Source organism: Nostoc sp. LEGE 12454, from assembly GCF_056620565.1.
This window is the reverse complement of record NZ_JBWQXL010000020.1, coordinates 57,672-115,342: the sequence shown is the minus strand read 5'-3', so window position 1 is coordinate 115,342 and position 57,671 is coordinate 57,672. Positions and strand designations below refer to the sequence as shown.

56 protein-coding genes and 2 pseudogenes (2 of these 58 cut by a window edge) are annotated in these 57,671 nt (G+C 41.0%); 26 read left to right on the top strand and 32 right to left on the bottom strand.

Features of this window, described 5'->3' with window-relative positions; genetic code table 11:
- From pheT to AC1F2U_RS20860, 4 genes are all read left to right on the top strand, one after another.
- Positions 1-1,395: the 3' portion of a phenylalanine--tRNA ligase subunit beta gene (gene pheT, locus AC1F2U_RS20875; RefSeq protein ID WP_480262816.1), read on the top strand. Its footprint begins 1,056 nt before the window's first position; only the last 1,395 of its 2,451 coding nucleotides appear in the window; its start codon lies beyond the left edge, outside the window; it ends in the stop codon at positions 1,393-1,395.
- 116 nt (positions 1,396-1,511) lie between these two features.
- Entirely contained in the window at positions 1,512-1,781 is a 270-nt protein-coding gene (locus AC1F2U_RS20870; protein ID WP_480262815.1) for a YciI family protein, read from the top strand.
- Positions 1,782-1,823: 42 nt separating this feature from the next.
- Positions 1,824-2,279: a hypothetical protein gene (locus AC1F2U_RS20865; RefSeq protein ID WP_480262814.1), complete on the top strand. Its 456-nt coding sequence runs from the start codon at positions 1,824-1,826 to the stop codon at positions 2,277-2,279.
- Between the two features lie 63 nt (positions 2,280-2,342).
- Positions 2,343-3,137: a Tab2 family RNA-binding protein gene (locus tag AC1F2U_RS20860; protein WP_480262813.1), complete on the top strand. Its 795-nt coding sequence runs from the start codon at positions 2,343-2,345 to the stop codon at positions 3,135-3,137.
- 75 nt (positions 3,138-3,212) lie between these two features.
- Here the strand turns inward: AC1F2U_RS20860 and AC1F2U_RS20855 are convergent, their stop codons facing one another.
- Positions 3,213-4,112 carry an aspartoacylase gene (locus tag AC1F2U_RS20855; protein WP_480262812.1) on the bottom strand — a complete coding sequence of 300 codons (900 nt, stop codon included), beginning with the start codon at positions 4,110-4,112 and terminating at the stop codon, positions 3,213-3,215.
- Between the two features lie 229 nt (positions 4,113-4,341).
- On the opposite strand from AC1F2U_RS20855, the gene AC1F2U_RS20850 reads away from it, so the two are divergent.
- The gene (locus tag AC1F2U_RS20850) at positions 4,342-5,589 is read left to right on the top strand and encodes a n-acyl-d-glucosamine 2-epimerase (RefSeq protein ID WP_480262811.1); all 1,248 of its coding nucleotides are present in this window, start codon (positions 4,342-4,344) and stop codon (positions 5,587-5,589) included.
- 95 nt (positions 5,590-5,684) lie between these two features.
- Here the strand turns inward: AC1F2U_RS20850 and AC1F2U_RS20845 are convergent, their stop codons facing one another.
- Entirely contained in the window at positions 5,685-5,888 is a 204-nt protein-coding gene (locus AC1F2U_RS20845) for a hypothetical protein (RefSeq protein ID WP_480262810.1), read from the bottom strand.
- 534 nt (positions 5,889-6,422) lie between these two features.
- Here AC1F2U_RS20845 and AC1F2U_RS20840 point away from each other — a divergent pair.
- Together AC1F2U_RS20840 and AC1F2U_RS20835 are read left to right on the top strand one after the other, a co-directional pair.
- The gene (locus AC1F2U_RS20840) at positions 6,423-6,695 is read left to right on the top strand and encodes a hypothetical protein (RefSeq protein WP_480262809.1); all 273 of its coding nucleotides are present in this window, start codon (positions 6,423-6,425) and stop codon (positions 6,693-6,695) included.
- A 172-nt stretch (positions 6,696-6,867) separates the two neighbouring features.
- A complete protein-coding gene (locus AC1F2U_RS20835) occupies positions 6,868-8,436 on the top strand; it encodes a beta-barrel domain-containing protein (protein WP_480262808.1) in 1,569 nt (522 codons plus the stop codon).
- A 262-nt stretch (positions 8,437-8,698) separates the two neighbouring features.
- Here AC1F2U_RS20835 and AC1F2U_RS20830 read toward each other — a convergent pair whose 3' ends face one another.
- Positions 8,699-10,837: a peptidase domain-containing ABC transporter gene (locus AC1F2U_RS20830; protein WP_480262821.1), complete on the bottom strand. Its 2,139-nt coding sequence runs from the start codon at positions 10,835-10,837 to the stop codon at positions 8,699-8,701.
- Positions 10,838-10,993: 156 nt separating this feature from the next.
- On the opposite strand from AC1F2U_RS20830, the gene AC1F2U_RS20825 reads away from it, so the two are divergent.
- Positions 10,994-12,391 carry a serine/threonine protein kinase gene (locus AC1F2U_RS20825; RefSeq protein WP_480262807.1) on the top strand — a complete coding sequence of 466 codons (1,398 nt, stop codon included), beginning with the start codon at positions 10,994-10,996 and terminating at the stop codon, positions 12,389-12,391.
- A gap of 1 nt (position 12,392) precedes the next feature.
- Here the strand turns inward: AC1F2U_RS20825 and AC1F2U_RS20820 are convergent, their stop codons facing one another.
- From AC1F2U_RS20820 to AC1F2U_RS20810, 3 genes are all read right to left on the bottom strand, one after another.
- Positions 12,393-13,721 carry an ATP-binding protein gene (locus AC1F2U_RS20820; protein WP_480262806.1) on the bottom strand — a complete coding sequence of 443 codons (1,329 nt, stop codon included), beginning with the start codon at positions 13,719-13,721 and terminating at the stop codon, positions 12,393-12,395.
- A gap of 94 nt (positions 13,722-13,815) precedes the next feature.
- Complete coding sequence (locus tag AC1F2U_RS20815) at positions 13,816-15,153, bottom strand: tellurite resistance TerB C-terminal domain-containing protein (RefSeq protein ID WP_480262805.1); 1,338 nt, start codon at positions 15,151-15,153, stop codon at positions 13,816-13,818.
- A gap of 256 nt (positions 15,154-15,409) precedes the next feature.
- The gene (locus tag AC1F2U_RS20810) at positions 15,410-16,744 is read right to left on the bottom strand and encodes an ATP-binding protein (protein WP_480262804.1); all 1,335 of its coding nucleotides are present in this window, start codon (positions 16,742-16,744) and stop codon (positions 15,410-15,412) included.
- A gap of 102 nt (positions 16,745-16,846) precedes the next feature.
- Between AC1F2U_RS20810 and AC1F2U_RS20805 the strand changes: the two genes are divergently transcribed.
- Positions 16,847-17,167, top strand: coding sequence for a TMEM14 family protein (locus AC1F2U_RS20805; protein ID WP_480262803.1), 321 nt, complete (start codon positions 16,847-16,849; stop codon positions 17,165-17,167).
- Between the two features lie 248 nt (positions 17,168-17,415).
- Here the strand turns inward: AC1F2U_RS20805 and AC1F2U_RS20800 are convergent, their stop codons facing one another.
- Positions 17,416-18,063 carry a hypothetical protein gene (locus tag AC1F2U_RS20800; RefSeq protein WP_480262802.1) on the bottom strand — a complete coding sequence of 216 codons (648 nt, stop codon included), beginning with the start codon at positions 18,061-18,063 and terminating at the stop codon, positions 17,416-17,418.
- Between the two features lie 89 nt (positions 18,064-18,152).
- Entirely contained in the window at positions 18,153-18,389 is a 237-nt protein-coding gene (locus tag AC1F2U_RS20795; protein ID WP_094351515.1) for a DNA-directed RNA polymerase subunit omega, read from the bottom strand.
- Between the two features lie 150 nt (positions 18,390-18,539).
- On the opposite strand from AC1F2U_RS20795, the gene AC1F2U_RS20790 reads away from it, so the two are divergent.
- On the top strand, positions 18,540-18,959 hold the full coding sequence (locus AC1F2U_RS20790) for a fasciclin domain-containing protein (protein WP_335196610.1): 420 nt from the start codon (positions 18,540-18,542) through the stop codon (positions 18,957-18,959).
- 114 nt (positions 18,960-19,073) lie between these two features.
- Here AC1F2U_RS20790 and AC1F2U_RS20785 read toward each other — a convergent pair whose 3' ends face one another.
- Complete coding sequence (locus tag AC1F2U_RS20785) at positions 19,074-20,540, bottom strand: glycoside hydrolase family 13 protein (protein ID WP_480262801.1); 1,467 nt, start codon at positions 20,538-20,540, stop codon at positions 19,074-19,076.
- Between the two features lie 642 nt (positions 20,541-21,182).
- Between AC1F2U_RS20785 and AC1F2U_RS20780 the strand changes: the two genes are divergently transcribed.
- The 3 genes and pseudogenes from AC1F2U_RS20780 to AC1F2U_RS20770 all read left to right on the top strand — a co-directional run.
- The gene (locus AC1F2U_RS20780; protein ID WP_480262800.1) at positions 21,183-22,910 is read left to right on the top strand and encodes a S8 family serine peptidase; all 1,728 of its coding nucleotides are present in this window, start codon (positions 21,183-21,185) and stop codon (positions 22,908-22,910) included.
- A gap of 114 nt (positions 22,911-23,024) precedes the next feature.
- Positions 23,025-23,327 (top strand): hypothetical protein, encoded by a 303-nt coding sequence (locus AC1F2U_RS20775; protein ID WP_480262799.1) that lies wholly within the window; start codon positions 23,025-23,027, stop codon positions 23,325-23,327.
- 44 nt (positions 23,328-23,371) lie between these two features.
- A pseudogene (locus tag AC1F2U_RS20770) lies at positions 23,372-23,683 on the top strand (transposase); the annotation flags it as partial.
- Here the strand turns inward: AC1F2U_RS20770 and AC1F2U_RS20765 are convergent.
- From AC1F2U_RS20765 to AC1F2U_RS20750, 4 genes are all read right to left on the bottom strand, one after another.
- Positions 23,641-23,877, bottom strand: a complete 237-nt coding sequence (locus AC1F2U_RS20765; protein ID WP_480262820.1) for a type I-MYXAN CRISPR-associated protein Cas6/Cmx6 — start codon at positions 23,875-23,877, stop codon at positions 23,641-23,643. The pseudogene AC1F2U_RS20770 and the gene AC1F2U_RS20765 sit on opposite strands and share 43 nt — an antisense overlap.
- 213 nt (positions 23,878-24,090) lie before the next feature.
- Positions 24,091-25,962, bottom strand: a complete 1,872-nt coding sequence (gene glmS / locus AC1F2U_RS20760) for a glutamine--fructose-6-phosphate transaminase (isomerizing) (RefSeq protein WP_480262797.1) — start codon at positions 25,960-25,962, stop codon at positions 24,091-24,093.
- A 418-nt stretch (positions 25,963-26,380) separates the two neighbouring features.
- On the bottom strand, positions 26,381-26,626 hold the full coding sequence (gene psaC, locus AC1F2U_RS20755) for a photosystem I iron-sulfur center protein PsaC (protein ID WP_012411495.1): 246 nt from the start codon (positions 26,624-26,626) through the stop codon (positions 26,381-26,383).
- Between the two features lie 522 nt (positions 26,627-27,148).
- The gene (locus tag AC1F2U_RS20750) at positions 27,149-27,385 is read right to left on the bottom strand and encodes a hypothetical protein (RefSeq protein WP_480262796.1); all 237 of its coding nucleotides are present in this window, start codon (positions 27,383-27,385) and stop codon (positions 27,149-27,151) included.
- A 209-nt stretch (positions 27,386-27,594) separates the two neighbouring features.
- Between AC1F2U_RS20750 and AC1F2U_RS20745 the strand changes: the two genes are divergently transcribed.
- Positions 27,595-27,963, top strand: coding sequence for a Dethiobiotin synthetase (locus AC1F2U_RS20745; protein ID WP_414518938.1), 369 nt, complete (start codon positions 27,595-27,597; stop codon positions 27,961-27,963).
- A gap of 127 nt (positions 27,964-28,090) precedes the next feature.
- Here AC1F2U_RS20745 and AC1F2U_RS20740 read toward each other — a convergent pair whose 3' ends face one another.
- The 15 genes and pseudogenes from AC1F2U_RS20740 to AC1F2U_RS20670 all read right to left on the bottom strand — a co-directional run bounded on the left by AC1F2U_RS20740 (position 28,091) and on the right by AC1F2U_RS20670 (position 44,030).
- A complete protein-coding gene (locus AC1F2U_RS20740; protein WP_480262795.1) occupies positions 28,091-28,702 on the bottom strand; it encodes a hypothetical protein in 612 nt (203 codons plus the stop codon).
- Between the two features lie 243 nt (positions 28,703-28,945).
- Positions 28,946-30,163: an ABC transporter permease gene (locus AC1F2U_RS20735; protein WP_480262794.1), complete on the bottom strand. Its 1,218-nt coding sequence runs from the start codon at positions 30,161-30,163 to the stop codon at positions 28,946-28,948.
- A 15-nt stretch (positions 30,164-30,178) separates the two neighbouring features.
- Complete coding sequence (locus AC1F2U_RS20730; protein ID WP_480262793.1) at positions 30,179-31,648, bottom strand: efflux RND transporter periplasmic adaptor subunit; 1,470 nt, start codon at positions 31,646-31,648, stop codon at positions 30,179-30,181.
- Positions 31,649-32,044: 396 nt separating this feature from the next.
- Positions 32,045-32,686 carry a Uma2 family endonuclease gene (locus tag AC1F2U_RS20725; RefSeq protein ID WP_480262792.1) on the bottom strand — a complete coding sequence of 214 codons (642 nt, stop codon included), beginning with the start codon at positions 32,684-32,686 and terminating at the stop codon, positions 32,045-32,047.
- 88 nt (positions 32,687-32,774) lie between these two features.
- Positions 32,775-33,002, bottom strand: coding sequence for a hypothetical protein (locus AC1F2U_RS20720; protein ID WP_480262791.1), 228 nt, complete (start codon positions 33,000-33,002; stop codon positions 32,775-32,777).
- A 132-nt stretch (positions 33,003-33,134) separates the two neighbouring features.
- Positions 33,135-33,590, bottom strand: coding sequence for a response regulator (locus tag AC1F2U_RS20715; protein WP_480262790.1), 456 nt, complete (start codon positions 33,588-33,590; stop codon positions 33,135-33,137).
- Between the two features lie 28 nt (positions 33,591-33,618).
- Entirely contained in the window at positions 33,619-33,816 is a 198-nt protein-coding gene (locus AC1F2U_RS20710) for a DUF7219 family protein (RefSeq protein WP_480262789.1), read from the bottom strand.
- A 418-nt stretch (positions 33,817-34,234) separates the two neighbouring features.
- Positions 34,235-36,547: an NACHT domain-containing protein gene (locus AC1F2U_RS20705; RefSeq protein WP_480262788.1), complete on the bottom strand. Its 2,313-nt coding sequence runs from the start codon at positions 36,545-36,547 to the stop codon at positions 34,235-34,237.
- 555 nt (positions 36,548-37,102) lie between these two features.
- Positions 37,103-37,497: pseudogene (locus tag AC1F2U_RS20700) on the bottom strand (fasciclin domain-containing protein).
- Between the two features lie 316 nt (positions 37,498-37,813).
- The gene (locus AC1F2U_RS20695) at positions 37,814-38,416 is read right to left on the bottom strand and encodes a hypothetical protein (protein WP_480262787.1); all 603 of its coding nucleotides are present in this window, start codon (positions 38,414-38,416) and stop codon (positions 37,814-37,816) included.
- A 45-nt stretch (positions 38,417-38,461) separates the two neighbouring features.
- Positions 38,462-39,487, bottom strand: coding sequence for a glucokinase (locus AC1F2U_RS20690; protein ID WP_480262786.1), 1,026 nt, complete (start codon positions 39,485-39,487; stop codon positions 38,462-38,464).
- Positions 39,488-39,571: 84 nt separating this feature from the next.
- Positions 39,572-40,219: a histidine phosphatase family protein gene (locus AC1F2U_RS20685; protein WP_480262785.1), complete on the bottom strand. Its 648-nt coding sequence runs from the start codon at positions 40,217-40,219 to the stop codon at positions 39,572-39,574.
- 165 nt (positions 40,220-40,384) lie between these two features.
- Positions 40,385-40,732 carry a DUF1493 family protein gene (locus AC1F2U_RS20680; protein ID WP_480262784.1) on the bottom strand — a complete coding sequence of 116 codons (348 nt, stop codon included), beginning with the start codon at positions 40,730-40,732 and terminating at the stop codon, positions 40,385-40,387.
- 140 nt (positions 40,733-40,872) lie between these two features.
- Positions 40,873-43,755, bottom strand: a complete 2,883-nt coding sequence (locus AC1F2U_RS20675; RefSeq protein WP_480262783.1) for a WD40 repeat domain-containing protein — start codon at positions 43,753-43,755, stop codon at positions 40,873-40,875.
- A 137-nt stretch (positions 43,756-43,892) separates the two neighbouring features.
- Positions 43,893-44,030: a hypothetical protein gene (locus AC1F2U_RS20670; RefSeq protein WP_480262782.1), complete on the bottom strand. Its 138-nt coding sequence runs from the start codon at positions 44,028-44,030 to the stop codon at positions 43,893-43,895.
- Between the two features lie 284 nt (positions 44,031-44,314).
- On the opposite strand from AC1F2U_RS20670, the gene AC1F2U_RS20665 reads away from it, so the two are divergent.
- Both AC1F2U_RS20665 and AC1F2U_RS20660 read left to right on the top strand, forming a co-directional pair.
- Positions 44,315-46,198: an ArsA family ATPase gene (locus AC1F2U_RS20665; RefSeq protein ID WP_480262781.1), complete on the top strand. Its 1,884-nt coding sequence runs from the start codon at positions 44,315-44,317 to the stop codon at positions 46,196-46,198.
- Positions 46,199-46,243: 45 nt separating this feature from the next.
- The gene (locus AC1F2U_RS20660; protein ID WP_480262780.1) at positions 46,244-46,528 is read left to right on the top strand and encodes a hypothetical protein; all 285 of its coding nucleotides are present in this window, start codon (positions 46,244-46,246) and stop codon (positions 46,526-46,528) included.
- A 186-nt stretch (positions 46,529-46,714) separates the two neighbouring features.
- Here the strand turns inward: AC1F2U_RS20660 and AC1F2U_RS20655 are convergent, their stop codons facing one another.
- From AC1F2U_RS20655 to AC1F2U_RS20640, 4 genes are all read right to left on the bottom strand, one after another.
- Positions 46,715-47,059 (bottom strand): hypothetical protein, encoded by a 345-nt coding sequence (locus AC1F2U_RS20655; RefSeq protein WP_480262779.1) that lies wholly within the window; start codon positions 47,057-47,059, stop codon positions 46,715-46,717.
- Positions 47,060-47,190: 131 nt separating this feature from the next.
- Positions 47,191-47,556, bottom strand: coding sequence for a retroviral-like aspartic protease family protein (locus AC1F2U_RS20650; RefSeq protein ID WP_480262778.1), 366 nt, complete (start codon positions 47,554-47,556; stop codon positions 47,191-47,193).
- Complete coding sequence (locus tag AC1F2U_RS20645) at positions 47,553-47,870, bottom strand: hypothetical protein (RefSeq protein WP_480262777.1); 318 nt, start codon at positions 47,868-47,870, stop codon at positions 47,553-47,555. The genes AC1F2U_RS20650 and AC1F2U_RS20645 overlap by 4 nt, the downstream gene beginning before the upstream one ends.
- A gap of 266 nt (positions 47,871-48,136) precedes the next feature.
- On the bottom strand, positions 48,137-48,388 hold the full coding sequence (locus AC1F2U_RS20640; protein WP_334766487.1) for a gas vesicle protein GvpG: 252 nt from the start codon (positions 48,386-48,388) through the stop codon (positions 48,137-48,139).
- 214 nt (positions 48,389-48,602) lie between these two features.
- Between AC1F2U_RS20640 and gvpN the strand changes: the two genes are divergently transcribed.
- The 10 genes from gvpN to AC1F2U_RS20590 all read left to right on the top strand — a co-directional run.
- Positions 48,603-49,775, top strand: a complete 1,173-nt coding sequence (gvpN, locus tag AC1F2U_RS20635; protein WP_480262776.1) for a gas vesicle protein GvpN — start codon at positions 48,603-48,605, stop codon at positions 49,773-49,775.
- The gene (locus AC1F2U_RS20630; protein ID WP_114085077.1) at positions 49,772-50,122 is read left to right on the top strand and encodes a gas vesicle protein; all 351 of its coding nucleotides are present in this window, start codon (positions 49,772-49,774) and stop codon (positions 50,120-50,122) included. The genes gvpN and AC1F2U_RS20630 overlap by 4 nt, the downstream gene beginning before the upstream one ends.
- Positions 50,109-50,543 carry a gas vesicle protein K gene (locus AC1F2U_RS20625; RefSeq protein ID WP_323204168.1) on the top strand — a complete coding sequence of 145 codons (435 nt, stop codon included), beginning with the start codon at positions 50,109-50,111 and terminating at the stop codon, positions 50,541-50,543. Before AC1F2U_RS20630 ends, AC1F2U_RS20625 begins: the two co-directional genes overlap by 14 nt.
- Before the next feature lie 36 nt (positions 50,544-50,579).
- Positions 50,580-51,323, top strand: a complete 744-nt coding sequence (gvpF, locus tag AC1F2U_RS20620) for a gas vesicle protein GvpF (RefSeq protein WP_480262775.1) — start codon at positions 50,580-50,582, stop codon at positions 51,321-51,323.
- A 208-nt stretch (positions 51,324-51,531) separates the two neighbouring features.
- Positions 51,532-53,355 (top strand): AAA family ATPase, encoded by a 1,824-nt coding sequence (locus AC1F2U_RS20615; protein WP_480262774.1) that lies wholly within the window; start codon positions 51,532-51,534, stop codon positions 53,353-53,355.
- Between the two features lie 274 nt (positions 53,356-53,629).
- The gene (locus AC1F2U_RS20610) at positions 53,630-54,319 is read left to right on the top strand and encodes a GvpL/GvpF family gas vesicle protein (RefSeq protein ID WP_480262773.1); all 690 of its coding nucleotides are present in this window, start codon (positions 53,630-53,632) and stop codon (positions 54,317-54,319) included.
- Positions 54,320-54,558: 239 nt separating this feature from the next.
- Complete coding sequence (gene gvpA, locus AC1F2U_RS20605) at positions 54,559-54,780, top strand: gas vesicle structural protein GvpA (RefSeq protein ID WP_012408764.1); 222 nt, start codon at positions 54,559-54,561, stop codon at positions 54,778-54,780.
- 75 nt (positions 54,781-54,855) lie between these two features.
- Entirely contained in the window at positions 54,856-55,563 is a 708-nt protein-coding gene (locus tag AC1F2U_RS20600) for a gas vesicle protein GvpC (RefSeq protein ID WP_480262772.1), read from the top strand.
- A 443-nt stretch (positions 55,564-56,006) separates the two neighbouring features.
- Positions 56,007-57,338: a response regulator gene (locus AC1F2U_RS20595; protein ID WP_480262771.1), complete on the top strand. Its 1,332-nt coding sequence runs from the start codon at positions 56,007-56,009 to the stop codon at positions 57,336-57,338.
- A 146-nt stretch (positions 57,339-57,484) separates the two neighbouring features.
- Positions 57,485-57,671 carry the 5' portion of a response regulator transcription factor gene (locus AC1F2U_RS20590; protein ID WP_012408767.1) on the top strand. It continues 176 nt past the right edge of the window, so the window shows 187 of its 363 coding nt (coding positions 1-187); its start codon is at positions 57,485-57,487; its stop codon lies beyond the right edge, outside the window.

Sequence of the window (57,671 nt, the reverse complement as noted above, 5' to 3'; positions counted from 1 at the left end):
CGCCGTTCTTCCCGCAGTGTAGGGTTAAGAAGTGAGGCTTCTGGCAGATACGAACGGGGAGTTAACCGAGCTGAGTTGGAAATAGCCAATCGCCGCGCCTTATCCTTAATTAGCGAATTAGCGAGTGGAATTATAGTCCAGCAAGAAATTGCCGACACTCGCCCCGATCCGTCTACTTGGAGTCGTTCTATCGCCCTGCGTTTAGATCGAGTTAATCAGATATTGGGGCCCATCGATTTAGAAGAGGACACAGGCGAACTGCAAAAACAAGATGTTGAGCGCATCTTGACTGCATTGGGGTGTCAGTTAACTTCTTCAGGAGAAGATAGCAGCCATCAACCTACGTGGTCTGTTTCTGTACCACCTTATCGTTACCGCGACTTAGAGCGCGAAATTGATTTAATTGAAGAAATCGCCCGTCTTTATGGTTACAACAAATTCTGCGATACTTTACCAGAAAAAGCGGAAGCTGGTTATCTACCTTTAGATCAAGAACTAATTCGCAAATTACGAGCTTTCCTCCGGGCTGAAGGATTGACAGAATTAATCCACTATTCTTTAGTCAAACCAGGAGAAGACAGAAATATAGTCCTGTCAAACCCGTTATTTGTCGAATATTCAGCGCTGCGAACCGATTTGATTTCTGGGTTAATTGATGCTTTTCAATACAATTTAGAGCAGGGTAATGGTGCGCTGAACGGCTTTGAAATCGGGCAAATTTTCTGGCAAGAAGAAGACGGTTTGCAAGAAACAGAAGCGCTGGCGGGAATTATCGGAGGCGATCGCACCCTTGGCAAATGGTCAAAAAGTGGACGCGAAGAACCCATCACCTGGTTTGAAGCCAAAGGGATTTTAGAAAGTGTATTTCGGCAACTTAGCTTGCAAATCGAATTTCAACCCGATCGCCGCGACGATCGCTTACATCCAGGACGTACCGCTTCCCTGTGGATTCGGGGTAATAGGCTGGGGATTTTTGGACAACTTCATCCCCAATTGCGACGAGAAAAAGGCTTACCAGATTCCGTTTATGTTTTTCAGTTGGATCTAGATGTGCTTTTAGATTCTCTGGGAGAAGATGAAATTCTCGTTCCCACATTCCAGCCTTATTCTACCTATCCAGCTAGCGATCGCGACATCGCCTTTTTCGCACCCGTGAAAATCTCAGTTGTCGAAATTGAAAAAGTAATTACCAAAGCGGGTAAAGATTTGCTCGAATCAGTGGAATTATTTGATGAATATCGGGGCGAAAACGTCCCCGAAGGACAACGGAGTTTAGCATTCCGCTTAATTTATCGGGCTAGCGATCGTACTCTTACTGAGGCAGAAGTCGAACCAGTACACAATAAAGTCCGCGAAGCCTTGGTGGAAAAATTCGGCGTTAACTTGAGAAGTTAGTCATTTGTCATTTGTCATTTGTCATTTGCTAGGAGTGAGAAATTAATAATTCCTCACTCCCCGATGCACTGGCTGCAAAATCTAAATAAAATCCAAAATCCAAAATAGACTTAGCTATGCCTAAATATGTACTCTGGGGAACTTACTGCGAAGACGTTCTCGAAAAACGCGCCCCCTTTCGTCAAGCTCATTTAGACGGATTAGCAAAACAGAAAGAATCCGGTGTGCTGATTACCATCGGCCCCACTAAGGATGTTACAAAAGTTTTTGGGATTTACGAAGCCGAAGACGAAGCCACTGTGCGCCAGTTAATTGAAAACGATCCTTACTGGAAAAATGGCATCTGGACTGAATATTCAGTCAAAGAATGGATTCAAGCTTTATAAATTGGTGTTGGGCATTGGGCATTGGGCATTGGGCATGGGAAGATGAGCTTGAATGTTAAACCTCTGAACTCGGAAGTTGAGCCTCTGAACTCGGAAGTTAAACCTCTGAACTCGGAAGTTGAACCTCTGAGCTTGAACGTTGAGCCTTTGAACTCGGAAGTTGAGCTTTTGAACTCGGAAGTTGAACCTCTGAGCTTGAACGTTGAACCTTTGAACTCAGAAGTTGAACCTCTGAGCTTGAACGTTGAGCCTTTGAACTCGGAAGTTGAGCCTTTGAGCATGAACGTTGAACCTTTGAACTCGGAAGTTGAACCTCTGAGCATGAACGTTGAACCTTTGAACTCAGAAGTTGAACCTCTGAGCTTGAACGTTGAGCCTCTGAGCTTGAAACTTTCAGTTTTAACTTTCCCTAATCTCCCACGCTACGGGAAGCTAAAGCTACATCACCTCCAGTCTTTTCTTCTTTACGAGACGCTGCACGTAGCTTGCTTCCCGTAAGAGTACAATTTTAAATTTTAAATTTTGAATTTTGAATTGATTTCTCCCCATGCCCACATAATTATGAAAACTTGGCAAGTTGATTTTTATCGTCGTCCCTCACCAGATGCGTCTGGACAAATTTTATGGGAATTGTTGATTTGTGATGCAACTCGCAGCTTTCAATATGAAGCCACCTGTCTCCAGTCAGCAGCAAATTCTAATTGGGTTGCGACTCAACTTGAGCTAGCTGCTGGTGAAAAATTGCCAGATGTAATTCAGGTATTTCGTCCTCAGTCTCTAAGCTTAATTGAAGCGGCTGGACGCAACTTAAGTATAAATGTCGAACCTACCCGCCACACCTTGGCACTGAAGCAGTGGTTACAAGAAAAGCAATATCCCTCAACCCTGGATAAACCACCCCCAGCACCATTACCAGAAAACCTTTGGGGAGAACAATGGCGTTTTGCAAGTTTAGCTGCTAGTGATGTAGAAACGAGATTTAGCGATCGCCCTATTCCCATTTTGCACATTCCAGAACATTTCAAACCGATCAATTTAGGTTTGGCATCAACAGTCCCCGTTCCTGGCGTAGTTATTTATGGGGGACGGCAATCAATGCGCCTAGCACGCTGGTTGCAGCAAGCCCGTCCCGTCAGCTTAAACTACATTTCTGGCGCACCGGATGGCTTAATATTAGAAGCTAGCTTGGTGGATAGATGGATTGTTGCCACATTTGAAGATCCAGAAGTTACAACAGCAGCCCAAGCATTTGAACAACGCAAAAAGCAAAGCCGAGGATTGCATTTTTTGTTAGTTCAACCCGATGATTCTGGTATGACTTATAGCGGCTTTTGGTTATTGCAGGCAGAAAATTGAAGTTCTGGGATTTGTAGTTTAGGGGTGTTAGGGAATAAAAATAGAGATAAAAGTGAGGCGAAGGCGACGAAGAAATTAAACTATTTCTTCCTGCTTTTGACTTAAATACATTGCAATTCCTTTCTCGTAGTAAGCTGCCTCATTAATAAAAATAGGATAAACAGTAGACGCTCCCTCATAGAAAATTTCTTTTCCTTCAAAAGTCAGAAACATTGGATCGCCTGGATGCAAAGGTTCATAATCCCTAAACTGAAGCTGGGGGTGAATCATGGCTTGAATTTCCCCGCGTAGGTGCAGCCCGCCGTAGGCATCGCTTCTAGGATAATCGATAGTCTTAATGTATTTATAAAGTGTAAGGTGGTTGCTTGTCTGCGGAATATTACCTTGATTGCACCCTTCAAAATAATCTAAAACTGCATAAATAAGCTGTTCTGTTTCTTGAAATAATTTGGCGTTTAAGACATTTTGGGCCACAGCCCCAACTTCTATAACAAAACCCAATTCACACAAAGAACGGAGAAAACCATTTTCTTTGGATTCCTGATTAATACAGACTTTCACCAAAGGATTGATAGAACTTAAATAAGCACCTAACCTAAGCAATAAAGGATGCATATCACAAAAAATCAGAGTTAACCCCATATTGGCAGTTGTGCTGTGCAAATCAACAATTACATCTACAAAGGGCTGATTTTGCGGTTGCAATATCTGTTGAATTGCTTTTGCCCGTGTCTCTTCATAACTTGAGAGTTGGGGATTTTGTAAGCCTTGATTAGTGAAGCAACGATTTAAATCTTTTTCAATGTATCGTTTGCCTTCTTCAATAGCTTTGAGATTACCAAGTAATGCCAGAGTTTCAAAACTTGCCCTGTTAATTAAATTAGGATATTGCTGAAACTTTTTGACTAAATGTACTCCTGTTAACTCATTACCGTGGTTTCCTCCAACGATCGCAACTCGTTCAATCTGATTCATAACAACCTCATATCTAAAAAACTACCCTACGGTTATTGAGAATGGTGCAAGATCCAAGATAGAAGTATAACTTCTGCTGACTAAATCTTGTAAAAGACTGACGCGATGTCTACGACGGGCTATGACGCTCCTGCGTCGCTAACGCTACGCTATCGGCGTCGCTCCATGTTCGAGTCAAAATATGATAACTGTTAAGCTGTTGGTTTTGGTATAAAAAGGGAGCAAATTTATGGAGAAGGACTTTCAAGCGATGCCTCCGGTGGCCACTGAGCGGCTGGTGAGCGGAGTCGAACCATGTCGAAGTGCGGGCTACGCCTACGCTGAACTTTACAAAAACGCCCTTCTCAACGACGTACTTCCATTTTGGGAAAAATATTCTCTTGATTGGCAGCAAGGCGGCTATTTCACCTGCCTCGATCGCGAAGGCAAAATTTATGATACAGACAAATTCATTTGGCTGCAAAACCGCCAAGTATGGACTTTTTCCATGCTTTACAACCAGCTAGAAAAGCGCGAAAATTGGCTAAAAATCGCCAGCAATGGCGCTAATTTTCTCGCCCAACATGGCAGAGATAGCGATGGTAACTGGTACTTTGCCCTCACCCGTGAAGGGAAACCACTGGTTCACCCTTACAACATCTTTTCTGATTGCTTTGCAGCGATGGCATTTAGTCAATATGCACTCGCTGGCGGCGAAGAATGGGCAAAGGATGTGGCGATGCAGGCTTATAACAACGTATTACGCCGCAAAGATAACCCAAAGGGCAAATATAATAAAACCTATCCCGGCACACGCCCGATGAAATCATTGGCTGTACCGATGATTTTAGCCAACCTGACTCTAGAAATGGAATGGTTGCTACCAAAAGAAACACTAGAGAATGTCCTAGCTGAGACAGTCCGCGAAGTGATGACGGATTTTCTCGACCAAGAACGAGGGCTAATGTACGAAAATGTTGCCCCTGACGGTTCCCACATTGATTCTTTTGAGGGACGACTGATTAATCCAGGTCACGGTATTGAAGCGATGTGGTTTATCATGGACATCGCCCGTCGCCAAAACGACACCAAAACTATTAACCAAGCCGTTGATGTGGTGCTAAACATCCTGAATTTTGCTTGGGATAGCGAGTACGGCGGACTGTATTACTTTATGGATGCAGATAGTCATCCCCCACAGCAATTGGAATGGGATCAAAAGCTGTGGTGGGTTCACCTAGAGTCTTTGGTTGCATTAGTGATGGGCTATCGCCTAACAGGGCGTGAGGTGTGTTGGGAATGGTATCAAAAGATGCACGATTACGCCTGGTCACACTTTGCTGATTCCGAATACGGTGAATGGTTTGGCTACCTGAATCGACGTGGAGAAGTATTGTTGAACCTTAAAGGCGGCAAATGGAAAGGATGTTTTCACGTACCGCGTGCATTGTACCTTTGTTGGCAGCAATTTGAGGCGATCGCTACTCCTTTGCAATAGACTCTTACAAAATCCATGTTCATAACCACAACTTAAGGTGTAGTAACAACAGCTTTAAGCTTATACCGTTTCTTTGTGAAGCTGCGCCAAATCTCTTAATTCTTCTCTTCGAGACGCTTCGCGAAGGCGTACTTGGCGCTCTTGGCGGTTCGTTCTTCTTGCACTATAGGCGCATCTTCATACAGAATTGGTATAAGTAATATTTCGCCAACAGCATCGTTATCTTGGCAAACATCCACAAACGTGCGAAAACGAAAACTGAACCGTAACAGCAACGTAAAGCTGAATTGTCTCGTCATGCGATCGCTTGTTTTTAAGCTAACCTCACAAAATCGTGTTGTTCCAATGTCTTGTTTGCAAGCTACAGCAGCTATGCCAGTTTAACGTTTCATACAATTAATACCTGAGTAGAAAATAAATCTCAGTGTAAATATGCAGAAATAATTTAGAAAGTTTATTAATAAATTTAAATAAATCCTGTAAGACTATAACTAATTCATAAGGATTATATAAATATTATTTATATATGTAAATACCTGAAAAATATTGCATTTGAAAAGCTTGATAATTATAAGAATAAAGACTATATAGCGAATAAAATTCCATATATTTACTTACTAAGCTTAGTTTGGGAAAATGAGCCATATAAATACTGAATCAACAGCAAAAAATTGTCATGGATATCTGCTATCTTCCAAAAGTTAGATTGTCAAGTCTGTGTATATAGATTCTTTTGGATTAATCTAATTAATAGTTCGACTCAGAAACAGTATGATTTTCTGGTTCAAGAGTTGACAAGTTAACTTTCGTATTTATTTTGGAGAATAACGATTATGTCTATTAACAAAAATGAAAGCCTAAAAATTGAAAACCAAGAAGAATTGTTTGAAGTCTTATCAGATGAATGCTGCGAACAATTAACAGGAGGAGGTTGGTTCAAGAAATTAACAAAGAAAGTTGCAAGTGTCACAGTAAAAGTTTTGAATAATTCAGGCAACGCAGTGACTCAGGCTGGAGGCATGACAGCACTTGGACTCTACTCACTAGGTGAGGTAGCTTTAGAAGAAACTGGAATAGTCGGAAAAAACCAACTAGACGGAAATTAGACTAACAAAAATTAAACAACTTATTTACCTGATTTCTCAACTCTAGCCGAGAAATGCAATTACTCAAGCTCTGCCTCCTTCAAACAACTAAAGGCAGAGCTTTTTACTTACTAATTTTCAAGTAAAACTGGAAACTTTATAGCTTCTGAAACTTGTTTTTTTCTACTTAACTATGACTAATATCGATATCTCTTTCGTTCCAAATTTTCATTCCTTACCCAAGGTAGAAAAAGTAATACCTCAGCCAGAAGAAATTAATCTTAACTCTCTAGCTGCTGCTAGTCCAGAAGACTTTTTACCTCCGATCGGTAAATGGACTACTATTGGCGGTTTGATACTTATAGCTACTTTTGTTGCAGGCGTTACCCTTGCAAGTATCCTCAAATATAAAACTACAGTTAAAGTAGCTGCTGCCATTCGTCCTGCTGGAGAACTCCGCCTAGTACAAGCTGCGGCGGAAGGGATAATAAAAGATATTTTAGTAAAAGGAAATCAGCAAGTTAAACAAGGAGATATCATCGCTATACTTGATGGCTCTCGCTTACAAACTAAAAAAAGTCAACTTCTTGGCAATATTCAACAAACTACAGTTCAATCAACTCAAATAACTGCTCAAATTTCTGCTTTAGATAGACAGATTCAAGCAGAAAACGAACAAACAAACCGTGCCACATCTGCTGCTCAAGCTGAACTCCAACGCACTCAAACGGATTATCGCAATAGTGAAATTAGCACCAGCACGGAAGTAGAAGAATTAATAGCTAACTTAAAATTAGTTCAAGATGATTTAGAAACAGCCAAAGCAGAATTAAAGTCAGCTCAAGCGAATTCACTCGCAACCCAAGCTTCATTCAAAGGAGCGATTGTCAAACGCGATCGCTATAAACCGATAGTCAAATCTGGTGCGCTTTCTCAAGACGCATACGAAGAAGTAACTCTCGCAGTTCAACAACAACAACAAGCACTTTTATCCCAATTAGCAATAGTAGAAGCTCACAAGCAAACTGTAGAAAAGCAACAAAGAGCTGTTGAAGCAGCCCAAGCAAGGCTAAAAAAAGCCAAAACTACCCTTAACTCTATAGCAGGAGTGGCGATCGCTCGTGAAAGAATCGCTCAAGAAAAAGCTAGAGGAGAAGCAACTTTATCTCGACTCCAGCAAGAAAGAGAACAGCTTGTTCAACGACGAACAGAATTAGAAAACCAATTAAACAGCTTCCAAAAAGAACTCAAACAAATAGAAATTGAACTTCAAAATATCATAATTCGTGCTTCTGCCTCTGGCACAATAGCACAACTCAATCTACGAAACGTCTCTCAAGTCATTGGTTCTGGACAGATGATTGCCCAAATTGCTCCTAGTGAAGCACCATTGGAAATCAAAGCCGATATTCCTGCTGAGGAAATCAGTAAAATTCGGCTGGGACAAAAAGTATATATGCGCGTATCTGCTTGTCCCTATCCCGACTATGGTTCTTTACAAGGAACAGTGAGCAGCATTTCTCCAGATGCAATAGAACCTCAATCTAACTTTAATTCTTCTAACTCTTCTTTAGGGATGGGACAAATTTCACAAACAGGTAGTTACAAAGTGAATATTAAACCAGAAAACTATGTATTGAAGATTGCAGAAAAAGAATGTGCTATCCAATTAGGAATGGAAGGAAGCGCTGATATTATCTCTAAAGAGGAAACTGTATTGCAATTTATTTTGAGAAAAGCAAGATTAATAGCCAATGTATGATACTTATAGCAGTCCTAAATCATTGGTGAAAATTATATCTCTCTTTCTTCTTTCCTTTGCGTCCTTGGCGTCCTTGGCGGTTCGTTTTCTAATCTATATTTTTCACAACTCAAATAGGATTGCTATATATAGCGTTTCCTAGTCTGCTGAGGTACAAATCTCTGCGTACCTCTGCGCTTTACTTTGCGTCCCTTTGCGTTTCAAAATATTATCTCTACCTCACATAACTGAGAATCGCTATAAAAACTTTTACTTCAGAATATTAGGGAGTTAAAAATTTCAAGTGCTGACCGGGTAGCTGACGTAACTCATTGGGAGTACCAGTCAGCTTTAACTCTCCTGTTTCTAACAAAACAATGAAATCAGCCCGCTCAATTACTCTAGGGCGGTGACTAATCATAATAGTTGTTTGACCCTGACGATCTGCTAATAAATTATCTAAAACTTTAGTTTCTAATGCTGGGTCTAAAGCGCCTGTAGACTCATCTAATATTAACACTGGTGGATTACTAACAATTGCCCTAGCTATTGCTAATCTTTGCTTCTGTCCTCCAGAAATATTTGCACCAAATTCCCCTAAGACAGTTTGATATTTATCAGGTAAATTGCTAATAAATTCGTCTGCACCAGCTATCTGACAAGCTCTCACGATTTGTTCAAAGTTAACTGAAGGATAGGCAAAATGGAAATTATCAATAATTGAACGACTCCAAAAGTGCGGTTCTTGAGGAATCAATATTATTTGTTGACGGCGACAGTCTAAAGATATATCTTGCTGATTATAACTTCCATAACAAATATTACCAGATTGCAAGTCATATAATCCCGCTATTAACTTAACTAAAGTACTTTTTCCACAACCGGATTGTCCGATTAAGGCTGTTACTTTTCCCCCAGGAATGATAAGAGAGAAATCTTTTAATAAATTAACTCTACCTTGATGATGAAAATTCAGGTTAGTACAAACAATATCTGTATTAACAGTGATTTCCGCCCAAGGTTTTTTACACTCTTTCTCATCCTCTGTTGTAGCATCTAGGACTTCTGTGAGGCGTTGAATTACTACTTGAGCAATAATAAATTCATTAACTAAGCCTACTACCGAACTCAAAAACCCTAAGAAATTTCCACTCATGCCGTTAAAAGCAAGTAATTGACCTATACTTAGAGTGCGATTAATTACAAAGTAGCTGCCTAACCAAAGTAAACCAATATTTGTCAAACTATTGAATAGAGTTGTAACGGTGGTACTGTAAAACCCTAGCTTCATGGTACTCCACTTAAAATTAGCGAGGCGACCGTAATTAGCTTGATACTCTTCCCAAGCTTGAGGAGTACCTTGGGTAGTCTTAAGTATTTGGATACCGCGAAAAGTTTCTACAAGAAAACCTTGAATTTCTGTATTTAAAATAATAGAAGCACGGGTTTTTTGTCGTAAAGCTGGTAAAAATAGCCAATTAATACCCATAACTATCATGAAGACAAATAAGGAAGCTAAAGAAAGCTGCCAACTATAAAAAATCATGATTCCCAAAGAGATGACAGCGATAAAAAATTGACTGGGTAAACCCAAAACAATTTGAGAAACTAAATTGTGAACTCTTTCTATATCATCAATGCGGCTGACAACTTCCCCACTGCGACGGGCTTCAAAATAAGATAAGGGTAAGCGCAGGAGTTTATACCCGTAATCTAAAATTAATCCTAACTCTAGCCTTTGAGCATATTGTCCTACCAAGTGAGATTGAACAATCCCAATAGCAGCTTGAAAAATATTTAAGGTAATAACCGCAATGGCTACGGTAGTTAATAGCTGTATATCTCCCCTCACCAAAACATCATCTGTGAGGAGCTGCATCATTAAAGGATAAGCCAGAGAAAGAAGTCCAACTACAATATTGATTGCGATCGCTTCTGCAAGTATTTTGCTATAGGGTAAAACTCTTTTGAGGAAACGTCCAAAGCCGTCTATTTTATCCGACTCCTGTTGATAAAAACGAGTTTCATCTGGAGTTAATAACAGCATGACACCATTCGCCCATCCCTCTAATAACTCTTGATGGTTGAGCTTGCGAATACCTACTGCTGGGTCGGCGATAACATATTTCCGATCTTGTTGTGCGTACAATACAACCCAGTGATATCCTTTCCAGTGAATGATGGCAGGCAGAGAAATTCTATCCAAGCTTTCTATTAATTCAGGAGTTGCTCTGACTGGACGGGCATTAAAACCTAAGTTTTCCGCCCCGCGTCTTAAACTAAGCAGAGTAGTACCTTGCTTACCTGTACCTACTAATTCCCGCATTTTGTTAATACCGAAAGTTCTACCATAGTGTTGTGCTATGGTTGCAAGGCAAGCAGCACCACAATCTTCTTCACTGTGTTGTAAAACCGCTTTCATCACAGAAAATACCCAATTTTTTACTTTATGTTTCCCAATTGGGTTCTAAAATGAACACATTTCCCTAATGCTTATTGCTAGTTTAAGTAATTTTACAGTGGGGCAGTAACAAACAGGAAAGTTATAAAAGCGACAAAGCTTTGGAGTCACGAGCAAATGACAATTCAAGAATCGCCAGATTCTAACCAAGAAATCCTGTTGGAAAGATATCAAGTGCAACAGGAACTAGGCAAAAAAGCCGGACGGCGATCGCTGCTAACTCGTGACTTACAAACTCTAGAATTAGTAGTAGTCAAAATACTGTCCTTTGGTAATGAGTTTGAATGGAACGACCTCAAACTGTTTGAGCGGGAAGCTGAAACACTCAAAGCACTCTCCCACCCAGCCATTCCCCACTACCTTGACTACTTTGAGCTAGATTCACCTAATAGCAGAGGATTTGCACTCGTACAAAGTTATATCCCAGCCCAATCTCTAGAAGCACAACTCAAAGCTGGGCGTAGTTTCAGTGAAGAAGAAGTTAAGGAACTAGCAAAAGCTATTCTAGAAATTCTCAAATATCTGCATGGGCGTCAACCGTCCGTGATTCATCGTGATATCAAGCCAAGCAATATTCTCTTAACAAATCGCTCTGGTAATAGTGTAGGTGAAGTGTACTTGGTAGATTTTGGTTCAGTGCAAACCATCGCCAGAAGAAGCAGCACTATGACAGTTGTGGGAAGTTACGGCTATATGCCACCAGAACAATTTAATGGTAAAGCTACTCGTGCTTCTGACCTTTATAGTTTGGGAGCAACTTTAATTTATTTAGTGACAGGTCAGCATCCAGGCGATTTACTGCAAACAGACCTACAAATTGAATTTGAACAAGTAGCCAATATTAGCTCTGGTTTTAGCAGTTGGTTAAGGCGGATGACAGAACCTATTGCGAGTCAACGTTTGACCTCTGCTGAAGATGCTTTACAAGCTTTAGAACAACCTGTAAATGCAACTCAGACTCAGACAAGGGCGACTAATTCAACAGTGGGAAAACCTTTTGGTAGTAAAGTAGTTTTGAATAAAAATGTTAATTTTATAGAAATTATTATTCCACCAGTTGGTTTTTTTACAGCAAAAACTCTAATGAATTTAATTTTATTTATACCATTTATTTTTATTCTCTCTATTTATTATCCAATTTCTTATGAAAATGGAAATGTGTTTGTATTAAAATCTTTTCTAATATCTTTAGCTCTTGTAATTCCATTATTAATTTTTTTAATAGATATCTTTGGTATAAAGAAGCTTTATATTAATAATGAAAAAATTTTTCTAACTTATAATTTGTTTGGAATTAAGCGTTTTCACCCATCTCCGAGTTCTAGACAAAATATTGTACGTTTAGAACGAAGTAAGGATAATTATAATCAACCTTGCTTGACAATTTGGGCAGAAAGCAAAAAATATGAAATTTTTACCAATAATGCTGATAGTTTTCGTATCACTCCTCCAGAACTTGATTGGCTAGCTTATGAACTCAGCGATTGCCTAGGCTTACCAATTACTAGAGAGTAAACTACAAACTAAATTCGGCTGCGCCATCCTCATCCGCATCTGCATCCTTACCCATAGCAGTAGGTTTAAATTTAGAGCCATGAATTAATTCACCAAATGCAATTCCTGAATTTTGATGAAGAATATTCAACACACTCATAAAATCTCGCACAATCTCCCCTGGTGTAAGTAATGCTTCTGCACCCAAGCGATTAATAATTTCTTGCACAAACTCCTTTAATTCACAATTTGTCAAGGTCTGTTCATACCCAAAATTGAGTGCATGAATCTCAGCTAAACGTTGCAGAAGCGTCAAGATTTCTGTTTCACTCAACGGGTTTAGCCGAATCACTGGCCCTAAATGTTCCTGAAGATTAGCTTGGGCAACAAAACGGCTTTCTTTTGTACGTCTTTGCCAAGCTTGGTCTGCAAAAAGTCCCCGTTTGGGGTCTTCTAAAAACTTAGTTGTTCCACCAACAACAATGCCAAGATTTTCTGCTTTACACTGCATAGTGTCGTTAAACATTGCGAGGAGTCTATTATAATTCTTTTCCCGCGTGACTGTAGTAGATATTTGATATAAATGCACAGCTTCATCAAGTATAATTAACAGTCCTTTATAACCAATCTCAGCTACAAATTTCGCAAACAGTTTTATATAGTCATACCAACTATCATCATCAATAATAACGCGCACTCCTAAAGCTGCTTTCGCCTCAACTTTAGTAGTAAATTCTCCCCGCAACCAGCGCATCGCCGCATTTTTTAAAGTATCATCATCCAATCGGTAGCCACGCCAATAAGCAATAATCACGCTACCAAAATCAAAACCGTGAACTAAATCTTCAATATACTGAACTACTTCCCTAATTTTTGATTCAACTTGGTCATCAAAACCATCGTCATTCGGACGCATTCCAGTTTCTTTAACCACTTCTTGTTGAATTTTATTAATCCATCCTTCTAAAATCGAGACTAAAGCACCACCATCAGGACGAGTTTTTGTAGCTAGGTGGCTCATTAATTCTCGATAGGTGGCTACACCTTCATGGTTGCTTCCTGCTAATCGCCGTTCAGGGGATAAATCAGCATCAGCTACTACAAAACCTTGCTCCATAGCGCGGTTGCGAATTAGTTGTAATAAAAAACTTTTCCCAGAACCGTAGTTACCAATTATGAAGCGAAATGCTGCGACACCTTCTGCAATATCATCGAGATTTTGTAATAGGCTTTTGAGTTCTTTTTCTCGCCCTACTGCTATATATTCAACTCCCACTCTTGGTACTACACCCGCACCAAGGGAATTGATTAAAGCAGTAGAGATTTTCTTCGAGATTTTGAGCTTTGCCATGTATTACACTTCACTTTATTCTAAACGCAGAAGTACGCAGTAAGTAGGTAAGGGATATCACCTTACTACTAAATCTTACGACGGCAATAACAATTTAATTTGACGAAGTATGTCTAGCGATGAGGCCTTCATACATCGCAATCATTTTTTTGACATCTGTTATATGCTCCTGATAAACTTTTGGACTTTCGGAATCAGAATTAATTATTAATTCACCAATAGTATCATTTGCGCGTTCATTTATAGAATCTATTAATAAATTTGGCATAGTTATATTTGCTTCGGCAATTGTTTTAATAGCACTATTGGGATTATCTTGCTCAACTATAGCTTTTAATACTTGTAACTCATATCCCGGAAGATTTCCGAGAAAATTAGTCCATTCTTCGGAGATATTTTCCGATGTCTCAACTTCCGAATTCTCAATGACATCTGAAGATTCAATTATTTCGGAAAATGGAAACAACTCAATATCATCTTCTTGGAAATTATCAGACAAAGGCTCTGGATTGAATGTTTCTACTTGTTGTAGTAATTCCCATACTTGATTTTGTAATGAGTCTCGTTCTTCTTGCAATAATGAAATTTGTGCTTGTAACTGCTGTAATTCTACCTTGTATTCTGCTAGTTGGGTTTGTGAAGAATCAAGAATAGCTTGGATATTTTCTCTTTCGGTTTTCGTTGCTACAAGCAATTGATTATTTTGGATTGTCTCAACTTCTAACTCTTGAATCGCAATTCTCAGTTCGTATAATTTTTCTTCTAATTGGGGTTTGAGTCTGCCTAAAAGAGTTAAATTACTTTCAATTTCTTGTTTCTCGTGTTGTAACTCGGAAATTTGGCTTTGCAATTGGGTGATTTCAGCGCGAGATACATTACAATTTGACTCTAAACGGCGCTTCTCTGTTGTGAGAATAGAAAAAGCATTGTTCAATTCATTTTGATTGTTCTGCAAATTATTAATTTCAGTTTGCAGGCTACTAACTTCTGTTTCTAATTGCTTCTTTTGTCCGGCAAATGTTCTTAATTCTCGATGTAGATTATCTCTTTGGCTACGGCTTTCTATGACTTGATTTTGCAGCTGTTGTGATTCAGCATATAGTAAATTATGATGTTCTTCAATTTGATTGATTTCTGTGACAACACGAGCCTTTAATCCCTCCATATCTTTAATTCGCTTGCGGAGAGAACCTAAAACAAACATTTCATAATTTCTGCGCCGCTTATCTATGAATAATGCTGTTGTATGGATAGTAACGGCAGTAATTACACCTGTGAGAAAGGCTTTATTAAAATCCCAGCTTGGAACAAGGCTAAGACCAAAACTCACACTAAAGGCAACTATCACTAGTATAAATCTATTGCCGATCGTTACTGATTGCATATTGCTGGTTTTTAGCGTAGTTAAATTATCCGAATAAGTAGCTCTCATAGTAATTTATAATTCTTAATGACGCTCGTTCGCCCTTGGGAGAAAACTCGCTAACGTAATTCGTAATTAAACAACACATATACATAAAATACTTAATGTAAGTGGTTTGTAATTCATTGTTTTGTTTGGTCAGTCAAGATATTTTTCCCAAATTTGGTATCAGAATTGTTATGAAATCTTTAATTTTAGTTAATATTGCATAACATTGTTCTGTAAGTTACAAAAAAGCGCAATCATTAATGAAACAATTTTAATGTTAAGTGTTGGATATATTTTTATTTGCAGGAAAAAGTTTTAAATCTGCTTTTAAAAAATCAACAAACTGCCGTGCTGTACGTCCAGAACGACCATTATGACGAGTTGCCCATTGTAATGCCTGAAATTCTAAATCTTCTTGGGTAATATTAAGTTCAGCTTGTGCCACTAGATGTTGTACAATTTTTAAATAAGTTTTCTGATTGGCTGGTTCAAAAGTCAAAGTTAAACCAAAGCGATCGCTAAACGAAAGCTTCTCCTGCATCGTATCCCAGGCATGGATTTCCTCGTTATCCTTGGGAGTCGGTCTATCTACAAAAAACTCCCGAATCAGGTGGCGGCGATTAGAGGTAGCGTACACTACTACATTTTGCGGCCGTGCCGTTAAATTACCTTCTAAAACTACCTTGAGTGCTTTAAAAGCATCATCATCTTCTTCAAATGAAAGGTCATCGACAAAGATAATAAATTTTTGTGACACACCCCGTAAATGTTCCACAATTTCTGGTAAGTCTTTTAAATCAGATTTTGCCACTTCTAACAAGCGGAGGCTGCGATTGCTATATTCATTCAACAAAGATTTTACTAAAGAAGATTTGCCAGAACCGCGACTACCGTAAAGTAATACATGCAGTGCCATCTCTCCTGATAATAAAAACTCTGTATTTTTCAGCAAAGCATCTTTTTGAGATTCGTAACCGACAAGCGCACTCAGTTTAACTGGGTCAGAATATTTAATACCGATAAACTGCCCAGATTGCCATCGTAAAGCGCGATATTCTGCAAATAAACCAGAGCCACATTGCCGATAATAAGCTGCTAACTCTTCTACAGCATCACTCCAATTATCTAACTCTTGTAGATATGTAATGAATTTTGTCTCTACTCCTAGCAATTCTTGCTCTTTATACCACACTACTGGTGAAATCGGCATCTGAGCTACGCTTTGTACCCACTCGCTCAAAGAAGCGCTGCTACAATCATAGAGACTTTGCAATACTTGTAAATCATGCTGGACTGCTGTTACTAAAGCCGGGGGCAAATCTTCAAATTCTTGCACTCCTGCCAGCCTTGTAAAAGGATTCTCAGAAAAGAGAATTTGAGTAATTAAATAGTCTTCCCAGTTTTGATTTCTAGCTGCCAAAGCGTGAAAGTAACTGCCATAAGCTTGGAGACAACCCCGTGCATCGGTGTCAGTGTAACGTATAGCTTGCAACAGTTCCAGAAATGCTATCCCGACTTCGCCTTGGAGAACAGATTGGTACAGTAAAAGTGAGGCTGCTTGGCGCTGGAGATATTGAATCTTTGTATATGAGGAAGTACTTGCCATTGGCATCGCTTGATTATTTATCAATCAACTGTATGGTATAGCTAAATAGCTATGGTAAATTGTCTGCTGACCCTGGCAGTAAAGTCAAAGTCTACATAGGTTTTAACAATGAATTTAAGTATAATTGCTGCTTTTGCCTACGGCATATTAGCGATTGTTGGTGGGATTATTGGCTACATTCAAGCTATAAGTAGAGTTTCACTCTTAAGTGGTAGCATTAGCGGTTTATTACTAATACTTGCCGCTTACTTTCAACTCCAAGGACAAACTTGGGGTGCGATTTTAGCAGTGTTAGTTACTGCTGTTTTAGTAGTTTTATTTGCATTTAGACTAGTAAAAACACGCAAGTTTATGCCTGCGGGATTAATGACAATTTTGGGTGTGCTGGCATTGGCGGTGATGGTGAATCAATTTGTGGCTTTAAGGTAGCATTAGTCTCTCAGCAATAACCACCCTCCTGTTTTTTTCGTATGGCTAATTGCTCTTACGACTGTGTTTTTTGGAGATTATTGGTTAAAAAAAATGCTTTTTAACCACATAGACACAGAGAGTATAGAGAGAAAAGTAAAAATTTTCTCTCCGTCGCGGTTCTGCAAGACTACTGTTGAATTGCCTTTCCACATTTTCCATAGTTTAGTTTTTTAAACGCAGAGGGACGCAAAGGAAAATTTATCATTTTAGTTTAGTAGTTCGGCACCTCCTCGTTGTAGTAGCTGTGGGGTAGTTGATGTAGTCGGACTGGGTGCGGTATTGGGATTAGGAGATAGGGTATTTTGGGAAGCAGGATTAAATATATTGACTAAGACTTGTACTAGGGCATCTCGTTGGCTGCGGGTGAGACTTTTGATAGCTTTGCGATCGCCTTCTATCGGATTTTCCCGTAGTGAGTCATTCCCTGGATAGGTAGTATCATATATAATTTCATTTACACCCAGGTAATCAGCTAAAGTCAGCTTCCAATCTAAGCGATAAATGGGGGCTCGCCCTTTGGTATAAATGTGATATCTAATTAGGCGATTTGCTAAAGTGTTGTTTTCGGCAACTTTCCCATTTTCTTTACTGATATATTTATTTTCCCGTGGGAAATCTGGCAATTGCTGATATACCAGCTGCCAAACGTCGCTAGGAGTTATTCTCTGGGCAGAAGCAGGTTGGATACTAAATAAATTTCTATGTATTGATTTATCCGCTCCTGAACTTAAAACAATTACACTCACTAGTATTAAGGTAAGCAGTAATGGTGTTAGCGGTAGCGGGGCGTTTCGCTTGTACTGAGTTGTGAGTTTTGAGAAAATCGATTTAAATAGAAATTTTTTCTTTTTCATAGAACAATATTTTAGGCGTTGCTGAGTGAAAAGATGAATTTGCCTGATTCAGAATTCAGAATTCAGCACTCACCACTCAGCACTAAATCTTATAGTTCGCCGATAATTTCTGGTTGAGTCAATTCATCGGACATTTCGATTATTGCCCTTAGCACCGGCTTCATCATCGCATCTTCGTTACTTTCAAAGTCTTCGTAACGCCGACGTTTAGCACGATTTGCTACCTGAACCGTAATGCGGTATCGATTTGAGGCTGCACTAATCAGATCCTCAGCACGGTGCATAATCTGAGATTGAGTTGTCTCGAACTTAGAACGCTTTAGCATAATCAGTGGTTCTTGGGGTCATTCTCCAGTGTAACAGTACTAAATCAGTCTGCTGCTGTCTGTTAAATCGCCAGCAACCTCTCTGTTGATAGAGGCTAAGATATTTATAGTCACTTATAAGTAACTTGTAGTATTAAATAACGCACCTTCATGGCTGACCTCGTGGAAACTGCGATCGCAGCGGGTAATTTCAATACCCTAATAAAGGCTGCTAAAGCTGTAAATTTCATAGAAACTTTGAAAAGCCCTGGTTCTTTCACGCTCTTTGCACCGACTGACGAAGCTTTTGCTAATCTGCCAGAGGGAACTTTAGACTCGCTACTACAAGATATCCCCAAGCTCCAGAAAATTGTGGCGTATCATATCGCTAGTGGGGATGTCAGGTCTGATGATTTGGTACAGATTAATGAGGCAGAGACGCTTGAAGGGTCTATTGTCGCCATTGAATCTGCCGACGGTAAATTTAAGGTAAATAACGCCAATGTCCTCAAAACAGATATTCTTGCAGACAATGGCGTGATCCATATCATTGATGCGGTGTTGATGCCTGCAATGGTGGCGGGGAAGTAAGGCAGAGGGGCAGAGGGGCAGAGGGGCAGAGGGGCAGAGGGGAAAGACTTACTGCAAGTTCTCCTCGGTAACAGAGCGTAGCCGAAGTGCTGCTCCCCTACTCCCCTGCTCCCCTCATTCCCCCACTCCCAGAATGCAGCCACTGCGTGCGGGAACAGTCAATGACAACTGCTGAGTTTCTCCTTTACTATTCCACTCAACTTCAGCAGTGCCATATAAAAGTTTGTTGGGTTGAGTATGCAAAGTGGCGACATCTGCATTCGCTGTTGCCGAACTTGTACCAGCGTTGATGGCAATTATTAATTCCTCTGTCCCCAAAGTTCGCGCAAAGATATAAAGTTGTCCTTGAGCAAAGAGAACTTGATAATCACCTGTACCCAGTGCTGGGTAAGTGTGGCGGAGGGCAATTAACTGGCAGTGAGTATTGAAAATCTCTTGATTCCAGTTACTCTCTAAAGGAAAGCCACGACGTGAGTCGGGATCTATTGCACCAGGTAAACCAACTTCATCACCGTAGTAGATGCTGGGGGCACCGGGAAAGGTGAGTAGCAGTAGAGTTGACAATTCTATACTGGCTATATCGCCGCCTGCAATAGTCATCAATCTGGCTGTATCGTGACTTGCAAGCAAATTGAGTTGAGTTAGCTGAATTTCCCAAGGGTAAAGTTGCAGTACTTCTTGGATTTTGGTGGCGTACTCAGCAGCAAATAAGGGTGGGTAGGGTTGATAGTCGCGGCTTTGGACTTGTTCTAAGACTACGCGATCGCCTGCTGCAAAGGCAATTGTTGGCCCGGCAAATAGATAATTCATCACGCCGTCAAATTGCGTTCCATCCAACCACTCGCGGGAATCTCCCCAGACTTCGCCCACTATGTAAGCTTCGGGATTGATGGCTTTGACGCGATCGCGAAATTCCTGCCAAAAACCAGGAGTTTTGATTTCAAATGGTACATCTAATCGCCAACCATCAATGCCGAATTTAATCCAATATTCGGCAATTTCCATAATGTATTCTCGTACTTCTGGATTGTCGTGGTTAAATTCAGGCAAAGCGCGATTTCCCGCCCAACCCACGTAGTTAGCAGGGAATTCCCCATTATATGGTGAAAGGGGCCAGCCTTCTATTTTGAACCAATTTACCCAAGGTGAATGGGGACCATTTTCTAAAACGTCGTGGAAAAAGAAAAAGCCCCGGCTAGAATGGTTAAACACCCCATCCAGAACAACTTTGATATTTCGTTGATGGGCTGCATCGAGCAATTCCTTAAAAGCTTCGTTTCCCCCTAACATCGGGTCAACTTGATAATAATCGTGGGTATGATAGCGATGATTACTGGCGGATTGAAAAATCGGTGTGAAATAAATCGCGTTAATCCCTAAATTCTGGATGTAGTCTAAATCCTCCATAATGCCCCATAAATCGCCGCCTTTATAGCCTTGGAGGGTTGGCATAGAGTCCCAATCTTCCCAACGGGCTTCTTGCAATAATCGTTTGCGCGGCTGTTTGCTTCTGGCAAAACGATCTGGGAAAATTTGGTAGAAAACAGCGTGCTTCACCCAGTCTGGTGTTTGAATTTGCATGAATAACTTTTTGTATGTTTAGAAGCGATCGTTGCAAATATTAGCTTCTTTATGGCTCTTACTTATGATAGAGAATCTGTCATTTGTCAGTATTCATTAGTGATTTAGCCTTTTTCATGCTTTCTTATACACAAATGTTATCAGTCTTAACTATTTTGACTACAATTTATTTTAGTTTTTAACAATTCAGCTAGATAGACTCGTCACTGATTGCATTCTGATTCCTGAATTTTTCTTTAAGAAATTTATTTATTACTTAATTATTCTTAATTTTATTTTATTCACTTTGTCCGTAATTATTTAGACAGACAATGGATTAGTTTAATAGCTTCATAAAAATTACCTGTTACCTCAGATTTCGGTAATTCTTAGATGCAACCGATCGAAGATATCTCAGGAACCACAGAAAATCACTATGAGCGATACGTAATTCCAGAATATGAGTTATGAATTAGCAATTGTCTTAGGAATAACTCTTACCTCCTAAACTTATTTGATGTTATCTATAAAATAAATAGATAACTATAGTCGCATCAAATAATTAAAGCTAAAAAGCTACATAGTCTGCGTTAATCCTAGAGCGACTTATCCTGCTAGAATCACTACTTTGTTAACAGTAACTCAATTTAATTTAAGGTAAAAATGAGACACGAAAAACTTTCTCCTGGACTACTTTTGGCATATCAAGACTATCAAAATGAAGGAGATCCAGCTTTACTTATACATAAGCGATCGCTCGGCATCATTGCCCACAAAAGCCCGGTCAAACCTACTAAAAGCGTCGTTTTTATTTACTGCGAGTCTGATGCAGACTTAAGTTATCTATCACAATATAATATTGAAGTCAATCAAAACTCCGGGAGTGTGCGGACAGCTTTCTTACCAATAGAGAGTTTAGATGTCTTATCTGAAGAAGATGTGATTCAGCGGATTAAGCCATCACGCAAACTTCATTTGAGGATGGATAGTGCAATGGGAACAGTCAAACTGCCGGAATTTAAGAATCAAACCGGATTGACTGGTAAAGGAGTAATTATCGGCATTATAGACAGTGGCATCGATCCGAAACACCCCGCCTTTGCTGGACGAATTTTACACATTTGGGATCAAACATTGCCAGGGCCAGGAGTCACCGAGGGCGGTTATGGGGCTGAATTTACCGGAGCGCAACTGACAGTTTCTCAGGATACTGGCGGTCATGGTACTCACGTCGCTGGCATTGCCGCTGGTGCCGATGCTAGTTATGGCGGTGTAGCACCAGAAGCAGAATTAGTTGTCGTCAGGTCAGATTTACAAGATGCCCACATTGCGGATGGTGTGCGTTATATTTTCCGAGTTGCTAGAGAGTTGGGACGCCCAGCAGTGGTAAATCTCAGCTTGGGTGGACATGCTGATGCCCATGATGGTAGCGATTCTTTATCCAAAGTTATTGATGCCGAAACTGGCCCTGGAAGAATAGTTTGCTGTGCTGCGGGTAACGAAGGAAACGATAACATTCATGGACAAGCGACCATACCCAGTGGACGCACTCGTGGTATGCGCTTCAATGTTCCTTTGAATCAAGTAGGCATAGTTTGGTTAAACGCTTGGTATGCCAAAGACAGCGAATTGGAAGTATCTGTGCGGAGTCCTAACGGTTTTGTCACCCCCTTTCAAAAAATCATTACTGAGGGTAATGCCGCCCAAGATTATCAGTTACCAGATGCACGGGTGCAATTAGCGACACCAGCCCCAGATCAAGCCAACGGCGACCATAATTTCTTTGTGCAAATACGCGGTATTGGTCCCTCGCAAGTAATGGGAGGTATTTGGCAGCTGCGAGTCCGCAATACTTCTTCAACTGACACATGTTTAAATGTGTGGACACTAGATGATAGTTCATCAGTGTTTTTCACAGGTAAAAGTGTGAAAGATGCGTTAAAAATTGGTTCGCCGGGAGCCGCCAGCAGTGCAATTACAGTTGCCGCCTATACTACTAAAACCAAATACACAGATATTGATGGCCAAGTGCGAGAAATGGGCTTAGAATTGGATACTATTTCGGAATTTAGTAGTGAAGGGCCTCTACGCACTGATGGGAAGAAACCCGATGTAGCAGCACCAGGAGCAATGATTATTTCCACGCTTTCCGCCGATGCTAATTTTGACCGCTCATCGATGATTAATTCCAAGTTTGTGGTTCAGGCTGGTACGAGTATGGCGACACCGTTTGTTAGTGGGTTAGTAGCACTGCTGTTGCAGCGAGATCCTAAACTCGATCCGGCTGCTGTGAAAGACTTGCTACGTAAAAATAGTGCAATTCCCGGCAAACCCGCAGGCACATTTGATGATAAATGGGGTTATGGAATGATTAATGCCTTAAATCTGTAATTAGACTGAGAAAGGTGGATATTATTTCTGTACAAGGATAGGCAACAACAATCTCTAAATTTGATAAGTTAGGGTAGGCAAAAATTGTCTACCCTGTTTACCAAGGAATTGCTGATGAATTATCAGAAACTAGATGCCGCTCTTGCTACAGCGCTAAATGATGTTCAAGATTCAGAAGAAACTAGTTTGGCAGTTTTCATCCATACTGAACCAATTTTAAACTCTGCTGCAACTGGTGTTTTAGAAAGCTTTGGTGTCAGTGGTGTTAGCAGTGGCAAAGATATTTTCACAGCAACTTTATCACCAAATGCCATTTCCCAGTTGTCAGAGCAACCTTGGGTGAAATATTTGAAGCGATCGCAGCAATTAGAGGCTATTTATAAAGTAAATCTAAAGGTAGCTAATCAAATGAAATGACAACGATAAGATACTTTTGAGACAGTGGATTTACATAGCGTTCAATGACTCGAAAGGCTTATTCTACCGACCTAAAAGACTCAGAATGGGCTATTCTAGCTCCCTTAATTCCTCCAGCTAAGTCCGGTGGACATCCGCGCACAACTGATATGCGCGAAGTATGTAATGCCATCTACTACCACTTGAAAACAGGTTGTCAATGGGACATGTTTTCCGGGGACTTTCCTCCAAGCTCGACGGTTTACAGTTACTACCAGAAATGGCACAAACGAGGAATTTGGCAAGAATTGAACCACATACTACGTAACCAGGTTCAAGAACAAATGGGTAGGTCAGTCCAACCAACTGCGTTAGCGAAGCTCGCCGTAGGCATCGCAGCAGGCTCAAGCAAATAAATTTCAGGAATCCCCAAGCGAATTGTATGCTTGCCAATTTTCAGGGACTTACCTGCTAACGGATAAACCAAACGCACTTGATCTACTGGTAGCCGAATCCGAAGCCTAGAATTTTTAGTTAGCTGAATTACGCCTTCCTTGGGAATACCTGCAATAGTATGAATTCCAACTGTAGTTAACTTATGAAGTTCAGGTTCAAAGTGGGCGATCGCATTTGGATAATTTTATCCTTTACTGCAAATCCAGCGAATACTTACTTAAGTATTAATAAATATATTATACTTACTATCATTGCCATGAAAATGGCTTCTGCAAGCCATAGAACTTCTTCAGAAGCCATTATACATTATTTTATGTATAAAATTATACTATTCCACGGTAACACTTTTAGCAAGGTTACGAGGCTGATCGACATCCAAACCGCGACGAGCGGCAATATGATAAGCCAATAATTGCAGTGGAACTACTGTCAGAATCGGAGAAAGTAATTCTTCCACATGAGAAATGGGAAGAAGATCGTTAAAAATTTCCGCAGCTTCGCCATCGTTGACGGGGGTAACACCAATTAAGCGAGAATCTCTAGCTTTGGCTTCTTGGGCATTAGAAATAACTTTTTCATAAACACTACCAGGGATTGCGATCGCAACTACTGGTACTTTCGCATCTAAAAGTGCGATCGGGCCGTGTTTCATCTCTCCAGCCGGATACCCTTCGGCATGAATATAGCTGATTTCTTTTAATTTCAACGCGCCTTCTAAAGCAATGGGAAAGTTAATTCCTCTACCCACAAAAATGAAATCTTTAGTTTCGGCGAATTCGTGGGCTAGCTGTTCGGTTAAACTTTCCTGATTTGCCAAAGTCGCCTCAATTTCTTTGGGAATCTGTCGCAACCCATTAATAATTTGATCTAATGTATCTTTTGAAACTGTCTGACGACGAGCTGCTAAATCCAATGCCAAAGCATAAAATGCCATCAATTGGGCAGTAAAAGTTTTCGTCGCTGCTACTCCAATTTCAATTCCCGCTAGGGTACTGATAATATGCGGCACTAAATGACCAAGGCTGCTTTCAGGACGATTGGTAATTCCCAGTAGTCGTGCTTGATGTTTGGGTTCTTTTCCCTGGCGACGTTCTTTTTCCATTGTCAAAGCTGCTAGGGTATCGGCTGTTTCACCTGATTGGGTAACGCCAACGATCAAGGTGTTAGCCGTCACGGGTGATGGTGCATAGCGATACTCAGAAGCATAATGTACTTGAGTTGAAATTCCTGCTAATTGTTCGAGTAAATATTTTCCGATTAATGCTGCGTGCCAACTGGTACCACAGGCGACGATCTGAATTTGTTCTAAATCGGTGTATAAATCCGCAGGTAAACCAAGATTGATTGGCGATTCGGTAGATTCGGTTGGATTAAAGTATGCGTCTAAACTAGCTCTTACTACTCCTGGTTGCTCATGAATTTCTTTGAGCATGAAGTGTTTGAATCCCTGCTTTTCTACCATTGCAGGATTGAAGTTGAGCAGGCGGGGTTGTTTTTTCAACCTGTCGCCAGCAAAATTGTAAATCTCAACGCCTAAAGGTGTGAGGCGGGCAATTTCGCCATTTTCCAGAGGTAGCACTGCACGGGTGTAAGCAACGATCGCAGGTGTATCAGAGGCACAAAATAACTCCCCTTGACCAAAACCAATTACTAAAGGTGCTTGTTGGCGAACAACAATCAATTCATCGGGGAAATCAGCAGAAATAACTGCAAGTGCAAACGCCCCACGCAAGTGGTTAACGGCTTGGCGAACTGCCTCGAGGAAGGAAGATGAGGGGGGAAGATTCTTTAAAAATTCGGCTATCAGATGGGGAATAACTTCGGTATCGGTTTCAGAACGAAATTCGTGTCCTTTGGCTTTGAGTTCCTCGCGTAACTCGCGGTAGTTTTCAATAATGCCATTTTGCACCACCGCCACTCGCTTTGCCGTATCCAAATGAGGATGGGCATTATACTCTTCTGGTTTACCATGAGTTGCCCAGCGTGTATGACCAATACCAATTTGGGCAGGGGTTTCTATTTGTTCCAGTTTAGAACGCAGGTTATGGAGTTTACCCTTTGCCCGCACACAATTTACCTCACCTTCCCAAACAGTGGCGATTCCAGCCGAATCGTAGCCCCTGTACTCTAGTTTCTCCAGTCCAGCTAGTAAAATGTCTGTCGCCGCTTGAGTGCCTATATATCCAACAATTCCGCACATTCTTCACGCCACTTTTTTTCAGGATGATTAAATCCAGTATAGTAGTTAGCATAAAGTGGACGTTTTGCAAAGAAAAAGGGAGTAAAATACTCCCTCTACCACTAGGTATTGTTATGGATTTTAGGTTTTTTTACAGCGGATTTCCCGTCAGCTTTTGACCTGACGGTACAAATACAGCTTCTAGGATTTAGATACCCAGAGATTATATCCCCAATCTAAAATTGCGATTTCGTAAGGCGGGCAGTGTCCACTCTACGATCGTAAAGGTGCTTGCTATTGAGACAATTAAAAGTCTTGAGTGCTGAGTTCCGAGTTCTGAGTTGCGAGTGAAGAATCAAAAAATTGTATTTCTAATTTACTTCTTTTTATCTCAGCATTCAGTACTCAGCACTCAGCACTCCGATCAGCACTCAGCTTTTTAGTAAGCTAGACCCATACTGCGAGTTGTTTCAGCGCCCAGGTAAACCCGGATGCTCAAAAAGTCGGTGGGACAAGCAGTTTCGCAACGCTTACAGCCCACGCAGTCTTCTGTACGGGGTGAAGAGGCAATTTGAGCAGCTTTACAGCCATCCCAAGGAACCATCTCAAGTACATCAGTAGGGCAAGCGCGGACGCATTGGGTGCAGCCAATGCAGGTATCGTAGATTTTTACGGTATGAGACATTGAAAAAACGGCTCCTTTCGAGTGTTCTTCTCTGCGAAAGAATCATAATCAACGCATAGTCTACCGCAGTGGTTGATAGGCCGTAATCAAAAGGCTACATAACTTCAAACAATGTAATAAGCACCGTTAAAATTTGCTTTTGCGAGATTGTCCCTATTGACTGATAATCAGCAACATCATCAGGGCGTATTTACCACAGTGATATACCATGATGGGGTTTAATCGTAAAGATAGATGAAACAAAATTAAAAGTAAGTAGGGACATCTCCATAATTTTAACTATGGGGATTTTGGTTAATAATTTGATTTTGCGATCGCTACATCCCCGTGTAAACGAAAACAGTTTGGCAATCTAGATTACGCAAAAGCTTGTTTTTATTACGGAATAAAATTACTTTTGCAATGTAGATGATTAATTTAGAGACTGCGATCGCACTCAGCAATTTTCTTGCGATCGCTCACTGATAAATTGTATATTTAACTTTTTAAGTCTGGCAGTTTCATAATTTAGATTCCGATATATTAGAGAATTTCAGAAATTGCAAACTCATCATTTATAGCAGTAATTTGTGTTTGAATATTTGGCAGATTAGCGTTTAATTGCAGTTGTTCGTCTAAATTTTTAGCATCAGTTAAATTATCTTTTAGATACTCCTTTTCTCGGATTTGTCGAACAATACTTTCTAATAACCAAAGTTGTTCTTCCACAGACAAGGCAAGGATAGAGCGCTCAATTTCTAGTAAATTCGGTGAGATCATTTTACTTTTGATTCCTAGTCAGGTGTATTTTTCAAAGATATTATATTCAGTCTATCTGGTTAACCTAGAGCATCGCCAATTCCTCATCATTTTCCCCACGCCTATCATTTCATAAATCATCAGAGATTGCTATAAATAACTAGAAAGCCGTTTTATTACTTTTTAATTAAGTATTACTGCTGAAGCAAAATGTACGCTAAACTGACTACATGAATTACGAAACAGCTAGGAAACTCCTCATAGATCAGACAATCACAACCGAGGAAAACCCAGATGCGCTGTTAACGCGTATGAAACAGGGCAAACCGCCGGTACCCGGTCAGATCACTTCGATTTTGTTAGCATTGAAAGTGGTGTTTGAAGCCCTCAAAGATGCAAAGAGCGTAGACCGAGAACTGGCTTTAGCCCTTTATCAGTTAAGTATTAAGGCGCAACAGCTATTTGGCGCAGGGCGTAAAGCCGGGGTTGATTGGCCACCACTACTCAAAGAAGATTTACTACGAATTTCCTTAGCAGCTGAAAGTATCTTTTCGGGTATATGGCAAACCTTAGCTCCGATGGAGTTGGGGAAGAGATGAGGGAGCAGGGGAGCAGGGGAGCAGGGGAGCAGGGGAGCAGGGGAGCAGAGGAGCAGGGGAGCAGGGGAGCAGGGGGACAAGGAAAATAATTCCTTACTTCACTTCTAACTCAGCACTCAGATGCCTATTAACGAATTTGCAGTTCATTTTCTAACTTGTCTAGGTCAGTTTTGAGCAAAACCGTCATTTGACCGGTAAAAGCTTTGCCATTCTTGGGTTGGGCAACTTCCACCCAATATACATAGCGATCGCCTACTCGTAATTCTCCCTTTAAGGCTTCCCGAATCGGAGTTTTAGCCAGACGCGCGGAATTAACTACCTTCTGGTTGGGATATTGATACACGACTTGGGCGCGATCGTAATCTTGATAAATCTCCAAGCCATAAATTACCCGCAGGGATTCTTGGAGACGCGTAAATGTCATGCCGTTAATAGCATCATACATAGTAATGCGCTCAGTCCGAATTGTGCCACGGTCTTTAGAAAACTCCACCCTGCCAGGAGGTAATACCGACGCTTGAAAAGTAAATCGTTGGGCAGCAGTATCAGTCTTTTGTACAAATAATTGCTCCCCTCTCCTGGGGCGGAGTGTCGGATGTGCTTTAATCCAAGTGCCTACCTCTTCTGTACTTTGTCCTGGTAAAGCATTGGCTTGAGAATCAAAAAGCGTTCCCACGCAGAGACAGGGCACAAGAGAAAAAGGCAAAATTAAACAGTTAAGTAGAGATTTTTTGAGCATTTTGCTGTTCGGGATTTTTATAGAAATTTCCCCATTTGGGATTAACCATAGTCTTCCCGTTTTTCAGCAAAATTACTTCAATGGATTGTAGCGGTCGCGCATCGAAGCCTTTATCGATCGCTCAACTATAGGACTCATATCAATACTGTTCGGTTAAGGCAAGAGACGCGATGAATCGCCGTCTCTACAATAATCAGTCGTTTTGTCTTGACGGCGAGTTATCGCGTTTTTATGATGATTTATTTAAGCACTTCTCAAAGCCACAATCGGGTCGAGTTTAGCAGCGCGACGTGCAGGAACAACGCCAAAGAATAAACCAATAGCCCCAGAGACACCAACTGCCATAGTAATCGCTACAGGAGAAAGACTCGCTTCTAAAGGAGTCAAGGCTCCCACTAATAGGATGCCACTGATACCAACCGCAGTCCCGACTAAGCCGCCAGCTGCGGAAACAATCACTGCCTCAATGATGAACTGTAGCAAAATATCTTGCTCAGTTGCGCCGATCGCTTTTCGCAATCCGATTTCTTGGGTGCGTTCGGTGACAGAGACTAGCATAATATTCATGATGCCAATGCCGCCGACAAACAGGGATATACCTGCGATCGCAGCTAGCATAATTGTTAATGCACCTGTAATTTGACCGACAGTTTGCAAAGCATCTTTCTGGGTGCGAAGAGTAAAGTCATCTTCACCATTAATTTTGTGCCGTAAACGCAGCAAATTAGTAATTTGAAACTCTGCTGCATCCACGCTATCGGAATCACGAGCAGCAGCAACGAGATAATCTAAGGCGATACCATAAGGAGAATTCTTGCCCACAAGTCGGTTTGCAGATGTCGTGATTGGTATTAAGGCAGCATCATCATAATCTGCTCCCACGCTGGAACCTTTAGCTGTTAACGTTCCAATCACTTGAAAGCTGGTATTTCCAACTCGCAATTGCTGTCCTACAGGGTTACTATTACCGAATAGTTTTTCTGCCAAATCTCCACCTAGCACTACCACTTGGTTATTTCGCTTGATGTCTACCTCAGAGAAAAACCTGCCTTTATCAGTTTCAAAATCCCGCACAGATAGAAAACTAGGAGTTGTGCCAATGATGTTGACATCGGTATTTCTGTTGCGGTATGTAATTACCTGTCTTCTGTTTAACTCTGGTGCAACTCCTACTACTGTTGGTACTTGAGAAGCGATCGCATCCGCATCTTGCAAAACTAGAGTTTTTGGCACTTCAAAGGAGATTCGCTGAGTTTCTCGATTACCTGGTAGTACAAATAGCACATTTGGCCCTAGTGACTCCAGCTGTTTATTAACGTACTTTTGTCCACCTTCGCCAATGCCAATCATGGCAATCACCGAAGCGTTGCCAATAACTATACCCAACATCGTGAGGGCGCTACGCAGTTTATTTGACAGCAGGGTTTTCCCCGCCATATTCATACTTTCGAGAAAATTCATATCTTAAATTACAAATTACGAATTATTTTGTTCTTTGGCCTTTTCGATTTTGTAGTCTTTGGGTGGGTTAACAAAAATGCGATCGCCTTCTTTAACTCCCCCTAAAATCTGAGTTTGGTCTTGAATTTGTGCCCCAACTGTAACTTCGCGGAACTGTGGTTTATTTTTTGCATCGGGTACGAGTACGCCAGTTTTACCCTTTTCGGTGACGATTGACACCGTTGGTAATACCAAGGCATTATTAACGCGATCGCCTAAAAAAGTCAGATCCACATTTAAGCCAGAACGCAGTTTATCTATGCCAGTATCGAGAGCAACCCGCACCTGAAAGGATGTCACACCTTGTTCCACCACTGCTTCGGGAGCAATAAGGCGCACATGACCTTTAAAAACTCGATCGGGATAGGCATCAGCGACAATTTCCACCTGCTGTCCCTGTTTTATTCTGCCAAGATCGGCTTCGGGAACTTGAGCTAATATTTCCAAACCCCGTGCTACGGCGACAATTGAACTAGAAGTTGCCGATGCACTAGTAGAAGCAGAAGTTGTGGGTGTGACAAACGCGCCTGGTTCGGCATACTTTTGGGTAACAATTCCCGACAGAGGAGCGCGAATAATAGTATCTTCCAATTGCACTTCTACACCCTTTAACTGAGCCTCAGCAGAAGCAACAGCAGCTTGACGCTGGACAATTTCCTCAGAACGGGTGCCATCTTCTAAAAGTACCAGTGCTGCCCGTGCTTCGTTAACAGCGGCTTGACGTTGGTCGATTTCTTCAGTCCGAGTCCCACTTTGGACTAAAGAAAACCGTTTTTTCGCTTCTTCTAAATTGGCTCTAGCACTTTTGTCGTCGCTGATGGCTTGATCGAGTAATTGTTTTTTCTCTGCTCCTTCTTTATATAGATATTGGTAACGTTTTACCTGTTCGCTGGTGTAATTCACCCTTGCTTGAGCCGCATCTACTTGAGATTGAGATTGAGCAATCTCTTGGGGACGATTACCAGCCTTAGCTTGGGTTAACTGGGCTTGAGCTTGTGCTAATCGGGCTCTCGCTTGAGCGATTTCTTGAGGACGACTACCAGCAAGGGCTTCGGCTAGCTGTGCTTGACTTTGGGCTAAGTTAGCACGGTACTGGCTCCTTTGAGCCTCAATACCGGCACTATCCATGCGCGCGAGAATTTGCCCTTGCTGAATGCGATCGCCTTGTTCCACGTACAATTGCGACAGCACGCCGGGATTCTTCGGGCTAATATTTACGCTCTGAATTGGTACGACTTTGCCACTAGCTGTAATCCGCAAGGTGACGTTTTGTGCTGCAACTGGCACAGTTAGTTGAGCAATATCTTCTTTATTTGCCCCTTGATTTACCAAGGTGTAAGTTGTTACAGTACCCACAACCAAGGCACTCCCCGCCATCAGCCCTATCAGCCAGCGCAATGGATGCTTAACCTTGCCAATAACTGGAATTTCTATGTGCGTAGCCATATTATAGAAGCCTGTAAATCTTACTGTATAAAAATATTTTTTAGTTAGAGCAGAAGTGGAAAGTACGGAGTTGTTAAAGCTTTGGGATTAAATTTTTATGAGTCAATTAACAACTAGACGCATAATAAGCTTCACAGTTGCTTAATCTTCCTTCATACTAGGCATTCGTATTTCTGTATGTCTTCACCTGAAAGGGTGACTTTAGCCACAGCATATTAGTGCAATTCTGAACTATTTGTGAGAAACAAGATCCCCGACTTTTTTGAGAAGCTGGAAATCTACGGCTGGCAATTCTCACAAATCAGATAGGATTGCTATAGTGCGATCGCACTTTAGTTGCTCTGTATCCTTTTCTTTTTCCCTACTCCCCATTCCCAACGGCAAAGCAGTTTGTAATTATTGCTGAAATTGGGTTAACAACCAAGCACCAACTTGACTTTGATTTATTTGACGAGTTCGCCGTAATGCATCGTTTAATAAAGAAATAGCTAATCCTGGTAATACCTGAGATTCTGTAATCCGCCTACTACCTTGGTTTTCAATAGCAAAAGCCATAACTTGGACATTCTGGACATTTAAAATCCAATATTCTTTCACTCCTAAATCTTCGTATAAAAGTCGTTTTTCACCTTGATCGTCAGCAAGTGAGGTATTAGCCACTTCAATAACTAAATCTGGTGGTGAATATATATCTAAATTGATGATAGAAGTGCCGTAGGGAATGACATCAGCATTTTCACCAATATAGTAAGACACATCAGGTTGAGCTTCATTAAAGCCTGTTTTCCGATATGTACAATTAGTTAAGCCTTTGGCAGGGATGCCTTTGATTGTGCAAAAAAGGTTAACAGCAAAGGCAATAATTGTGTTGTCGCAGGCGTGGTCATGGCCGAGTGCGTAGATTTCAATCCTCATCTGTCCATTGTGGTAGTAGCCCTTGGCTTTTTCGTAGTCAGGATTTTCAATTATTTGGATATATTTATCCCAAGTTGCTGCTATCCAGGTATCGGTTGCTAGTTGGGTCTGTAATTCGCTCATAATATTGCGAAAGAGGAACTTTAACAACAATCATACAAGTTTCATTTTCCAGCACTAAGCTGACACCAAAGCTTTAACTGCATCCTTGCTAACAATTTTTGTAGGGTGTGTTACGCCGGAGGCTAACGCACCGATGGTCTACTTTTACAAAACCAGTCTTTAAGGCGGATGAATCCAGTTCAAAGGTGGATGAACGGAGTTCTGAGGTGGATTCATCCAGTTCAAAGGTGGATGAACGGAGTTCTGAGGTGGATTCATCCAGTTCAAAGGTGGATGAATAAGTATATTTGTAATTTTTGTGGGCACAGCTTATCATTCGCTCAAACCCATCTGCTTATATTGTAGGCTGTGTCTAACCTACATTTTTACCCTGAACTAGGGTTTTAGCTATGCAGTCTAGAAATTTATTTCAGGGCGGTTAAACAACGCAGATACTTAAGCTTACCTACTAGTTTGCAACTAGTAGCTCTGTGCAAAAATTTTTCGCCACATTTTCTTGTACTTGATTCACAATCATAGAAACAAACTCGTCAAGGTCGAATGGCTTAATTAAATATTCTTCAAACTCTACATCTGGAATTTGATCGCAAGTACCTGTGGTAGATGTTGAAGTCACAATGATTGGGATATGCTTACCATTGTCTACCTCTATAGCATCCAATGTATTTAGCAATGTATAAATACTTTCACCTAAAAACCTAATTTCACTGACAATAATGTTGGGTGTAAACCAACTCAGGGTTTCTAAAGCTTCTTTTACCGAACCAGCGGTAATTACATTTGCGCTCAGGTCTTCGAGTAAAAAAGCATACAAATCTCTACTATCGCGATCGTTGTCTACAACCAGTACTTGTACACCTTTGAGTATCCCAACTGCCAAGCAAAAGTCATTGATTAAATTCATAATAATACCTGCAATTAGGGCTTTAAAATCATCCAGTTACATTTTTCTCAATTCCTAGTGCCTTATAGCTCTGTGCTAACTGCTGCCAGAGTAACTCAATCTTTTCATAGCACTCCTGTGAAGAAAATTTTTCTTCACTCTGAAGATTGAAGATGTAACAAACACTTTGAGGAAATTCCTGAAGATTAGCATTGAATACAAGGTTCTGGGGTGTGAATTCACCCAAGTATCGATGCGCTAGTAGACGAAATTATTTTTGTCTACCTGATTGTAGTCATCCATATAAAAATCCTGATAACGAAAATCCAGCTTTTTAACATATAAACTTGGTATTGTTTGATTTTGTGAATAAGTTGATTAACTACGACACAAAATGTAGTCAAAATCATTTTTGCAATTCAAACCTCTTTGAGGAATTTACCAAAAGAATTAAGCTAATCCCGGATTTCTCACCACACCTCGAATGGAGGAGTAATGAGTAGTGAGTAAGAATGTACAAGTTCTTGCACTGGTATTGCGCCTGTTGCTCTTTTACTTATTACTCATTACCCATTACTTATTACTCATTATCAAACGCTTCATAAGCTTGTGAGAAATGCGGGTAATGCGCTTACATTCAGAGTGCAATTTAAATGCGTAACAGCTTATTGCCATTCCCTGTCCTCAAGTTCTTTTATCGGCAACAATAAGGTGGCTTCAATTTCCTGCCTGATAGAAGGCGTTACTTCCGAATTGCTACGCAGGCAATCGAGTAGTAGCTGATTAGCATCATAGTAGCGTTGCAGTACTTGCTCTTGTTTGGGGCTAAACTGCCACTGTTGGTTAATGTTGCGATAATTAATCACCGTCTTGTTTAACTGTTCAGCCCAGATTGAATAGTTCGTCTGCCACCATAGTTCAAACCGTTCTAGACTTACACGAGAATTTGGAAATTGGTTAAAGAGTTGTTGCAGGGATTTATAGAGTCCAACATCCACAACAATGCCCAGAATGTTTGAGAAAGAATCTGCACAGGCGTGGATATGGGCGAAGTCATGGCTCCCATCAATTGCACACTCCAGCAGCAAATCATTTAATGCCGCATCCAGAAACATCCCCTGGTCGAGGCTGGCGGCTAGGGCAAAGTGAGGAGCTACGTGAGGAGTCCGACTCAAGGCAAGGTAAAATGCTCGAACTGTTGCATCTTTTGATTGGGTGGGAATAGTGTGAGATTTTTGGCTAGCCCACGTCAAAAACTCTTGTAAATAAGGGTCTTCGGCAATCAGTGCATCAATCTGTTGCTTCATCAACTGTACTAGAGAGTCTGCACTCCGGAGCATGGTAGCAGTTAACAAGAAGATTTCGCGCCAGTGCGGGTCGGTGATGTGACTGACCAGACCTTCGAGCGCTTGCTCTAATGCCTGTAGGTTATGGCTAGCAACGATTTTCCTCGCTGTGAAGTATTCTTGAAAAGCCAGATAGGAGAAGGAAAAAATTCCCCGCGCCCGTTCTGCTAGTAGCCCATGTTGAGCCTCGATTGACTTCAGCGCTGCTTCGCTTTCTATTTGCAGTTCCTCTGCATCTATTGGCACGTTGCTTAGATTCTGAATATAGTCACCAATGTATTGCTCAATGACGCGTTGTTCAAAAAAATACTGACCCTGTTCAAATGCTGCGGCTGCAATTTGACTCAATAACTTGAGCTTTTGTGGTAGTAAAAACCCTCGGTAAAGCTCATCCCGTTTAATGCCTTTGGCTTCATCCCATTTGCCCAACAGAAGGTCTAAACCTTGCTTATAAAAGTCAGTCCGCTTAGTCGGAAATTTTTCTTGACCGTGAAACAGCCAGCAGGCAAGATGCAGAAATAGGGGTGTGACGACGATTTGGCGAAATTGCCAGTTTTCAGCTAAGTCCAGTTTTTGAATAAAGTGAATGGACTGCGCCTGACCATCTTTAGCGTTGGTTTTGGTAAAAGCCACAAACCATTTTTGAGCGAAGGCTTGGATTTGTTCTGAGGTAAATGGAGCAATTTCAACATCGGTAAAACCTCGGAGTCTAAGCCTTTGAGACGCTGTTCGACAGCTCGATACCAACTGATTTTTGTGATACTTCTCTGAAAATCTGCGAATTTCGCTTAAGACAGCATTACTTTGTTCGTTAACAACTTCATCTATGCCATCAAGTAACAGTAATACTCTGCCTGCATTCAGTAGGGTTTCGATGACTGAGGGATCTAAAATTCCAGATGTGATAAACTCCTGGTGGATGTACTTTAATAAGCTGAACTCGTTTTTAACTCTAGATTCTTCAGCAAAATTTTTCAGTGTGATAAAGATTGGCACCTGCTTCGGCGCAAATGTGTTTTGGTTACACTGAATAGCGAGATGTTGCAAAAAGGTGGTTTTACCTACGCCTGGTTTGCCTAGCACCCTGAGCTTAGAGTATGTTTCAACTGCCTGTATACCAGGTATCTGTCTCTGGTCAATCTCACCTAAGCCAAAACGGTCAAATTCTTCTCGGTCAAGGTTTTGCAGTTCAGTGATTTCTAACCACTGCTGACTGGCAATTTGCTCCAAAATATTCACATCTATATATATGTCATCGATCGCAACAGGACGGCTGATATCCAATAACTGCAAAATACCACACTGGTCTTGAATTTTGTCGAAGCGTTGCGATCGCACTTGTTGCACTAGTGCATCAATATCCACTACAGAGGGCTGGGCGTATTCTTCTAGTTCACGAAATTCTGCCGGCGGATTGATAGCAATCTCCCGCCAATTCACTTCCAAAACCAAGCAAATCTCGATAAAGGTATGACGCTCAACCGGACGACCACTGAAAAACCGCCAAATTGGTTGTCTAGTTTTAAGGTTGACTTCTGCTGCTAGATTGTCTTGTGTCCACCCCTTGTGAGCAAATGCTCTTTTTGCCTCTTGAATCCCAGTGAGTGATGCTTGGAGCGATCGCTTGACCATAAGACAAAAACCTTGATCTTCAAATCATAAATCTTAATTTTTATTAATATTTACAAGTTTATAGCTTTCTTTGTGATATTAATATTTTCCTTTATTAAATTTATACAAAATCCTCGAATCAACTCTCATTTTGGTAAAGTTTTGTGAATAACTCAAACATTAGATATTTATCTTATACATTTCAATTTTTTTCAGACCTGAATTCAAACAATGTTTCATTTTCAAAGCAAAATTGTCAAATTAATTTAGCTGATATTGTTTTTATTGAGCGGGCAACTTTGAAGATATAGCAAGGGACTGGGGACTGGGTGAAATGTCTTTTTGTGTCTAAGTTTTATCATCTATCGATGTCCTAATTACCAAGGCTTTTGCTATAAATGATCGGTCGTCTAAAGTATTAACTAAGTGAAACAACCTTAAAAAAATATAAAATACCCCTCTTTTTTGAAGAGAGAGGTATGGAGAGAAGAGTGATATTTAATTTAGTTGAGTTCCTTAAAATATATTTAGACAGTCGTGAAGTAGTGACTATAAATAGTTTCTACCCTACAGATATTATTCGCCATTTATATGTTTATTTACCGAGGAATCAACAATGATGTGGATGATACCGTTATCATTAGCAGCATCGGGTTTTGAGCCTCTGGGGCATAATCTACCTTGAAATTATAGAAAGGATCAATTTTCAAACTTGAACCTTGAATCGGCTTTATGGGCATCACTTTGCCGGAAACAATATGATATGTCAGGAGTTCCTGGAGCTTATTAATATTCTGAAGCAATGTTTCTACAGTACCTGCTGGAAGCTTGGCAAAAGCTTGATTTGTGGATTCAGAGGCAATAAAAGAATCAACACCTTTGAGAGTATCTATCAAATTGGCAGCCTTGATAGCATCAACCAAGGTGCTGAAAGAACCAGAGGTAACGGCAGTATCGACAATATCAGCCATTTATTTCACTTGGTTATGTGTAATTTGCTAATTATTTATCAGCATTACATCCTAGTGTCATAAATCGTGTTTGAGTAAACGGTTGATTAACGTATAAATCGTATAATATGAGTTAAAAAATTAAATAATTAAAATACAGTAGAATTTAATAGTCAATAGAAAAATCTTGTTACTTAACCAATCCAAATTTTTTGTTGGATTTGGAGTGGAACGCGTGAGGTGTAACTTATTATACACTATATTAGTTATTTATGTTTACCTAATTATTAGCCCTGCAATTGATTACAAGGCTAATATAGTAGAAGTTTTATTTATTTCACTTTTTCAAAACTACATGAAAGGAATTTAAATATCCAGTAATAGTTTTAGCTAATGTCTTTTGCTGCTTCTTTGTAGTTATTGCCATTACTTGATATAATCTTCCTTCAGCAATATACATTCTACTTTTAGTGATTTTCCCTCCAGAATTGATGTACTCAATTTCTTTGCCAGGATGATTATTTGAACTACGAATGTTTCTTTGACTAATTAAATTACTTTTCGTAGACTTTAAAGCCATATCCCGTGCATTATTAAGTACAGCTTGGGGATCGGCCATTTGACCGTAACTATAAGGAAAATCATTGTAAGCAACTATGTATGCTACTTGCTGTTTTGGTGGTTGAGCAACAAATATTTCTAAAGTAATTTCCCCCATGTAAGTTTTTTGGTATTCGCTATTTCTGTTGGGGTTTCCCGGCATCAAAATTGTAAAACGCCCATCTGGAGCAGTGTATAACTTCCATTGTGGCTGCACGGGTTGAGAAACCTTTGGTTTGACAACAGCTACCGGAGATTTGGGTTGACGCGCTTCCACAAGAACAGAGCCACCACAGACTATCGTGGCGGCTATTAGTGGCAACAGACTTTTAACTGTCATATTTTTTGCCCTTTGAGATGCCGATCTCACTGATGATGCCAGCTGTTATAACCTAGCAGCACATAAAGCAGCACCAATTAGGCCGACTTGCGAGTTGAGGATAACATACACCGGGATCTCTTCAAGGAGGCGGCGCATCCTACCTTTTTGGGTGAAATTTAATAAGAAACCGCTATTTTGGATTAGGGGCAGGATTTTGGGCGCAATTCCACCAGCGATATATAAGCCACCGTAAGGTAGGAGTTTCAGGGCGAGATTACCGGCTTCTGCACCGTAAGCCTCTATAAATAATTGCAAAGTTTGTTCGCAGAGGCGATCGCGTTTTTCTAGTGCAGCTGTACCAATGACAGCACCAGGATCGACACTTTTCTCTTCCTGTCCCGCTTCTTGTTCCCAAGTTCTAACGATTTGGGCAATATCTGGTGATTCTGTAGCAAATTTGCGATCGCGCAGAAATTGGTAAATTGCCACAATTCCCATTCCAGAAACCACGCGTTCCACAGAAACGCGCTGGATATCATGCTTACCCAGCAGGTATTTCAACAGTTGAAACTCGATCTCGTTCCGAGGGGCAAAGTCAGCGTGTCCACCTTCTGAAGAAAAAACTTGATAGTGGTTCCCCTGCTTAATTAAAAATCCTTGCCCTAAGCCAGTACCAGCACCAATAATTCCAATGGGGGTTTCGGGTTGAGGTTTGCCAACTTGTAATGTGTGCAAGTCTTGTTTTTGTAAACCTGAAATGCCATAGCCAACGGCGGCGAAGTCATTAATCAAAGAAATATGCGGGATACCCAATTCTTCTTGTAGACGTTCGGTATCCAAGAACCAGGCTAAATTGGTCAGTTTGGCAGTATTTTTGACAATGGGGCCGGCGATCGCAAAACAAGCCTTTTCTGGTGTAGGTGTATTAGCTTTGACCAAAAACTCCTGCACTATCGGTACTAAATCAGGAAAATCGGCACTGTGGTAACTTTCCTGATAAATAGTATGTAAAGCTGGTGAGTCTGATTTTTCAACCAATTGCAGAATAGTTTTCGTACCGCCGATGTCTCCTGCTAGTAACAAAGTCATAGAATTTATTGGTGAATTAAATTACTTTTTTGTAAGATATACTCAACCTAGCAGAAGTCATGAACACAAATCTCTATCAGAGGTTTAAGCAAATCGAATAACTTCTTCTATGTGGGTTAAATGAGAAGTATCTCCCGTTAGTTCTAATAACCATTCTGGGTCTTGGCGTACCACTTTTACCAGAGAACACAAAGAAGCTTTGACTTCTGTTTTGGCAATTTCCCCCACTAGCCCCATTGCTCCGCCCAATACAGATGCACCATGTGCTACTAGCAGAATATCTTCTGGGTAGAACTCAGTAGCTAAACATCTAGCAGTTTGTCCAGAACGTTCTCGCACTTTTTCGTGAGTTTCAGGAAATTTTGCGGCGATGCGCGAGGTATAGCTGCTGTCAATTCTGGGGAATAATTCTGCTAATGCTGGAGTTGAGAGTCTTTCGGGTTCTTCTGTCATCCAAACTGGATTTAGCCATTCACTCAAGCCTGTTTCGAGTTTAATCGGCAAGTCGAGCATTTCTGCAATTGCATTTGCTGTTTGTACAGTTCGCAGAAAAGGAGAAGCGAAAATATGGCCAATATTTTCTTTTTTCAATCGTTTAGCTAACTGCTGTGCCTGCACCATACCATCATCAGACAAGGGCGGATCGTAGCGTCGTTCGGCGGTGAGAAACCAATCGGGGTTTACGAAGTCGAGGCGGTTAGCGTGTCTTGCTATCCAGACTATTTGACTCATGGGTTTAATTATTCCGATGAATAGAATTCGCCGCTAAACAAATATATAGATATCTGCAAGGAGGGCTGCAAATATTAATATAGGACAAAAATCGTAATAATATTTAATAATACTAATGATTAGGAAAACTTATCAGTAGAAACTAGTTAAGATTGTGTAATAAACTCAAATGTAAATATCAGATTGGGACGGTTCAAACCAAACTCCACACTCAATAACTGATAGTAGATGGCTGAGGGTAATTGTTTTGAGTGTACCGTGACGTTTGCGATAGTAACACTCAAAAAGTAAAGAAAATAAATGTGGTTCTTCATGGAAGTAACGGTAAAAAACAAACCCCTGCCAATCTATGCCAAACTGTTCAGCGATTTTAGAAAATAGTTCATCAACATCATTACCATCTATTTTGAGGTCTTCCCGAAGCCGTGTATTAAGAGTAATATCTTTTGTTTGCACACCTAGCTCATTAGAAAGAATTGCTGCAAGTTGATTAAACCTATCTGTAAATGACATAAGCTTTTCAGGTGACAAACTCCAGTAGCAAGAATCCTATTAACAAGGAAATTATTACCAGGTAAATACTGTTCAAGCATCTATGAACCAAAATCACCCCCAGTCAACCCGCTAGAAAGTTAAACAAACCGTAGGCCGAGTTATTGGTTCTCTCTGGTTACTGATTGCCAAGCAAGGCGATCTTTCCAGTGCGATGTGAAATTAAGTTGAACTGCTTGCTTAAAGTCTTCCAAAGCTGCTGAAAAAGCTTTCTCTTTTAGCTCATCTTGGTTGTTCAACTGTTTAGGGCATTGTGGATTCCATACATATTTTTGACAAGTTTGGTGGGCAATTTCTAGATCGCTACCATTTTCAGGATTTTGAAAGACGGGATGATAATGTAACCTGTTGCAGCAAACTTGCAACCATTCTTGCCACCCACACTGCCACAAGCGGATTGTTCCATCAAGACTACCACTGGCAATCAGTTTACCATCAGGGCTAAAAGCTGCGGAATTTACCCAATACTCATGCCCGCGCCAAGGTTGACCAATGGGTTTGCCGTTGCTATCCCACAAGCGCACTGTCAAATCATTGCTAGCACTGACAATCCACTGACCATCAGGGCTAAAGGCGACAGAATTAACTTCTTTTTCATGTCCGCGCCAAGGTTGACCAATGGGTTTGCCGTTAATATCCCACAAGCGCACTGTCGAATCATTGCTGGCACTGACAATCCACTGACCATCAGGGCTAAAGGCGACAGAATTAACTTCTTTTTCATGTCCGCGCCAAGGTTGACCAATGGGTTTGCCGTTGCTATCCCACAAGCGCACTGTCGAATCATTGCTGGCACTGACAATCCACTGACCATCAGGGCTAAAGGCGACAGAATTAACCCAATTCTCATATTTGCGCTGCGATCGCCCGATGACCCGATCTTGTAATATTTGATGTAGCTCCCACAAACGCACAGTGCGATCGCCACCACTGATAATCAGCTTGCCATCGGGACTAAAAGCTAAGGAATTAACCTGTCCTTCATGTCCGCGCCAAGGTTGAGTGATGGGGTTGCCATTGATATTCCACAAGCGTATTGTGCGATCGCAGCTTCCACTAATAATAAACTTGCCATCAGGGCTAAAGGCTACAGAATTTACATGTCCTTCATGCCCGTGCCAAGGTTGACCGATGGGATTGCCTTGTATGTCCCACAAGCGCACTGTAGAATCACTACCACCACTGACAATCAACTTGCGATCGGGGCTAAAAGCGGCGCAAATAATTTTCGCCTCATGTTTGTGCCAAGGTTGAGTGATAGTGTTACCTTGTAAATCCCACAAACATACCGTTCCGTCAAAACCAACACTAATAATGCGTACCCCGGAGGGGTTGGCGCAGCCATCGCCATTTGGGCTAAAGGCGACGGAAATAACTCCTTCCTTGTGTCCGCGCCAAGGTTGAGCGATGGTGTTACCTTGTAAATCCCACAAACACACTGTTCCGTCAAAACCAACACTGACAATAGAATCGCTATTTGGGCTAAAAGCGACGGAAATAACTCCTTCCTCATGTCCCTGCCACGGTTGAGTAATGAGATTACCTTGTAGATCCCATAAACACAAAATTCCGTCAATACTGCCACTAACAAGAAACTTGCCATCAGGACTAAAAGCTACACAATTAACCTCTTGCTCGTGTCCACACAAAAATTGAGCAGTAGGATTGCCAATGATATTCCACAAGCACACCGTAGAATCGCTACTGCCACTGGCAATAAACTTGCCATCAGGACTAAAGGCTACACAATTAACCTCTTGCTCGTGTCCCCGCAAGCTATTTGCCTCTGTGGGTGTGTTCATTGCTTCCTTTAAGCTTCCCAAAACAGGAGCTAGAAGGTGGTTTGGGTATTTCTCTAGATTCTCACCCATTGTTTGAATTGCCAGCACCAAACCCTCTAGCGGTTGAACAGGAAGTAAATTCAAAACCCTGGCGGATTGCTCGCGCAGTTTTAATTCAGTCAGTGCAAGGTTTAACTTTTGAATCTCTTGTTCCTTTTCTCTCAAATGGCGATCGCGCCATTCAAGACTAGGATTAATAAATTGATTAGCTTGTTCGCTTAAATAACCAAACGTTTGCTCTTTTAGTTCTTGATAAGTCTTTATCTTCAGAACCCCGTTTGCAACATCTTCTCTTTCCCACAATACATTCAGGGTATATGCCAGAAATGGTAAAGAATCATCTTGTTGGTGAAAATCGTGAATAATTTGCTCAACTAGACCTTGTTCAAAGGTGACGCCATGTCTAGCAGCAGGTTCAGCGATCGCTAACTTTAATTCTCCATCGCTCATTCTAGTGAGTATACGACTATAGCGATCGTGAATCTTTGCAAGTTGGGGATACTCACTAAATTTATCCGAAAAATCAGACCGCATTGTTAAAACAATTTTGACAGAGCTATCCTGCTGCAAGATCAATTGAAAGAGACTAGCAACAAATTTATCGCGTTCCGGCTTTTGAGTTTTCGTAAACAGTTCTTCAAATTGGTCAATAAAAATCAAAACGCATTGATAATCTTGTTTGAGGTATGTGACAATTTTAATTAGGGTAGTTTCTCTTATTTTTCGAGCAATATCCGCTATTGGTGATTTTTTTCCATAATTAGAAGCAAGACACTGATAAAGAGATTTAAAAGGATTTTCATCTGGGTGAAAACTTATATTAATTAATGAATTGTTATTATTTCCCAAATAAGGAATTAAACCTGCCCGAATCAATGATGATTTGCCAGTATTTGATGCTCCTAAAAGTAAGAGTACATTATCTTTTTTTAAGCGATCGCCCAGATTAGCAATCCACTTCTCCCGCCCAAAAAATTTGTCTTTATCTTTAATTTCAAAAGTTTTTAATCCTAAGTAAGGAGAGTCTGTTTTAAGTGGACGACAATGAATATCCTCAAAATTACTGTCAGAAAAAAAGTCGTATTCAGAAATACCTTGGACATTACACCCAATATTTATATCGCCTTCAGAACTGTTAACCATCTTATCTCCTTACCTTTGGATACCTCTGGCTAAATCTTTACCTCAGTTATAGTTCCTCGGCTAATCTTTGTAAGTAACTCAACAAAATTAATTACACATTCTCTTGTGAAGCTTTCCCTGTCGCCGCCCTATAGGATCTACGGTGTACACACAAGTCGAATTACCCCCAATACGGTTCGGTTAAGGCAAGAGACGCGATAAATCGCCGTCTCTACAATAGTCAGTCCTTTGTAGAGACGGCGATTTATCGCGTCTTTCTGATCTAGAATTTTCATCAAAAAACCTTATCCTAACCGTATTGGAATTACCCCCCTTAATCCCCCCTTTACAAGGGGGGAAAAAAGAAATCTAGTTCCCTCCCCTTATAAAGGGGAGGGTTAGGGTGGGGTAAAACCCGGATTTGTCACTTATTTCCAACTTGTGTGTACACGGTAGCCTATAGGATAGAAGTTTTGTAAATCCTATCCGTGAAAAATTAAGGTTTTAAATAGGTTTATTCAGCAAAATTACTTAAGTAACTTTCAAAAATATGTAGTAACTTTATCCTAAAACGCCATAAATGACAAACGGGATGGAACTTTTTGATAACCTACACCTTGCTATGTTTAGCGGCAAAGGTGGAGTCGGAAAAACGACAATTTCCTGCACCTTTGCATGTCGTTGGGCGCAGAAATTCGCCAATGAGCAAATTCTTTTAATCTCAACCGATCCGGCTCACTCTCTGGGAGATGTTTTACAAGTCAGCATTGATGACATTCCTCGTCCCATAGCGGAACTACCCAATCTACGAGTAAGGGCGTTGGATGCAAAGCGTCTGCTACAAGACTTTAAAGAACGTTACGGCCAGGTTTTAGAACTGTTAGTGGAGCGCGGTAGTTTTGTTGAAGGCGAAGACTTGTCTCCAGTTTGGGATTTAAATTGGCCTGGACTGGACGAGTTGATGGGCTTGTTAGAGATCCAACGCCTTTTTCAGGAGCAGCGGGTAGATCGAGTAGTAGTTGATATGGCTCCTAGCGGTCATACTCTCAACTTATTTGGATTGATGGATTTTTTAGACACTTTCCTCCACTCTCTGGAACTGTTTCAAGAAAAGCATCGGATTATTAGCAAGACCTTTGCTGGAAGTTACACACCCGATCGCGCTGACGATTTTTTGCAAACCCTGAAAGCTGAACTGTCGCAAGGTCGTCGTCTGCTTCAAGATCCTACCCATACAGCTTGTTTGTTAGTTGCGATCGCCGAACCAATGAGTTGGTTGGAATCAAAAAGATTCCTAGAAGCCTTACAAACCATGCAGATTCCTTGCGGAGGGTTGTTTGTTAACCAAGTCCTTGCCAGTGCGACTGACCCAGATCGTTACCAAGAACAACAACCGCTGATCGGTCAGTATACGGATCTTGCTAACGAAAAGCCGATTTTTATTGTGCCACAGCAAGATGAGGAGCCTTTAGGGATTCTAGCCCTCAGCCATCTCATCAACCAAATCCATGTTCCTCAGCTTGAACCGCTATCTTTTATCGATCTACTCCCAGTTCAATGGCCGGAAACAATTCTTCCTAGCTTTGGAGATTTTCTCACCAAAGGTCGTCGCCTGTTACTAATTGGCGGTAAGGGTGGAGTAGGCAAAACCACAGTAGCAGCTGCGATTGGTTGGGCTATGGCTCAACAACATCCCGATCGCAAAATTCGCATGGTTTCCATCGATCCAGCCCACTCCTTGGGTGATGCCTTTGGTCTGAGTTTAGGACACGAACCATATCAAATAACTGCCAATCTTCGAGGTCAGGAAGTAGATGGCGATCGCATTCTCGATCAATTCAGAGCCGATTACCTATGGGAACTGGCCCAAATGATGAGTGGCGAAACCCAAACAAGCGAAGCTATTGAAATGGCCTATGCTCCTGCTGCCTGGCGCAAAATTGTCGATCAAGCCTTACCAGGGATTGATGAAATACTTTCCCTGTTAACAGTAATGGAATTGCTAGAGCAACAAGAAGAAGACTTAATTATTTTAGACACTGCTCCTACAGGTCATCTTCTGCGTTTTCTAGAAATGCCAACCGCATTAGCAGACTGGCTAGCTTGGATTTTCAAACTCTGGATCAAGTATCAGAATGTCCTTGGTCGTACAGAGTTTATGGGACGTTTACGAACTTTGCGACAGCGTGTAGTTAAAGCCCAAAAAGTGCTAAAAGACCCACAACAAGCAGAGTTCATTGGGGTTACACTTAACCAGACTAGCGTACTTGCCGAACAACAACGCCTGTTCAAATCTCTGCAAGAAATAGGTGTAAGCCAGAATTACCTTGTTCTCAACCGCTTTAATTCTACAGCAACCATTAATTGCGATTTTCCAGGTTTGACAATGGTTCGCTTACCAATGCTTCCTCGCTCAGTTCAGCCTTTAGAACGCATCCAAGCAGCAGCCGGCTGTTTATTTTAACGGCTAATTAGACTAAATACTTTCATACCCAAAGATAAATTTATTATGCATCGCACTCCAACCCGCAGACAAATTCAAGCCAAACTTAGCACCATGCCTCCTCAACGTTCTCAAGCAACAGTTTACTTAAATGCTTACAAAATGATGTTAGAGAAGGAGCGTTTAGAGGAGGAACTAGAGAAACTCGAAGCACGCCGACATCAGATTCAGCAGCGTCTTGCTATTTTAAATAGTCAAACAATTGCTGAAGGAGACATGACCCATCAGCAAGCAAATACAAACTTGGAGGACAATACACCAAAATTCAAAACCTTAACATTGGAATACTAAGCACTAAGATTTCAGCTTGCCTATTCTTCGCAACCTCCTTGCTCAACATTGGCTGCGGTCTTCTAAAATATATTTTTTTAAATTTTCATCCCACTTCAACAGCGAACGTTTTTGTTCTAGCTGGCATTCAATTAGTCAAAAGTCGGGATTTAGGGGAAAGCCGACATAGGGTAAAAGCGCGGACGCTCAGGTACGTTTACTACGTGTTTGATAATACTTTAACCCACAAACTCCGCCCCAAATCCCACCTAGAATGGTTCCAGTTTGAACACAAAATAACCAAACAGTAATTAAATATCCTGCCATCATTCCCTGGCTTAAACCACTCAGGTTAAGATTTGAAAAACTTTGGTCAGTTTTCAGCGTCCATTTATACCACAGCCAACCAAGAAAAAAACCAATACCAGAACCAAGTAAAGCAAAAATAAATGACCACAAAAATGTTAATAAACCGTACTTAAAATTTTTCAAACGCACTGTAGCAAGCACAAAAAATATCATTCCTATTAGTGCTGCAATTGTTACTGTCAATAGAATTAATCTTATCATTAGACATTACTCAATTATTCTTAAAGGATAATTGTTTTACATTTTACTAACTTGTTCTATTGGTGTCATCTTCAACTCATTGAGGCATTTTTCTAATTTATTATCGGTCGTAGTTATCCCAACGTTAATTCACCCGACTGTATATCAACGACTAACCGACGATTTGTTAACCATTGACGACCGAGCAAAACTTCTGTTAAATCTTTGCCAACATGTACAGGTATGTCAAACTCTTGGTCATCAAATAATACTTGACCAAGATAGATTTCAAATTTTACATCTCCGCGTGCAGTTCGCATTGTTTGCTCTCGTAAACGCTCCCAACCAAGTGCATCTATATCTTGCTCATTAATCGCTAACCAATACGAAAAACCTGTATCAAACATCGCCTCAACAGGTAACTCTAATCCATCTGATGTTATTAAATTAATTTCAAAAAGTAGTGCATCCTCATCACCAAAAAAACCGGAAATCGTCATATCGTGCCGCAAGCCCCAGACTCATTAATCCGAAAAGCATAGTGGATTTTGCCTGGATGCTGTTCGCGGCACCGTAATGAAACTACTTCTAAATCTTTATCAATAAAATATTCTCCACTATCCGGTTCAACTGCAACAAACCAGTTGTAGTGAGTTTCAATTAATTCTGATTTGACTTGCTCAAAAATAGGTTTACAACGTTGGTAAAGAGCCTCGCGTTCGGCTGAACGTCGTGCTTTTTGTTCTTCATTCCATTGAATTTCAGGGAATATTCGTCCCCTGCGTGCGGTACGAGCGGGTTTGGTTTCAGTCATGGCTGATTATATTGTGAATCGCGATACTTATATTTTCCCTCATTCACACATCGCGGATTAAATTCGATGAAAAAAGCCTCACGTTCGCGGGTACTGTCCGTGAAAAAAGAATGCACGGTATCACAAGCTACTAATTTTTGATGTTGACAAAAGTTTTCGGTCTACTGAAATTTATTTATGGGGATTACCTTCTGCCACGACAGTTGTTTTATGCCGGGAAACCCGTCCATCGCAATACCTCCTCTCCTCTGCCTCCTGCCTCCAACTTACTCTTGTGTTTGATCGCGTTCCTCCTGTTCTGCTTCCAGAATCGCTAATAAAAGAGCTTCTTCCTGAATTTCAAACTCTTCTTCAGGAATTTCTCCCATATCAAAAGCAAGTTGGAGTGCAAGAAGTTGCTTGCTCAGATTTTCTTTATCATCAATTTCAGTACTCGCCTGTTCTAAAATTTTTTCCCCAAGCCACGTTACCCCCATTAATGGGCCAGTAATCGGTAATAGTAAGAAGCGCAGAACCATATTGCTTTACACCTGTGTGGACTTCTTAAAGGTATCCTCTCAACACCGTAATCATGCTGATGACATAAATATTAAACATTACTAGTCTTGTGTTGATGCCAAAATGCGTTGGATTTGAGTCCAGTTAAAGCTGATTGACATCTGTATTTTATATTTTTAATGTAAAAAAAAATACTTTAGTATGAGAAATTACTATTTAGGAGGTACTTAGAGTTTGACAACAGTATTAAATGCATCTCCCCAGCGATTTGTCAATACACCTGCTGTTCAACGCGTCGCTCAACGTGCTTTGCGCTATCTACAGTCAGGTTTTTCAATACATTTACGTGGTGCAGCCGGAGTCGGAAAAACTACTCTGGCAATGCATCTAGCTGATTTGCTCAACCAGCCGATCATTCTCTTATTTGGAGATGATGAGTTTAAAACCTCAGACTTGATTGGTAATCAATTAGGTTATACCCGCAAAAAGGTTGTTGATAACTTCATCCACAGCGTTATCAAAGTTGAGGATGAAGTCCGACAACATTGGGTTGATGCACGATTAACCTTAGCTTGTAAAGAAGGATTTACGCTGGTTTACGACGAATTCAATCGATCGCACCCGGAGGTAAATAACGTTTTACTCTCCGTACTTGAGGAGAGGTTGTTAGTATTACCAACCAACCAACATCGAGCCGAGTATATCCGGGTTCATCCTCAGTTTCGGGCAATCTTAACATCAAATCCTCAAGAGTATTGTGGAGTTCATGCAACTCAGGATGCTTTGATGGATCGTGTTATTACCATCGATATGCCTACACCTGATGAACTGAGTCAGCAGGAAATTGTAGTTCATAAAACAGGCATAGATTCTGAGAAAGCAGAAGTAATTGTCCGCTTAGTACGGACGTTTTGGAGTCGATCTGGCTCTGGACAAGGCGGTGGATTGCGTTCCTGTCTGATGATTGCCAAAATCTGCCACGAACACGAAATTTCCGTCAACCCTGGAGATCCTAACTTCCAAGATATTTGTGCTGATATCCTACTTTCTCGTACAAATCAACCTCTGATGGAAGCAACTCGGCTACTGGAAGAGGTTTTAAGTGAATTGTATCGTAGTATAAATACTCAATCTCAGCCGTCAGAGATAATACCAAACAACCAAAATCAGGTTGTATTGGAACAACGAGTACCTTACGAGCATGAAGTCTACAACTACCTGTGTAATTCTCCAGGAAGGCGTTTCTCTGAATTGGCAGTAGAACTAGGGATCGATCGCAGTCAAATTGTGGCTGCACTCAAGTCTCTCAGGGAGCAGGGAGTATTAGTACAAATGCAGGGCAATGCCGAGTCGCCGAACATCTCACAGACAGTTCCTTTTGATTCTGGCCATTTAATAAAAAAATGAGTACTAATACTAACCGGGGAGCTATCACCACATCAACTCAAGGTTCTACCTTGGCAGATATTCTAGAACGGGTTCTGGATAAAGGCATTGTTATCGCAGGAGATATTTCTATTTCCGTAGGCTCCACAGAATTGCTCAACATTCGGATTCGTTTGTTGATTTCTTCTGTTGATAAAGCCAAAGAGATTGGAATTAACTGGTGGGAGAGCGACCCCTATCTTAATAGTCAAACTCGCACCTTATTAGCAACTAATCAACAACTTCAAGAGCGTCTTGCCAGTCTAGAAACAGAACTGCAATCGCTTAAAACACTCAATCCTATTAATCATCAGAATGCAGGGGATTAGCAAATCAAAAGGTTCCGATTCCGGTTTAGCACCGTTATTACTGACGGTTGTTGAGCTAATACGCCAACTCATGGAAGCTCAGGTGATTCGGCGAATGGATGCTGGCACCCTCAACGATAATGAGTTAGATCGGGCTGCCGAAAGCCTGCAACAGCTTGAACAACAGGTTGTTAAGCTTTGCGAGATATTTGATGTTGACCCAGCCGATCTAAATATTAACTTGGGTGAAATGGGAAATTTACTTCCCCAATCTGGAGGATACTACCCCGGTGAAACCTCTAGTCAACCTTCTATTTTAGAACTTCTCGATCGCCTATTAAATACGGGTGTTGTGGTTGAAGGTGACTTGGACTTAGGACTGGCTCAGTTAAGCTTAGTTCATGCCAAGTTAAGATTAGTACTCACTTCTAAACCCCTGTAACTTTTTTATCTACATTCTTCTTGGTAAGACATTTATATGAGTTTTTACATTTATGGAATTTTGACCTTGCCTGCTCCACAAAATTTAAATTTAGAGGGCTTAGATCGGCAACCCGTACAAATTAAAATTTTGGATGATTTTGCAGTAATCTACTCGGAAGCACAGCAAGAGCGTTATTTGGCCAGCCGTCGTAACCTGCTAAGTCATGAGAAAGTCCTTGAGGAGATCATGCAAGGAGGCGATCGCTATTTACTGCCCGTGCAATTTGGACTTTTGGTTTCAAGCTGGGAAACGGTTTCACAGCAATTAATTCGTCCTCATCAAGAAGAATTGACGCAAATGCTTGCGAAGTTATCGGGTTGCCGAGAAGTTAGTGTCAAAGTTTTTTGGGATACCGAGGCAGAAATTCAGGGACTATTGGCAGAACACCCAAATCTCAAAACCGAAAGGGATAAGCTAGTGGGTCAACCCCTGAGTATGGAGCGAGTAATCCAAATAGGGCAAGTCATCGAACAGGGAATGAGCGATCGCAAGCAAGGCATCATAGATGTATTTAAAAGCACGCTCAACTCCATTGCGCTCGAAGTAGTAGAAAATACTCCCCAAGTGGACACAATGATCTACAATTCAGCCTACCTAATTCCTTGGGAAACAGAATCACAATTTAGCGAACACGTTGAAGCACTCGATCGTCAATTTGAAAACCGTTTGCGAATTCGTTACAACAATTTCACTGCCCCCTATAACTTTGCTCGTCTTCGATTAACCACTTCCAACTGATTAATTCCTCTCTCTGTTCAACAGCAATAAAAATTGAGAATAAAAAATTATTGAAACTTTTAATTTTTCGTAACAGGACTTACGCAATAACTCTCTAAAACTCTTATTTCTCTGCGTCCTTGGCGTCCTTGGCGGTTCGTTTTTTCATTATTTTGCGTAAGTCCTATGAAAATAAAATTTTTCTCTGCCTTTTATTTAAGTAAAATCAATGGACGACATATTTAAAGGATTTGAACACCTATTAGAAATTGCCAAAGCTTTAGAAGAAAAAGTAGAGAAAGGGGAGTTAAAAACTTCTATTAAAATTCGCTCTCATAATCTCAGTAGTATTCCCCGGCAAGGCAATATTCCGAGAACAAATAATTCCAGCCGAGCCAGATCCAATTCCACCGTTGGCACTACACCAATGGATGATACTGATGTCACCCCCCCATCAGCTCGAACCAACTCAAAAGCTGCTTGGCAAGGTATCGGCGGCTTGGCTGATGTTCTCCAAGAAATCAGAGAGTTAGTTGAAATTCCCCTAAAACGTCCAGATTTATTGGTGAAATTAGGGTTAGAGCCTCCGCGTGGGGTTTTGCTCGTTGGGCCGCCCGGTACGGGAAAAACTTTAACAGCCCGTGTTTTGGCAGAAGAGTTAGAGTTAAACTACATTGCCATCAATGGCCCAGAGGTGATGAGCAAGTATTACGGGGAAGCAGAAGCTCGTTTACGAAGTATTTTTGAGAAAGCAACTCGTTCTGCTCCCTGCTTGATATTTATTGACGAAATTGACAGCCTTGCCCCAGATCGCAGCCAAGTAGAAGGTGAAGTTGAAAAAAGACTAGTGGCGCAGTTGCTTGGGTTAATGGATGGGTTTGCCAAAACTGAGGGCGTAATTGTATTAGCGGCAACAAATCGTCCCGATTATCTCGATCCGGCGCTTCGTCGTCCGGGACGCTTCGATCGCGAAGTTCAGTTTCGGGTTCCCGATCGCAATGGACGCTTGGAAATTCTGACGATTTTGACAAGTGCCATGCCTTTGGAGACTTCGGTTAATTTAGGAGCGATCGCTGATTTGGCTGTCGGTTTTGTTGGTGCCGATATCAAAGCTCTTTGTCAAAAAGCAGCCTATATTGCCCTTCGTCGTCAAGTCCCCTCGCTCAACAGTCCCGTTCCTGAGAACATGACTATCGTACAACAGGATTTTCTCGAAGCAATTAAGGAGATAAAACCCTCAGTTCTCAGGGATGTAGCAGTTGAAGTACCAAGTGTCAGTTGGGATGACATTGGTGGATTGGATGATGTTAAACAAAAACTTCAAGAATCTGTAGAGGGCGCACTTCTTTATCCCGAACTATACGAGCAAACCAAAGCCAAGCCTCCCCGTGGGATTCTGTTGTGGGGGCCGCCGGGAACCGGAAAAACATTACTGGCAAAAGCGATCGCTTCCCAGGCTAGAGCCAACTTTATTGCTGTGAATGGCCCGGAATTACTCAGCCGATGGGTAGGTGCCGCAGAACAGGCAGTCAGAGAACTTTTTCGCAAAGCTCGGCAAGCAGCTCCTTGCGTTGTGTTTATAGATGAAATTGATACCCTAGCACCAGCCCGGGGAAGATTTACTGGTGATTCTGGAGTTAGCGATCGCGTTGTCGGTCAACTGCTCACCGAACTGGATGGGTTGCATGAATGCCCGAAAGTACTGTTAGTAGGAGCAACCAATCGTCCAGAAGCGCTCGATCCTGCTTTGCTCAGAGCGGGAAGATTGGACTTACAAATAAAAATCGATCTACCAGATCGAGCCAGCCGATTAGCGATTTTAGGAGTTCACAATCTAGATCGTCCCCTGGTTGATGTCGATTTAGAAACCTGGGCGACAGTTACCGAGGGTTGGAATGGGGCAGACTTGGCTTTGTTGAGCAATCAAGCTGCTTTAAGCGCAATTCGTCGATACCGCGCCCAAGGATTGACTGACTCCAGCTTGATTCAGATTACAAATGATGATTTCCAAGTTACATACCAAATGCTTGCTAATCAGCATCAATCTCAATAGTCTCTTATTTGAAAAAACACAGAAGTTTAGAGCGGAAGCTACTTAACGCAATGTGCAACTTATCTTTAGAACCCCTCTCCAAACCTCTCCCCCACAGAGAGAGAGGCTTTGATTCTTGCTCCCCTTCCCTACAAGGGAAGGGGCTGGGGGTTAGGTTTGAGAGAACGTTGCACACAGCGATACTTACTCTTTGGAAACACCTTTGATGTAAAAAGAAGCGTCCCGGAGAACTTCATGTGTACAAACTTAATTACAGAATAAGTATCCCAAGTTTATGTCAATATACGCTTATGCTCTTCTAGTCCCGACCGCATCACCGCTTGTTCTACCCTTAGGGATGGAAAGGAATATTGAACTCGTTTACTCTTCTGGTTTAGCTGCGATCGCAGAGCCAGAAATCTCACTGGAGGCAATACAGGCAACGGATGAGCGTTTACTTCAAGCTGTATTGACCCACGATTGCGTAATTCGAGAACTTTTTCAACAAACTCCCCTTCTTCCCCTACGCTTTGGGAGGGGTTTTACCTCTGTAGAAAAACTGCTGAATCATCTAGAAAAGCACCAAGAGCAATATCTAGAAGCCCTAACTCAGCTAGCAGACAAAGTTGAGTACACTTTAAAAATGACACCCTGTGATTTGCTTGACGATTCTGAAACTATTGATGCCAAGGGAAAAGCCTATTTATTGGCTAAAAAACAACGCTACCAAACACAGCAAGCATTTCAAGCACAACAATGCGAACAGTGGGAACTCTTGAACGAGTTAATTCTCAAAACACATACAAATGTTATCTGTGAAACTCGACAGTCAGATGTGCGGCAAATCCACTTTTTGGCACAGCGCAACGATTCAACGCTCAGTACGCAGCAGTTTTCCCTCTGGCAGGTACAATGCTCGCACTGGCAATTGGCACTGAGCGAACCTTTACCACCCTATCATTTTCTCAAAAATACTCTCATATAATTTCATAAAAAATAATATTTAAAATTTTCGCAGAAAAAATCAAGATTAGATGATTTTTTCTTTAATTTTTGTCTGAAAAAATATTGTTAACTTTTTATTATTTTTTTTATTTTGTTATATTTTCTCATGTTTTTGGGAACACTAAACTCAGGAAGAATAAAACACATTGTGTAAGTTTTACCTACTGCTCAATCAGAGCAAGATGAAATAAATAATTAGAGTTGTGGGAGAAAAATAAAATGGCTGTTGAAAAAGTTAACTCATCTTCAAGTCTGGCTGAAGTTATTGACCGCATCTTGGACAAAGGAATTGTAATTGATGCTTGGGTACGTGTTTCTTTAGTTGGTATTGAACTGCTATCAATAGAAGCTCGGATTGTTATTGCTTCAGTTGAAACTTACTTAAGATATGCCGAGGCAGTTGGTTTAACATCTCAGGCTGCTGTTCCATCTGCTGCCTAAAAGCATATTAGAGAAAGGGAGTCTTTATGGCTCCTATTTAATATTTCTAGTTAACAAAATAGGAGATTTCAGCTGATGGCTCTCAAGAATTTATGGGAACAAGAGCGATCGCAGCGATTGCAAATAACTGCTGAACGCCGTCAAAAAGTTAACCAGTGGAAACAGCTAACTCAACAAGAATTGCAGCTGCAAGCAGATGTGCTTCATCAAGAATTGAGCAGTTTTGTTACCAGCCTTGACAACAACAGAAAGTTACAACAGCAGCAATTTCAGCAAGAGATTGTAGAGCGGCAATTGGAAATATTGCAAATAAAAACAGATGTCTCGCAACGCCAGCAAGAATACCGCCAACAGCGGGCAGCAAAGGCTCAGGCATTATTCCAAAACTTGCAAAATTTCCGGGAAATCTTACATAAGAGTATTTGGGACGATCGCACTCATGAACAAGCAGTTTCTCCAACTCCTGCTAAAGAAGAGAAATTAGTTGCAACAGTTCCGAAATGGTCAATCTCCCGTTCTGCAATTAAAGCCACAGGTTTTCGTCCTGCCGTCAATACCATGACTAGGAAAGCGCCTGCGTTGAATGCAGATAATGTTAAATCTAAAGTGCAGCAATACATTCAGCAAGCTGAAGGAGCTACTCTGATAGAAATTGAAGAGGTGATAGGCTTAAGCCGGGTGCAAACGATAGATATTCTGCGCTCCTTAATCAAACAAGGGATACTGGAACAACGCGATCGCCAATACTTTATTCGGCAACAAACAATTTCTGGACAAACTTAATTCAAGCTCATTTTTTGTATTGGCAGACTAGCAGAATGCGATCGCTTGTGTCTGTCGCCTTAAGCAGCAGAGTACAAAATCGATAAGCATTAAAGCCGGTCTATGCTTTGTAGTATTCAACATTTCCATCTTTTTCCGGTCTGTATTGCAACTACATCTGTACAAGCATTTTGCTCAGTATATGTAACACGGCAAAAAGTTAACCTATTAATAATTAGTTAACCTATTAATAATTAGAAAAAGAGCTTAAATCTTTATTCAAGTTTCCGGCTTTTAACTTTAAAAATATCCAGATTGGAAAGGGATATAACAAGCTGGGATAGCTCAATCAAGGTTTTGAACTGTGCTATTGGCAATCTCACAATAAAGTTAGTAAGCTGGATTGTTTGAGCAATTCTAATGTAAATGCAAAACTCTAGATATATTAGGAGGTGCGATCCATTGTGAATCAATTGATCGAGCAACTTCAAACTAAATTATTTACAGGTAGGCTAAATCTTGAAGCAAGGGATGGGCCGACTTGGACGCTATATTTTCGTTTAGGACGATTAATTTGGCAGGCTGGCGGTTCTAATGCCGATGAGCGATGGCGACGACACTTGTTGCGGTACTGTTCTAATCTGGATGTGACACAGTTGGAGCAGCTTGTCTCTCCCCAGGAAAATTACCGCGAGTATTCCATTCTTGCTAAATTGCGAGAACAAAAATTAATCGAACAACAACAACTTGTTAGCCTGATTGCAAGCTCAATAGCTGAAGTCCTGTTTGATATCATGCAGTACATTGAAGCCAAAAAAAATAGCAACAATCCAACAGGGCAGTTGTCACATACTACCGTTGTTGGTGAAGTTCCTGGGGTTCTCTTAGCTGTAATACCAACTGAGGAAGTCTTGAAACGGGCTACACAAGCCTGGCAAGAATGGCGAGATGCAGGACTGGCAACCTACTCGCCCAATTTATTTCCGATCATTCAACAAATTGAGCTACTCCAAGGACAAGCATCCTCTAAACAGATTATTGCTCTAGTTGATGGAACCAAAACTTTACGAGGTCTAGGGCAAAAAAGCGGTCGGGATGTCTTAGCTTTGACTCGGTTATTGATGACATTGGTAAAAACAGGGGCGATCGCTTTTTCACCCACCCCAAAGCTCAGGCAGGTTGGGATTAGTAAAGAAACTGGCAACCCGTCCAGTGCAGTTAATAATTCCAATTCTTCACTAAAGACAGAAGAGGACACTGTTTTACAAGTTGCGCCCAATTTCAACAAAGTTGCTCCCCCAGCGACTGGCAAAGAAATTGTCAGTCCGTCCAGTGCAGTTAATAATTCCAATTCTTCACTGAAGAAAGAAGAGAAGACTATTTTACAGGTTGCCCCCCCAGCAGCTAGTAAAGCAATTATTGATGTCTCAAGACCTTTAGTAGCCTGTGTGGATGATAGTCCGACGATCTGTCGCAGTTTGGAGGAAATTCTCACCCATCAAGGTTATCGCTTTGTTGGCATTCAAGATTCCTTGACGGCAGTTTTAAACCTAATTAAAAGCAAGCCAGACTTCATTTTTTTGGATCTTTTGATGCCAAAAGTGAATGGCTATGAAATTTGTTCTCAAATCCGTAAAACTCCAAGTCTCAAAAATGTGCCGGTTGTCATCTTAACGGGGAAAGATGGAATAGTAGATCGGATGCGAGCAAAATTAGTAGGAGCAACTGACTTTTTAGGTAAACCTGTAGAACAAGACAAAGTACTGAATATGCTTCACAAGTATTTAAGTGTTTAGGGTCAAGCGGTAGTCATATCAGTGGCTCCCCTACATCCATTTTCAAAACCGATTGTGGATGGTAAATTGCTCCCTAAATCTAGCTTGGTGTTAATTTATTTGTCGCCATTATTTTTCAAATTCTGAATTAAATAGTTAGGAAAAAAATGAAAAAAGTTCTTTTAGTTGAAGATAGCCTCACAGAATCCGAAAAGATGACACGTTACCTAGAGCAAGGAGGATATTCAGTTTATGAAGTTCGTAGTGGTGAAGAGGCTCAACTGCGGTTGAAACAACAAAAACCTGACTTGATCTTACTGGATTTGATTTTGCCAGGTCAAAGTGGATTTGAGT

Bases quoted from the DNA above. Each gene is read 5' to 3' on its own strand.
- AC1F2U_RS20870 (WP_480262815.1), top strand. From the start codon at position 1,512: ATGCCTAAATATGTACTCTGGGGAACTTACTGCGAAGACGTTCTCGAA.
- AC1F2U_RS20865 (WP_480262814.1), top strand. From the start codon at position 1,824: ATGAGCTTGAATGTTAAACCTCTGAACTCGGAAGTTGAGCCTCTGAAC.
- AC1F2U_RS20860 (WP_480262813.1), top strand. From the start codon at position 2,343: ATGAAAACTTGGCAAGTTGATTTTTATCGTCGTCCCTCACCAGATGCG.
- AC1F2U_RS20855 (WP_480262812.1), bottom strand. From the start codon at position 4,112: ATGAATCAGATTGAACGAGTTGCGATCGTTGGAGGAAACCACGGTAAT.
- AC1F2U_RS20850 (WP_480262811.1), top strand. From the start codon at position 4,342: ATGGAGAAGGACTTTCAAGCGATGCCTCCGGTGGCCACTGAGCGGCTG.
- AC1F2U_RS20845 (WP_480262810.1), bottom strand. From the start codon at position 5,888: ATGACGAGACAATTCAGCTTTACGTTGCTGTTACGGTTCAGTTTTCGT.
- AC1F2U_RS20840 (WP_480262809.1), top strand. From the start codon at position 6,423: ATGTCTATTAACAAAAATGAAAGCCTAAAAATTGAAAACCAAGAAGAA.
- AC1F2U_RS20835 (WP_480262808.1), top strand. From the start codon at position 6,868: ATGACTAATATCGATATCTCTTTCGTTCCAAATTTTCATTCCTTACCC.
- AC1F2U_RS20830 (WP_480262821.1), bottom strand. From the start codon at position 10,837: ATGAAAGCGGTTTTACAACACAGTGAAGAAGATTGTGGTGCTGCTTGC.
- AC1F2U_RS20825 (WP_480262807.1), top strand. From the start codon at position 10,994: ATGACAATTCAAGAATCGCCAGATTCTAACCAAGAAATCCTGTTGGAA.
- AC1F2U_RS20820 (WP_480262806.1), bottom strand. From the start codon at position 13,721: ATGGCAAAGCTCAAAATCTCGAAGAAAATCTCTACTGCTTTAATCAAT.
- AC1F2U_RS20815 (WP_480262805.1), bottom strand. From the start codon at position 15,153: ATGAGAGCTACTTATTCGGATAATTTAACTACGCTAAAAACCAGCAAT.
- AC1F2U_RS20810 (WP_480262804.1), bottom strand. From the start codon at position 16,744: ATGCCAATGGCAAGTACTTCCTCATATACAAAGATTCAATATCTCCAG.
- AC1F2U_RS20805 (WP_480262803.1), top strand. From the start codon at position 16,847: ATGAATTTAAGTATAATTGCTGCTTTTGCCTACGGCATATTAGCGATT.
- AC1F2U_RS20800 (WP_480262802.1), bottom strand. From the start codon at position 18,063: ATGAAAAAGAAAAAATTTCTATTTAAATCGATTTTCTCAAAACTCACA.
- AC1F2U_RS20795 (WP_094351515.1), bottom strand. From the start codon at position 18,389: ATGCTAAAGCGTTCTAAGTTCGAGACAACTCAATCTCAGATTATGCAC.
- AC1F2U_RS20790 (WP_335196610.1), top strand. From the start codon at position 18,540: ATGGCTGACCTCGTGGAAACTGCGATCGCAGCGGGTAATTTCAATACC.
- AC1F2U_RS20785 (WP_480262801.1), bottom strand. From the start codon at position 20,540: ATGCAAATTCAAACACCAGACTGGGTGAAGCACGCTGTTTTCTACCAA.
- AC1F2U_RS20780 (WP_480262800.1), top strand. From the start codon at position 21,183: ATGAGACACGAAAAACTTTCTCCTGGACTACTTTTGGCATATCAAGAC.
- AC1F2U_RS20775 (WP_480262799.1), top strand. From the start codon at position 23,025: ATGAATTATCAGAAACTAGATGCCGCTCTTGCTACAGCGCTAAATGAT.
- glmS (WP_480262797.1), bottom strand. From the start codon at position 25,962: ATGTGCGGAATTGTTGGATATATAGGCACTCAAGCGGCGACAGACATT.
- psaC (WP_012411495.1), bottom strand. From the start codon at position 26,626: ATGTCTCATACCGTAAAAATCTACGATACCTGCATTGGCTGCACCCAA.
- AC1F2U_RS20750 (WP_480262796.1), bottom strand. From the start codon at position 27,385: ATGATCTCACCGAATTTACTAGAAATTGAGCGCTCTATCCTTGCCTTG.
- AC1F2U_RS20745 (WP_414518938.1), top strand. From the start codon at position 27,595: ATGAATTACGAAACAGCTAGGAAACTCCTCATAGATCAGACAATCACA.
- AC1F2U_RS20740 (WP_480262795.1), bottom strand. From the start codon at position 28,702: ATGCTCAAAAAATCTCTACTTAACTGTTTAATTTTGCCTTTTTCTCTT.
- AC1F2U_RS20735 (WP_480262794.1), bottom strand. From the start codon at position 30,163: ATGAATTTTCTCGAAAGTATGAATATGGCGGGGAAAACCCTGCTGTCA.
- AC1F2U_RS20730 (WP_480262793.1), bottom strand. From the start codon at position 31,648: ATGGCTACGCACATAGAAATTCCAGTTATTGGCAAGGTTAAGCATCCA.
- AC1F2U_RS20725 (WP_480262792.1), bottom strand. From the start codon at position 32,686: ATGAGCGAATTACAGACCCAACTAGCAACCGATACCTGGATAGCAGCA.
- AC1F2U_RS20720 (WP_480262791.1), bottom strand. From the start codon at position 33,002: ATGATAAGCTGTGCCCACAAAAATTACAAATATACTTATTCATCCACC.
- AC1F2U_RS20715 (WP_480262790.1), bottom strand. From the start codon at position 33,590: ATGAATTTAATCAATGACTTTTGCTTGGCAGTTGGGATACTCAAAGGT.
- AC1F2U_RS20705 (WP_480262788.1), bottom strand. From the start codon at position 36,547: ATGGTCAAGCGATCGCTCCAAGCATCACTCACTGGGATTCAAGAGGCA.
- AC1F2U_RS20695 (WP_480262787.1), bottom strand. From the start codon at position 38,416: ATGACAGTTAAAAGTCTGTTGCCACTAATAGCCGCCACGATAGTCTGT.
- AC1F2U_RS20690 (WP_480262786.1), bottom strand. From the start codon at position 39,487: ATGACTTTGTTACTAGCAGGAGACATCGGCGGTACGAAAACTATTCTG.
- AC1F2U_RS20685 (WP_480262785.1), bottom strand. From the start codon at position 40,219: ATGAGTCAAATAGTCTGGATAGCAAGACACGCTAACCGCCTCGACTTC.
- AC1F2U_RS20680 (WP_480262784.1), bottom strand. From the start codon at position 40,732: ATGTCATTTACAGATAGGTTTAATCAACTTGCAGCAATTCTTTCTAAT.
- AC1F2U_RS20675 (WP_480262783.1), bottom strand. From the start codon at position 43,755: ATGGTTAACAGTTCTGAAGGCGATATAAATATTGGGTGTAATGTCCAA.
- AC1F2U_RS20670 (WP_480262782.1), bottom strand. From the start codon at position 44,030: ATGAAAATTCTAGATCAGAAAGACGCGATAAATCGCCGTCTCTACAAA.
- AC1F2U_RS20665 (WP_480262781.1), top strand. From the start codon at position 44,315: ATGACAAACGGGATGGAACTTTTTGATAACCTACACCTTGCTATGTTT.
- AC1F2U_RS20660 (WP_480262780.1), top strand. From the start codon at position 46,244: ATGCATCGCACTCCAACCCGCAGACAAATTCAAGCCAAACTTAGCACC.
- AC1F2U_RS20650 (WP_480262778.1), bottom strand. From the start codon at position 47,556: ATGACGATTTCCGGTTTTTTTGGTGATGAGGATGCACTACTTTTTGAA.
- AC1F2U_RS20645 (WP_480262777.1), bottom strand. From the start codon at position 47,870: ATGACTGAAACCAAACCCGCTCGTACCGCACGCAGGGGACGAATATTC.
- AC1F2U_RS20640 (WP_334766487.1), bottom strand. From the start codon at position 48,388: ATGGTTCTGCGCTTCTTACTATTACCGATTACTGGCCCATTAATGGGG.
- AC1F2U_RS20630 (WP_114085077.1), top strand. From the start codon at position 49,772: ATGAGTACTAATACTAACCGGGGAGCTATCACCACATCAACTCAAGGT.
- AC1F2U_RS20625 (WP_323204168.1), top strand. From the start codon at position 50,109: ATGCAGGGGATTAGCAAATCAAAAGGTTCCGATTCCGGTTTAGCACCG.
- gvpF (WP_480262775.1), top strand. From the start codon at position 50,580: ATGAGTTTTTACATTTATGGAATTTTGACCTTGCCTGCTCCACAAAAT.
- AC1F2U_RS20615 (WP_480262774.1), top strand. From the start codon at position 51,532: ATGGACGACATATTTAAAGGATTTGAACACCTATTAGAAATTGCCAAA.
- AC1F2U_RS20610 (WP_480262773.1), top strand. From the start codon at position 53,630: ATGTCAATATACGCTTATGCTCTTCTAGTCCCGACCGCATCACCGCTT.
- gvpA (WP_012408764.1), top strand. From the start codon at position 54,559: ATGGCTGTTGAAAAAGTTAACTCATCTTCAAGTCTGGCTGAAGTTATT.
- AC1F2U_RS20600 (WP_480262772.1), top strand. From the start codon at position 54,856: ATGGCTCTCAAGAATTTATGGGAACAAGAGCGATCGCAGCGATTGCAA.